General features: G+C 63.7%; 46 protein-coding genes. 19 read left to right on the top strand and 27 right to left on the bottom strand.

Going from position 1 to position 50,409, the window contains the following annotated elements:
- The 9 genes from bamA to rpsB all read right to left on the bottom strand — a co-directional run.
- A partial coding sequence (gene bamA, locus RT028_RS06765; RefSeq protein WP_312933792.1) for an outer membrane protein assembly factor BamA occupies window positions 1-800 on the bottom strand: 800 nt, incomplete at its 3' end.
- Between the two features lie 74 nt (window positions 801-874).
- Window positions 875-2,227: an RIP metalloprotease RseP gene (gene rseP / locus RT028_RS06760; protein ID WP_312933790.1), complete on the bottom strand. Its 1,353-nt coding sequence runs from the start codon at window positions 2,225-2,227 to the stop codon at window positions 875-877.
- 38 nt (window positions 2,228-2,265) lie between these two features.
- Entirely contained in the window at window positions 2,266-3,456 is a 1,191-nt protein-coding gene (ispC, locus tag RT028_RS06755) for a 1-deoxy-D-xylulose-5-phosphate reductoisomerase (RefSeq protein ID WP_312933788.1), read from the bottom strand.
- A complete protein-coding gene (locus tag RT028_RS06750) occupies window positions 3,453-4,268 on the bottom strand; it encodes a phosphatidate cytidylyltransferase (RefSeq protein WP_312933786.1) in 816 nt (271 codons plus the stop codon). The genes ispC and RT028_RS06750 overlap by 4 nt, the downstream gene beginning before the upstream one ends.
- Window positions 4,268-5,023 (bottom strand): polyprenyl diphosphate synthase, encoded by a 756-nt coding sequence (uppS, locus tag RT028_RS06745; protein WP_312933784.1) that lies wholly within the window; start codon window positions 5,021-5,023, stop codon window positions 4,268-4,270. Before uppS ends, RT028_RS06750 begins: the two co-directional genes overlap by 1 nt.
- Before the next feature lie 14 nt (window positions 5,024-5,037).
- Entirely contained in the window at window positions 5,038-5,595 is a 558-nt protein-coding gene (gene frr, locus RT028_RS06740) for a ribosome recycling factor (RefSeq protein WP_312933782.1), read from the bottom strand.
- On the bottom strand, window positions 5,592-6,335 hold the full coding sequence (gene pyrH, locus RT028_RS06735) for a UMP kinase (RefSeq protein WP_312933780.1): 744 nt from the start codon (window positions 6,333-6,335) through the stop codon (window positions 5,592-5,594). Before pyrH ends, frr begins: the two co-directional genes overlap by 4 nt.
- Window positions 6,336-6,515: 180 nt before the next feature.
- A complete protein-coding gene (gene tsf, locus RT028_RS06730) occupies window positions 6,516-7,379 on the bottom strand; it encodes a translation elongation factor Ts (protein ID WP_312933778.1) in 864 nt (287 codons plus the stop codon).
- A gap of 185 nt (window positions 7,380-7,564) precedes the next feature.
- Window positions 7,565-8,302, bottom strand: a complete 738-nt coding sequence (gene rpsB, locus RT028_RS06725; RefSeq protein ID WP_312933776.1) for a 30S ribosomal protein S2 — start codon at window positions 8,300-8,302, stop codon at window positions 7,565-7,567.
- A 338-nt stretch (window positions 8,303-8,640) separates the two neighbouring features.
- On the opposite strand from rpsB, the gene map reads away from it, so the two are divergent.
- The 3 genes from map (at window position 8,641) to dapC (ending at window position 13,421) form a co-directional block, all read left to right on the top strand.
- A complete protein-coding gene (gene map / locus RT028_RS06720) occupies window positions 8,641-9,423 on the top strand; it encodes a type I methionyl aminopeptidase (protein WP_312933774.1) in 783 nt (260 codons plus the stop codon).
- A 76-nt stretch (window positions 9,424-9,499) separates the two neighbouring features.
- Window positions 9,500-12,202 carry a [protein-PII] uridylyltransferase gene (locus RT028_RS06715; protein ID WP_312933772.1) on the top strand — a complete coding sequence of 901 codons (2,703 nt, stop codon included), beginning with the start codon at window positions 9,500-9,502 and terminating at the stop codon, window positions 12,200-12,202.
- A gap of 22 nt (window positions 12,203-12,224) precedes the next feature.
- The gene (gene dapC, locus RT028_RS06710; RefSeq protein WP_312933771.1) at window positions 12,225-13,421 is read left to right on the top strand and encodes a succinyldiaminopimelate transaminase; all 1,197 of its coding nucleotides are present in this window, start codon (window positions 12,225-12,227) and stop codon (window positions 13,419-13,421) included.
- A gap of 18 nt (window positions 13,422-13,439) precedes the next feature.
- On the opposite strand, the gene RT028_RS06705 is transcribed toward dapC, so the two are convergent.
- Window positions 13,440-15,092, bottom strand: a complete 1,653-nt coding sequence (locus tag RT028_RS06705; protein WP_312933769.1) for a Na+/H+ antiporter — start codon at window positions 15,090-15,092, stop codon at window positions 13,440-13,442.
- Between the two features lie 284 nt (window positions 15,093-15,376).
- Between RT028_RS06705 and RT028_RS06700 the strand changes: the two genes are divergently transcribed.
- The 4 genes from RT028_RS06700 to RT028_RS06685 all read left to right on the top strand — a co-directional run bounded on the left by RT028_RS06700 (window position 15,377) and on the right by RT028_RS06685 (window position 18,486).
- Window positions 15,377-15,724, top strand: coding sequence for an ArsC family reductase (locus RT028_RS06700; RefSeq protein ID WP_312933767.1), 348 nt, complete (start codon window positions 15,377-15,379; stop codon window positions 15,722-15,724).
- Window positions 15,725-15,762: 38 nt separating this feature from the next.
- Window positions 15,763-16,797: a 2,3,4,5-tetrahydropyridine-2,6-dicarboxylate N-succinyltransferase gene (dapD, locus tag RT028_RS06695; RefSeq protein ID WP_312933765.1), complete on the top strand. Its 1,035-nt coding sequence runs from the start codon at window positions 15,763-15,765 to the stop codon at window positions 16,795-16,797.
- Between the two features lie 76 nt (window positions 16,798-16,873).
- Window positions 16,874-18,079, top strand: coding sequence for a cysteine desulfurase (locus RT028_RS06690; protein ID WP_312933763.1), 1,206 nt, complete (start codon window positions 16,874-16,876; stop codon window positions 18,077-18,079).
- Window positions 18,076-18,486: a SufE family protein gene (locus RT028_RS06685; RefSeq protein ID WP_312933759.1), complete on the top strand. Its 411-nt coding sequence runs from the start codon at window positions 18,076-18,078 to the stop codon at window positions 18,484-18,486. The genes RT028_RS06690 and RT028_RS06685 overlap by 4 nt, the downstream gene beginning before the upstream one ends.
- Before the next feature lie 290 nt (window positions 18,487-18,776).
- On the opposite strand, the gene tcdA is transcribed toward RT028_RS06685, so the two are convergent.
- Complete coding sequence (gene tcdA, locus RT028_RS06680; RefSeq protein WP_312933757.1) at window positions 18,777-19,595, bottom strand: tRNA cyclic N6-threonylcarbamoyladenosine(37) synthase TcdA; 819 nt, start codon at window positions 19,593-19,595, stop codon at window positions 18,777-18,779.
- A 255-nt stretch (window positions 19,596-19,850) separates the two neighbouring features.
- Here tcdA and RT028_RS06675 point away from each other — a divergent pair, with 255 nt between their 5' ends.
- The 4 genes from RT028_RS06675 (at window position 19,851) to RT028_RS06660 (ending at window position 24,901) form a co-directional block, all read left to right on the top strand.
- Entirely contained in the window at window positions 19,851-22,442 is a 2,592-nt protein-coding gene (locus RT028_RS06675; RefSeq protein WP_312933755.1) for a glycosyltransferase, read from the top strand.
- Between the two features lie 97 nt (window positions 22,443-22,539).
- Complete coding sequence (dapE, locus tag RT028_RS06670; protein ID WP_312933753.1) at window positions 22,540-23,691, top strand: succinyl-diaminopimelate desuccinylase; 1,152 nt, start codon at window positions 22,540-22,542, stop codon at window positions 23,689-23,691.
- Window positions 23,691-24,503, top strand: coding sequence for a putative RNA methyltransferase (locus tag RT028_RS06665; protein ID WP_312933752.1), 813 nt, complete (start codon window positions 23,691-23,693; stop codon window positions 24,501-24,503). Before dapE ends, RT028_RS06665 begins: the two co-directional genes overlap by 1 nt.
- A 20-nt stretch (window positions 24,504-24,523) precedes the next feature.
- The gene (locus RT028_RS06660; protein WP_312933750.1) at window positions 24,524-24,901 is read left to right on the top strand and encodes a hypothetical protein; all 378 of its coding nucleotides are present in this window, start codon (window positions 24,524-24,526) and stop codon (window positions 24,899-24,901) included.
- Window positions 24,902-24,968: 67 nt separating this feature from the next.
- Here RT028_RS06660 and RT028_RS06655 read toward each other — a convergent pair whose 3' ends face one another.
- Window positions 24,969-25,178 (bottom strand): cold-shock protein, encoded by a 210-nt coding sequence (locus tag RT028_RS06655; protein WP_312933748.1) that lies wholly within the window; start codon window positions 25,176-25,178, stop codon window positions 24,969-24,971.
- 226 nt (window positions 25,179-25,404) lie between these two features.
- Between RT028_RS06655 and plsB the strand changes: the two genes are divergently transcribed.
- From plsB to RT028_RS06635, 4 genes are all read left to right on the top strand, one after another.
- Window positions 25,405-27,891, top strand: coding sequence for a glycerol-3-phosphate 1-O-acyltransferase PlsB (gene plsB, locus RT028_RS06650; protein ID WP_312933746.1), 2,487 nt, complete (start codon window positions 25,405-25,407; stop codon window positions 27,889-27,891).
- Between the two features lie 79 nt (window positions 27,892-27,970).
- Window positions 27,971-28,681 carry a hypothetical protein gene (locus RT028_RS06645; protein ID WP_312933744.1) on the top strand — a complete coding sequence of 237 codons (711 nt, stop codon included), beginning with the start codon at window positions 27,971-27,973 and terminating at the stop codon, window positions 28,679-28,681.
- 69 nt (window positions 28,682-28,750) lie between these two features.
- Window positions 28,751-29,149, top strand: coding sequence for a YbaY family lipoprotein (locus tag RT028_RS06640; protein WP_312933742.1), 399 nt, complete (start codon window positions 28,751-28,753; stop codon window positions 29,147-29,149).
- Between the two features lie 35 nt (window positions 29,150-29,184).
- Window positions 29,185-29,874, top strand: coding sequence for a DUF4197 domain-containing protein (locus RT028_RS06635; protein ID WP_312933740.1), 690 nt, complete (start codon window positions 29,185-29,187; stop codon window positions 29,872-29,874).
- Window positions 29,875-30,086: 212 nt separating this feature from the next.
- Here the strand turns inward: RT028_RS06635 and RT028_RS06630 are convergent, their stop codons facing one another.
- Together RT028_RS06630 and RT028_RS06625 are read right to left on the bottom strand one after the other, a co-directional pair.
- A complete protein-coding gene (locus RT028_RS06630) occupies window positions 30,087-33,146 on the bottom strand; it encodes an efflux RND transporter permease subunit (RefSeq protein ID WP_312933738.1) in 3,060 nt (1,019 codons plus the stop codon).
- 6 nt (window positions 33,147-33,152) lie between these two features.
- Window positions 33,153-34,250: an efflux RND transporter periplasmic adaptor subunit gene (locus RT028_RS06625; RefSeq protein ID WP_312933794.1), complete on the bottom strand. Its 1,098-nt coding sequence runs from the start codon at window positions 34,248-34,250 to the stop codon at window positions 33,153-33,155.
- A gap of 202 nt (window positions 34,251-34,452) precedes the next feature.
- Between RT028_RS06625 and RT028_RS06620 the strand changes: the two genes are divergently transcribed.
- Window positions 34,453-35,082: a TetR/AcrR family transcriptional regulator gene (locus RT028_RS06620; RefSeq protein WP_312933736.1), complete on the top strand. Its 630-nt coding sequence runs from the start codon at window positions 34,453-34,455 to the stop codon at window positions 35,080-35,082.
- A gap of 120 nt (window positions 35,083-35,202) precedes the next feature.
- Here RT028_RS06620 and pdxJ read toward each other — a convergent pair whose 3' ends face one another.
- From pdxJ to rpoE, 10 genes are all read right to left on the bottom strand, one after another.
- A complete protein-coding gene (gene pdxJ / locus RT028_RS06615) occupies window positions 35,203-35,925 on the bottom strand; it encodes a pyridoxine 5'-phosphate synthase (protein WP_409567191.1) in 723 nt (240 codons plus the stop codon).
- 61 nt (window positions 35,926-35,986) lie between these two features.
- On the bottom strand, window positions 35,987-36,670 hold the full coding sequence (gene recO / locus RT028_RS06610) for a DNA repair protein RecO (RefSeq protein WP_312933732.1): 684 nt from the start codon (window positions 36,668-36,670) through the stop codon (window positions 35,987-35,989).
- Window positions 36,671-36,724: 54 nt separating this feature from the next.
- Window positions 36,725-37,627 (bottom strand): GTPase Era, encoded by a 903-nt coding sequence (era, locus tag RT028_RS06605; protein WP_312933730.1) that lies wholly within the window; start codon window positions 37,625-37,627, stop codon window positions 36,725-36,727.
- Window positions 37,620-38,309: a ribonuclease III gene (gene rnc / locus RT028_RS06600; RefSeq protein WP_312933728.1), complete on the bottom strand. Its 690-nt coding sequence runs from the start codon at window positions 38,307-38,309 to the stop codon at window positions 37,620-37,622. The genes era and rnc overlap by 8 nt, the downstream gene beginning before the upstream one ends.
- A gap of 178 nt (window positions 38,310-38,487) precedes the next feature.
- Window positions 38,488-39,342: a signal peptidase I gene (gene lepB, locus RT028_RS06595; RefSeq protein ID WP_312933726.1), complete on the bottom strand. Its 855-nt coding sequence runs from the start codon at window positions 39,340-39,342 to the stop codon at window positions 38,488-38,490.
- 5 nt (window positions 39,343-39,347) lie between these two features.
- Window positions 39,348-41,147, bottom strand: a complete 1,800-nt coding sequence (gene lepA / locus RT028_RS06590) for a translation elongation factor 4 (protein WP_312933724.1) — start codon at window positions 41,145-41,147, stop codon at window positions 39,348-39,350.
- Between the two features lie 228 nt (window positions 41,148-41,375).
- Window positions 41,376-42,779: a DegQ family serine endoprotease gene (locus RT028_RS06585; RefSeq protein ID WP_409567190.1), complete on the bottom strand. Its 1,404-nt coding sequence runs from the start codon at window positions 42,777-42,779 to the stop codon at window positions 41,376-41,378.
- Between the two features lie 198 nt (window positions 42,780-42,977).
- Complete coding sequence (locus RT028_RS06580; protein ID WP_312933721.1) at window positions 42,978-43,943, bottom strand: MucB/RseB C-terminal domain-containing protein; 966 nt, start codon at window positions 43,941-43,943, stop codon at window positions 42,978-42,980.
- 8 nt (window positions 43,944-43,951) lie between these two features.
- Complete coding sequence (locus tag RT028_RS06575; RefSeq protein ID WP_312933719.1) at window positions 43,952-44,545, bottom strand: RseA family anti-sigma factor; 594 nt, start codon at window positions 44,543-44,545, stop codon at window positions 43,952-43,954.
- 31 nt (window positions 44,546-44,576) lie between these two features.
- Window positions 44,577-45,158, bottom strand: coding sequence for an RNA polymerase sigma factor RpoE (rpoE, locus tag RT028_RS06570; protein ID WP_312933718.1), 582 nt, complete (start codon window positions 45,156-45,158; stop codon window positions 44,577-44,579).
- A 430-nt stretch (window positions 45,159-45,588) separates the two neighbouring features.
- Between rpoE and nadB the strand changes: the two genes are divergently transcribed.
- Entirely contained in the window at window positions 45,589-47,205 is a 1,617-nt protein-coding gene (gene nadB / locus RT028_RS06565) for an L-aspartate oxidase (protein WP_312933716.1), read from the top strand.
- A 4-nt stretch (window positions 47,206-47,209) separates the two neighbouring features.
- On the opposite strand, the gene RT028_RS06560 is transcribed toward nadB, so the two are convergent.
- Entirely contained in the window at window positions 47,210-47,659 is a 450-nt protein-coding gene (locus RT028_RS06560) for a protein YgfX (RefSeq protein WP_312933715.1), read from the bottom strand.
- A complete protein-coding gene (locus RT028_RS06555) occupies window positions 47,643-47,897 on the bottom strand; it encodes a succinate dehydrogenase assembly factor 2 (protein ID WP_312933714.1) in 255 nt (84 codons plus the stop codon). Before RT028_RS06555 ends, RT028_RS06560 begins: the two co-directional genes overlap by 17 nt.
- A gap of 157 nt (window positions 47,898-48,054) precedes the next feature.
- On the opposite strand from RT028_RS06555, the gene RT028_RS06550 reads away from it, so the two are divergent.
- Window positions 48,055-48,996 (top strand): folate-binding protein YgfZ, encoded by a 942-nt coding sequence (locus RT028_RS06550; protein WP_312933713.1) that lies wholly within the window; start codon window positions 48,055-48,057, stop codon window positions 48,994-48,996.
- A gap of 56 nt (window positions 48,997-49,052) precedes the next feature.
- A complete protein-coding gene (locus tag RT028_RS06545; protein WP_312933711.1) occupies window positions 49,053-49,859 on the top strand; it encodes an HDOD domain-containing protein in 807 nt (268 codons plus the stop codon).
- 28 nt (window positions 49,860-49,887) lie between these two features.
- On the opposite strand, the gene RT028_RS06540 is transcribed toward RT028_RS06545, so the two are convergent.
- Window positions 49,888-50,409, bottom strand: a 522-nt coding sequence (locus RT028_RS06540; RefSeq protein WP_312933709.1) for a HAMP domain-containing sensor histidine kinase, incomplete at its 5' end; no start/stop codon positions are given.

The raw sequence follows: 50,409 nt of genomic DNA, 5'->3' as shown, positions 1-50,409 counted from the left end.
ACGGTGTACTTCTCGCCTTCGTTGATGTTGACGGTGATGTAGACGTGTTTCTTGTCTGGCGTGATGGACACCTGGGTGGAGGCGATGTCCATGTTGATGTAGCCGCGGTCGAGGTAGTACGAGCGCAGACGCTCGAGGTCACCGGACAGTTTTTCGCGGGCGTACTTGTCGTCGTTCTTGAAGAACGACAGCCAGTTGGTGGTTTTCAGCTCGAACAGGCCGTTCAGCTCGTCGTCGTCGAAGACGGTGTTGCCGACCACGTTGATGTGCTGAATCGCGGCAACGGTGCCTTCGTTGATCTTGATCTTCAGGCCAACGCGGTTGCGTGGCTCGGGCACCACCTCGGCATCGACCACGGCCGAATAGCGACCCTGGGCAACGTACTGGCGCTGCAGCTCGTTACGCACACCTTCCAGCGTGGCGCGCTGGAAGATCTCGCCTTCGGCCAGGCCCGATTGCTTGAGGCCCTTCATCAGGTCTTCGGTGCTGATGGCCTTGTTGCCTTCGATCTCGATGCTGGACACCGACGGGCGCTCGACCACGTTGATGATCAGGACATTGCCGTCGCGATTGAGCTCGATGTCCTGGAAGAAGCCAGTCTTGAACAACGAGCGCGTGGAATCGACCAGACGCCGGTCATCGGCCTGATCCCCGACATTGAGTGGCAACGCGCCAAACACGCTGCCGGCGGAAACCCGCTGCAGGCCGTTGACACGGATATCGGAGATGGTGAAGGACTCGGCGTGAACTTCAGTGATCATCAGTGCAGTGAGCACCGTGGTTAGCAGCAGACGTTTCATGAAGTCCTTTTATTCCAACTGGCAATAAACAACCCGCCACAACGAGGCAGCAGGTTTGCAATTGAGCTTGTGCGTTACAGTCGACCCAGATCGTTGATCAATGCGAGCAGCATGACGCCAATGACCAAACTGATACCGATCTGGACCCCCCAACCTTGCACCCGATCCGGCAGTGGGCGACCGCGCACCCATTCGATCAGGTAGAACAGCAAATGCCCCCCATCCAGTACCGGGATGGGCAGCAGGTTCAGAACCCCTAGGCTTATGCTCAGGTAGGCGAGGAAGTTAAGGAAGTCTCCCAAACCGGACTGGGCCGAAGCGCCCGCCACTTTAGCAATGGTTATCGGTCCGCTCAAGTTTTTTACCGAGAGCTCCCCGAACAACATTTTCTTCAACGATTCGAGGGTCAGCACGCTCATGTTCCAGGTGCGGGCAAGGCCTTCGGACAACCCCTCGAGTGGACCATAGCGCACCTCGCGCAGCATGCTGGCCGGCCATTCGCCGCCCTTCACGCCGGCGCCCAGATAGCCGCCAGCACCCGCGCCCTCGCCCTTGTGCGCCAGGGTCACCGGCAGTTCGATGAGCGCGCCGTCACGCTCGATGCGCAGTTGCACGCGGGTGTCGGCCCGGCTGCGTACGGCCTCCACGACCTGCTGCCAGTCGCTGAGGGAGACGCCGTCGAGCGCGACCAGCCGATCACCGGTCTGCAAGCCTGCGGCCGCCGCCGGCCCCTTGGGATCAAGCTCGGCCAGCACCGGCACGAGGGCCGGGCGCCACGGCCGCAGGCCAAGCGACTGGATAGGGTCTGGCTCATCGGCACCTTTGAGCCATTGCTCCAGCTTGATCTCGCGGGTTTTCTCGACGCTTGCGCCCTCCTCACGGACACCCACGCGCAGCGTGCCGCTTTCACCCAGACGCCTGACCAGCTGCAGATTGACCGCCGACCAACCGTTGGTCGGTTTGCCGTCGATCGAAACGATTTCTTCGCCGACGTTCAGCCCTGCATGAGCTGCGAGGCTGTCGGGCTCGACAGTCCCGATGACCGGCCTGATCTGCTGGCTGCCAAGCATGGCCACGCACCAGAAGAACAGGATCGCCAGCAGGAAGTTGGCAATCGGGCCCGCCGCCACGATGGCGATGCGCTTGAGCACCGGTTTACGGTTGAAGGATTGATCGGCCATGCTCGCAGGCACATCACCTTCGCGCTCATCGAGCATCTTCACGTAGCCGCCCAGCGGAATCGCCGCCACCACGAACTCCGTGCCTTGGCGATCATGCCAGCGCAGCAGCGGCGTGCCGAAGCCTACCGAAAACCGCAGGACCTTCACCCCGCAGCGGCGGGCCACCCAGAAGTGGCCGAACTCATGGAAGGTGACCAGCACACCCAACGCCACCAACGTGCCGACAATCATGTAAAGCGCAGACATAGCCGTCTCCGTGAGGGGCTCAGGGCAGAGCGATCGGATCAGTGCGCATGGCGAGCCAGCCACTGCCGGGCAAGCGCCCGAGCACGCTGATCGACCGCGAACACCGCGTCGAGCGATGGGAGCGCCACCACGGGTTCCTGATCCAGGACCTGCTCGATCATACGCGCGATATCGGGGAAGCGAATACGGCCCGCCAGGAACGCATCGACAGCCACTTCATTGGCGGCATTGAGTACCGCCGGGGCGCTGCGCCCCGCTTCGGCCGCCGCGCGTGCAATCCGCAGACACGGGAAGCGTTGCTCGTCAGGGGCCTGGAAGTCCAGGCGCGCAATGGCAAACAGGTCCAACGGCGCGACCCCGGAGTCGATCCGCTGCGGCCACGCCAGTGCATGGGCAATCGGCGTGCGCATGTCGGGGTTGCCCAGCTGGGCCAGCACCGAGCCGTCGATGTAATCCACCAGCGAATGAATCACGCTCTGTGGGTGTACCACGACCTCGACCCTGGCCGCCGGCGCGTCGAACAGCCAGCACGCCTCGATCAGCTCGAGGCCTTTGTTCATCATGCTCGCCGAGTCGACGGAAATCTTGCGCCCCATCGACCAGTTGGGATGAGCACACGCCTGCGCCGGGGTCACCTCGACCAGTTGCTCGATCGGCGTTTCGCGAAACGGCCCACCCGAGGCGGTCAACAGAATACGCCGCACACCGACTGCGCCAAGGCCACGGGCATAATCACCCGGCAGGCATTGGAAAATCGCATTGTGCTCGCTGTCGATCGGCAGCAGCACCGCACCACTGCGGCGTACCGCATCCATGAACAAGGCGCCGGACATCACCAGCGCTTCCTTGTTGGCCAGCAAGACCTTCTTGCCCGCCTCGACGGCCGCCAGGGTCGGCTTGAGACCCGCCGCGCCAACGATCGCCGCCATCACCGCGTCCACCTCGGGCGCACTGGCAATCTGCGCAAGGCCCGCTTCGCCTTCGAGCACTTCTGTCGCGCAACCCGCCGCCTGCAGGCCGGCGCGCAGCTGGGCCGCCGCTTGCGCGCCGGGCACGGCGGCATAGGCCGGACGATGACGCAGGCACAGCGCCAGCAGCTCTTCGAGGCGTGAATGACCGCTGAGCCCGAACACCTGGTACTGCTCGGGGTGACGCGCGATCACATCCAGGGTGCTGAGGCCGATCGAGCCGGTCGCGCCCAGGACGGTGATCTGCTGTGGGCGACTCACATCACACCCCATTCAGCCATCCAGAGCAGGACGGCAAACACCGGGATCGCCGCCGTGAGGCTGTCGATGCGATCGAGCACGCCACCATGCCCAGGCAGCAGATTGCTGCTGTCCTTGATCCCTTCGCGGCGCTTGAACATGCTTTCGGTGAGATCGCCGATGACCGAGGCCATCACCACGACCGCCGCACCCAGCAGGCCGAGCAGCAGGCTGGCAATGCTCCAGTCGCGGTACAGCGCCACTGCCAGGGTGATCAGCAGGCTGACTGCCAGGCCGCCATAGACGCCTTCCCAGCTCTTGCCAGGGCTGACCTGCGGGGCCAGCTTGCGCTTGCCGAATGCCCGGCCCGAGAAGTACGCACCGATGTCGGCCGCCCACACCAGGACCATCACCACCAGAATCAAACCATTGCCCATTGGCCAATGCTTGAGTAGCAGCAGTCCCTGCCAGGCAGGCAGGAGCACCAGCAGGCCGATCAGCAAGCGGCAGGCCGCACTGGCCCACAGTTCGCTGCTGCGCGGGTAGGTCAGCACCAGCCAGGTGGCCAGCGCCCACCAGATCACCGAAGCGCCCAACACCCAGGGCGCAAGGTCCTGCATGAGGTAGAGCATCATCAACGCCCCCGCCACGACCGCTGCATAGGCCAGGCGCAGTGGCTGAGCCACCAGACCGGCCAGACGCGCCCACTCCCAGGCGCCCACCGTCACCACCAGGCCGATGAACAATGCGAAGGCCGCACCCTCGAGCAGGAAAAAGCCGCACAGGGCGACGGGCAGCATTATCAATGCAGTCATGATGCGTTGTTTAAGCATTAAGCACGGGCTCCAGCCTCTACCTGCTCGCTGGTTTTCCCGAAGCGGCGCTGGCGCGAGGCGAAATCGGCCAGCGCAGTGCGCATGGCCTCGTGTTTGAAGTCCGGCCAGAAGAGGTCGGAGAAGTACAACTCGGCGTACGCCAGCTGCCACAGCAGGAAATTGCTGATGCGGTGCTCGCCGCCGGTGCGAATGCACAGATCGGGCAAGGGCTGGTCGCCGGTAGACAGACAGGTTTGCAGCAACCCGGGAGTGATGTCTTCGGGGCGCAGATGCCCTGCCTGGACGTCCCGAGCCAGGCGCTGGGCTGCCTGGGCAATGTCCCACTGGCCGCCATAGTTGGCAGCGACCTGCAGGATGAACTGGGTATTGCCTGCGGTCAGCGCTTCGGCCTCGCGCATGGCGGCCTGCAGCTCGGGATGAAAGCGCGAGCGATCACCGATGATGCGCAGGCTGATCTTGTTCTCGTTCAGGCGTCGGGCTTCGCGACGCAACGCCGAGAAGAACAGCTCCATCAAGGCGCCAACCTCATCGGCCGGGCGCTGCCAGTTCTCACTGGAAAAGGCGAACAGGGTCAGTACCTCGACCCCGGCCTTGGCGCAGACTTCGATCACCGCACGCACCGCATCGACGCCCGCCTTGTGCCCGGCAACGCCAGGCAGCAGGCGCTTCTTGGCCCAGCGATTATTGCCGTCCATGATGATCGCGACGTGACGCGGCACCGTTCCCGGTGCCGCCAGTTTGGTCTTTTCCATGAAGAGCCTCGGCCTTAAACAGCCATCAGGTCCTTTTCCTTGGCCTTCACAGCAACTTCGATCTCGGCAACGAACTTGTCGGTCAGCTTCTGGATGTCGTCAGCAGCACGACGCTCTTCGTCTTCGCTGATTTCCTTGTCCTTGACCAGGTCTTTGAGCTGGCTCATGGCATCACGACGGATGTTGCGCACCGCCACTCGGCCGTCTTCCGCAGCGTCCCGCGCCTGCTTGGTGAAGCCCTTGCGGGTTTCCTCGGTCAGGGCGGGCATGGTGATCAGCAGCAGCTCGCCGAGGTTGGTCGGATTCAGGTTCAGACCGGCACTCCCGATGGCCTTGTCTACCGCGCCGAGCATGTTGCGCTCGAAGGCCACGACCTGCAGGGTGCGCGAGTCCTTCACGGTGATGTTGGCGACTTGCTTGATCGGCGTATCGGCACCGTAGTACGGCACCATGACGCCTTCCAGCACGCTGGGGTGCGCCTGGCCGGTGCGGATGCGGCTGAACGCATGCTGGAGCGACTCCAGTGACTTGGTCATGCGCTCTTGGGTATCTTTCTTGATTTCGTTGATCATGCTTGGCCTTCCTCGATCAAGGTGCCTTCAGCGCCACCTACTACGATGTTGAGCAGGGAGCCAGGCTTGTTCATGTTGAATACGCGCAATGGCATCTTGTGGTCGCGGCACAGACAGATTGCGGTCAGGTCCATCACCCCGAGCTTGCGATCCAGCACTTCGTCGTAAGTGAGGTAATCGAACTTCTCGGCATGCGGATCCTTGAACGGGTCAGCGGTGTACACACCGTCGACCTTGGTCGCCTTCAGCACCACATCTGCATCGACTTCGATGCCACGCAGGCAGGCTGCGGAGTCGGTGGTGAAGAACGGGTTGCCGGTGCCGGCGGAGAAAATTACCACATCCCCGGATTGCAGGTGGCGAATTGCTTTTCGGCGATCGTAGTGGTCAGTGACGCCCGTCATGGAAATGGCCGACATGACCAGCGCGGTGATGTTCGAGCGCTCCAGGGCGTCGCGCATGGCCAGGGCATTCATGACCGTGGCGAGCATGCCCATGTGGTCACCGGTGACCCGATCCATGCCAGCGGCGCTCAGGGCCGCCCCGCGGAACAGGTTGCCACCGCCGATCACCAGGCCGACCTGAACACCGATACCGACCAGCTGGCCGACTTCCAGCGCCATGCGATCAAGCACCTTCGGGTCAATGCCGAAGTCTTCGGAGCCCATCAGGGCCTCGCCGCTAAGTTTGAGCAAAATGCGTTTATAGCGAGGTTGGCGACCACTCACCTGCTGAGCCATTGCGAGTCTCTCCTGCGGCGTACTGTAGAAAATTCGTGCGGGCTGTTTGCAGCCTGCTAACTGTAGCGTGGCACCGTTTTGGCGCCAGCGGCGGCAGCGTCGTGTAAACGCCTCGCCGCTTTGACAAAGAGGCTGCGCGCGTGAGCGGGCAGCCTCTTTGGGGCGACAGACGGGTCTGTCTTACTGCTTGGCAGCAGCCAGCTGTGCGGCAACTTCTTCAGCGAAGTTGTCGACTGGCTTCTCGATGCCTTCGCCGACCTTGAAGTAGGTGAAGGAAACGATTTCAGCACCGGCTTTCTTGGCCAGCTCGCCGACCTTGATTTCCGGGTTCATGACGAAAGCTTGCTCTTTCAGCGTGGCTTCGGCCTTGAACTTGGTGATACGGCCGTTGATCATGTTCTCGACGATGTTTTCCGGCTTGCCGGCGATCTTGTCAGCATTCAGCTGCAGGAACACCGCTTTCTCGCGCTCGATGGATTCGGCGGAGATTTCCGACGAATCAAGGAACTCGGGATTCGATGCCGCAACGTGCATGGCGATGTTTTTCGCCAGCTCCGCATCACCGCCTTTCAGAACGACGGCAACGCCGATCTTGTTGCCGTGCAGGTAGGCGCCAACAACGTCGCCTTCAACGCGCACCAGGCGACGGATATTGACGTTTTCGCCAACCTTGGCAACCAGCGCTTCACGAGCGGCTTCGCGCGAAGCGATCAGCGGCGCGGCGTCGGTCAGCTTCTGAGCGAAGGCTTCTTCGAGGCTTTCAGCGACGAAGTTCTTGAAGTCGTCTTGCAGCGCGAGGAAGTCGGTCTGCGAGTTGACTTCCAGCAGGACCGCGACCTTGCCGTCGGTCTTGACGGCGACAGCGCCTTCGGCAGCGACGTTGCCAGCTTTCTTGGCGGCCTTGATGGCGCCGGAAGCACGCATGTCATCAATCGCTTTTTCGATGTCGCCGTCAGCCTTTTCCAGGGCCTTCTTGCAATCCATCATGCCTTCGCCGGTACGCTCGCGCAGTTCTTTGACCAACGCTGCAGTAATTGCTGCCATTTCAAAATCCTCTTGGAAAGTTTTTCAACCATTCCACCCGTTCGTCACGGGCGTTCAATTCTGCTGATCCGCTGTCGGGCTCAGCATTCCCATGATGGGAGCCTGTTGCTGACAGCAGGATTTCAAGGTGGCAAAAAGGGGGCAGAGCCCCCTTTTTGCGTGCCAAGTCAGACGCCAGGCGTCACTTACTCAGCAGCAGGTGCAGCCGATTCTTCTACAAAGACTTCGGTGCCGCCAGCAACGTGGTTGCGGCCGCGGATGACAGCGTCAGCCATCGAAGTCATGTACAGCTCGATGGCGCGGATGGCGTCATCGTTACCTGGGATGATGTAGTCAACACCTTCCGGGCTGCTGTTGGTATCGACGATGCCGATAACCGGGATACCCAGTTTGTTGGCTTCGGTGATCGCGATGCGCTCGTGATCGACGTCGATGACGAACAGTGCGTCAGGCAGACCGCCCATGTCCTTGATACCACCCAGGCTGCGATCCAGCTTTTCAAGATCGCGCGAACGCATCAGCGCTTCTTTCTTGGTCAGCTTGGTGAAAGTGCCGTCTTCGGCCTGAGTTTCCAGGTCGCGCAGGCGCTTGATCGAGGCGCGGATGGTCTTGTAGTTGGTCAGCATGCCGCCCAACCAGCGGTGATCAACGTATGGCGAACCGCAACGAGCTGCTTGCTCGGCGACCAGCTTGCCGGCGGAACGCTTGGTGCCGACGAACATGATCTTGTTCTTGCCCTGGGACAGGCGCTCGACGAACGCCAGGGCGTCGTTGAACATCGGCAGGGTTTTTTCCAGGTTGATGATGTGGATCTTGTTGCGCGCACCGAAAATGTACTTGCCCATTTTCGGGTTCCAGTAACGGGTCTGGTGGCCGAAGTGCACACCGGCCTTCAGCATATCGCGCATGTTGACTTGGGACATGATAGTTCCTTGGTAAGTCGGGTTGGGCCTCCACGCATCCCAATGACCAACCCGCGAATCCAGTGGATTCGGGGCACCCAGGCCATCGTGTCGACACGTGTGTGGGTTAGTGCTTCCGGGGGTCCCCGAAAGCGGCGCATGTTATACCACAGCGCCGTCGGAAACGGAACTGCGACCTGACGCGCCCGTCAGGCTTTTTTGCACAGCCTCGGCATTGCGCCCAGAATGGTGCCTACCGAACCGTCGATTCACCGATTGCCCGGCTACTGCGCCGAGGCTCTGGTAGAATTTCGCGTTTTCCGTTTCCCGCGCCCAGCCTGCGCCGTAGAGAGCCTGTAATGACCGTAACCATCAAGACCGCAGAAGACATCGAGATGATGCGCATCGCCGGCCGCCTGGCCGCCGACGTCCTGGAAATGATCGAGCCGCACGTCAAGCCCGGTGTCACCACCGAAGAGCTCGACCGGCTCTGCCACGACTATATCGTCAACGTCCAGCAGGCCATCCCGGCACCGCTCGATTACAAGGGTTTTCCCAAGTCGATCTGCACCTCGATCAACCACGTGGTGTGCCACGGCATCCCCAACGACAAACCGCTGAAAAACGGTGACACGCTGAACATCGACGTCACCGTGATCAAGAACGGCTACCACGGCGACACCAGCCGCATGTTCCATGTCGGTACCGTGGCCCCCTGGGCCGAGCGCCTGTCGGCGATTACCCAGGAATGCCTGTACAAGGCCATCGAACTGGTCAAACCCGGCTGCCGCCTGGGCGACATCGGCGAAGTGATCCAGAAACATGCCGAGAAAAACGGCTTCTCGGTGGTCCGCGACTTCTGCGGCCATGGCATCGGCAAGGTGTTCCACGAAGAGCCGCAGATCGTGCACTACGGCAAGGCCGGCACCGGCATGGAGCTCAAGGAAGGCATGACCTTCACCATCGAGCCGATGATCAATCAGGGCAAGGCCGACACCAAGGTGCTGGGCGACGGCTGGACGGCGATCACCAAGGATCGCAAGCTCTCGGCGCAGTGGGAACACACCCTGGTGGTGACCGCGACCGGCTACGAGATCTTCACCTTGCGCAAGGACGACACCATCGCCCGCACCTCCGCCTGAGTACCGCCCGGGACACAGAACCAGGCGTACTGCCCGATGTGCAGCCAGGCCCTCAACAGCACAGGAAAGCGACTCGATGCCCCAGGTGGACCCAGAGCTGTTCGACCGCGGCCAGTTCCAGGCGGAACTGGCGCTCAAGGCGAGCCCCATCGCCGCCTTCAAGAAGGCCATCCGCCAGGCCAGCGAGGTGCTCGACAGGCGCTTTCGTGAAGGCCGCGACATCCGCCGGCTGATCGAGGATCGCGCCTGGCTGGTCGACAACATCCTGCAGCAGGCCTGGAACCAGTTCGACTGGGGCGACGATGCCACCATCGCCCTGGTCGCCGTTGGCGGTTATGGGCGTGGCGAACTGCACCCGCACTCGGACATCGACCTGCTGATCCTGCTCGGCGGCGCCGTGCACGAGCAGTACCGTGATTCGATCGAGCGCCTGCTCACCCTGCTCTGGGACATCGGCCTGGAAGTCGGGCAAAGCGTGCGCAGCGTCGAGGAGTGTGCCGAACAGGCCCGCGCCGACCTGACGATCATCACCAACCTCATGGAAAGCCGCACCATTGCCGGCCCCGAGGCACTGCGCCGGCGCATGCTCGAAGCCACCAGCACCGAGCACCTGTGGCCGAGCAAGGCGTTTTTCCTGGCCAAGCGCGGTGAGCTGCAGGCACGTCATCACAAGTACAACGACACCGAATACAACCTCGAGCCCAACGTGAAGGGCTCGCCGGGCGGGCTGCGCGACATCCAGACCGTGCTGTGGGTCGCCCGCCGCCAGTACGGCACGCTCAACCTGCATGCCCTGGCAGGCGAAGGTTTTTTGCTGGAAACCGAGAATGCCGTACTGGCCTCGTCCCAGGCCTTCTTGTGGAAGGTGCGCTACGCCCTGCACATGCTCGCCGGGCGTGCCGAAGACCGTTTGCTGTTCGACCATCAGCGCAGCGTCGCGGCCCTGCTTGGCTACACCGACGAGAACCCCAAGCGCGCCATCGAGCAGTTCATGCAGCAGTACTACCGGGTGGTGATGAGCATCAGCCAGCTCTGCGACCTGATCATCCAGCACTTCGAGGAAGTGATTCTCGCCGACGATGACAGCGGCACCACGCAACCGCTCAATTCGCGCTTCCGTCTGCACGATGGCTACATCGAGGCGGTGCATGCCGATATCTTCAAGCGCACGCCGTTCGCCATGCTGGAAATCTTCGTGCTCATGGCCCAGCACCCCGAGATCAAGGGTGTGCGCGCCGACACCGTGCGCCTGCTGCGCGAGCACCGCCACCTGATCGACGACAGTTTCCGCAGCGATCTACGCAATACCAGCCTGTTCATCGAGCTGTTCAAGTGCGAAGTCGGCATCCACCGCAACCTGCGGCGCATGAACCGCTATGGGATTCTCGGCCGCTACCTGCCCGAGTTCGGTTTCATCGTGGGGCAGATGCAGCACGACCTGTTCCACATCTATACCGTCGATGCGCACACGCTCAACCTCATCAAGCACCTGCGCAAGCTGCGCTACACACCCATTTCGGAGAAATTCCCGCTGGCCAGCAAGCTCATGGGCCGCTTGCCCAAGCCTGAGCTGATCTACCTGGCCGGGCTCTACCACGACATTGGCAAGGGCCGCCAAGGCGACCATTCCGACCTGGGCGCGATCGACGCGCAGGCCTTCGGCGAGCGCCACCATTTGCCGACCTGGGATACCCGGCTGATCGTCTGGCTGGTGCAGAACCACCTGATGATGTCCACCACCGCGCAGCGCAAGGACCTCTCCGACCCGCAGGTGATCCACGATTTCGCCCTGCTGGTGGGTGACGAAACCCGCCTGGAATACCTCTACGTGCTGACCGTGGCCGACATCAATGCGACCAACCCCAGCTTGTGGAACTCCTGGCGGGCAAGCTTGCTGCGTCAGCTCTACAGCGAAACCAAGCGGGCGTTGCGTCGCGGCCTGGAAAACCCGCTGGACCGCGAAGAGCTGATTCGCCAGACGCAGATTTCGGCTCTGGACACGCTGATCCGTAACGGCGCCGATTCCGACGACGTCGAGCAGTTGTGGTCGCAGCTGGGCGATGACTATTTCCTGCGCCACACCGCCTCCGACGTTGCCTGGCACACCGACGCCATTCTGCAGCAACCGGCCGACGGCGGCCCGCTGGTGCTGATCAAGGAAACCACGCAGCGCGAATTCGAGGGTGGCACGCAGATCTTCATCTATGCCCCCGACCAGCATGACTTTTTCGCCGTGACCGTGGCGGCCATGGCCCAGCTCAACCTGAACATCCATGACGCGCGGATCATCACCTCGAGCAGCCAGTTCACCCTCGACACCTACATCGTCCTGGACAACGACGGCGGCTCGATTGGCGACAATCCCCAGCGCGTGCGACAGATTCGTGATGGCCTGACCGACGCGCTGCGCCACCCCGAAGACTACCCGACCATCATTCAGCGGCGGGTGCCGCGCCAGCTCAAGCACTTCACCTTCGCTCCGCAGGTGACCATCCACAATGATGCCCAGCGCCCGGTGACGATTCTCGAGATCACGGCCCCTGACCGCCCAGGCCTGCTGGCCCGGTTGGGACGGATTTTCCTGAAATTCGACCTGTCGCTGCAGAACGCCAAGATTGCCACCCTGGGCGAGCGCGTCGAGGACGTGTTCTTCGTCACCGACGCCAACAACCAGCCGCTGTCCGACCCACAACTGTGCCTGCGCTTGCAGGAAGCCATCATCGAACAGTTGCAGGTCGGCCAGGCCGCCGATGCCAGCCCGACACGCCTGAACATCTAACGATTGCCGAGACCTTGCGCCGATGAATCCTGCCTTGACCCAGCTGCAGCCCTACCCCTTCGAGAAACTGCGCGCCCTGCTGGGCAGCGTCACGCCGACTGCTGACCGGCGCGCCATTGCCCTGTCGATTGGCGAGCCGAAGCACACCTCGCCGGCGTTCGTCGCCCAGGCGATGACCGACAACCTCGACAAGCTCGCGGTCTACCCCAGCACTGTCGGCCTGCCGGCCCTGCGCGAAGCCATCGGCCAGTGGTGCGAGCGTCGTTTCAGTGTTCCAGCGGGTTGGTTGAAAGCCGACCAGCACATCCTGCCGGTCAATGGCACCCGTGAGGCGCTGTTCGCCTTCACCCAGGCGGTGGTGGACCGGAGCGCCAATGGTCTGGTGGTCAGCCCGAACCCGTTCTACCAGATCTACGAAGGTGCAGCGTTGCTGGCCGGGGCCACCCCGCACTATCTGCCCTGCCTGGAAGACAACGGCTTCAACCCGGACTTCGATGCAGTGCCGGCCGAGACATGGCAGCGCTGCCAGATTCTTTTCCTCTGCTCCCCGGGCAACCCCACCGGCGCCCTGGTGCCGCTGGAGACGCTGAAAAAGCTGATCGCGCTGGCGGACCAGTACGATTTCGTGATTGCCTCGGACGAATGCTACAGCGAGCTGTACTTCGACGAAGACGCGCCGCCGCCGGGCCTGCTCACCGCCTGCGCCGAACTTGGCCGTGACGATTTCAAACGTTGCGTGGTGTTCCACAGCCTGTCCAAGCGTTCCAACCTGCCGGGGCTGCGCTCGGGGTTCGTGGCGGGCGATGCCGAGATCATCAAGCCGTTTCTGCTGTACCGCACCTATCACGGTTGCGCCATGCCCGTGCAGACCCAGTTGGCCAGCATCGCGGCGTGGCAGGACGAAGCGCACGTGCGCGCCAACCGTGACCAGTACCGCGCCAAGTACGACGCCGTGCTGGCGATTCTCCAGCCGGTGATGGACGTGCAGCGCCCCGATGGCAGCTTCTACCTGTGGGCCAAGGTGCCGGGCTGCGATGCCGACTTCACCCGCGACCTGTTCGCCACCGAGCACGTGACGGTGGTGCCGGGCTCGTACCTGTCGCGCGAAGTCGACGGCGTCAATCCGGGCGCCGGCCGGGTACGCATGGCGCTGGTTGCGCCGCTGGCCGAGTGCATAGAGGCGGCCGAGCGCATTCGCCGCTTCCTGCAAAGCCGCTGAACCGCCCGCTGGGCCCGGTCACTTGACCGGGCCGAGATTGGCCTCGCTCATGTCCAGCTCACCCAGCACCTGGCGCACCACTTCGTCGCCGATCTCCCGCCCGCGCAGCAGCCGGTACAGCTCCAGGCGCTGGGCACGCAGGGCATGCAAGCGCAAACGCCGTTCCAGGGCATCCATCTGCTGGGCGACCGCGCGGGCTTCGACGGTGTCTTCGTAACGGTCCAGTTCCGCGCGGTACTCGGCCATCAAGCGCGCCTTGAGTTCGGTCGCCAGGGTCGCCTGCGTGGCATCCTGCGGGGCAGCGGCGTCGACCACGTCTTCCCCTTCCAGCGCATGAATGGCCGCTTCTGCAGTGCGGCGCCAGGCGTCCTGAACTTCCTGATGCAGGCGCTCATCGGGGCTTTTGTCGACGCCGCGCAGGAGCAAGGGCAGGCTGATGCAGGCGCTCACCAGCGACAGCAGGATCACCCCGGCGGCGATGAAGATCAGCAGGTCGCGCTCAGGAAATGCCTGGCCGACGCCGATCAGCAACGGCACCGACATCACGCCCGCCAGAGTCACCGCGCCGCGCACGCCGCCCAGGGTCAGCAGCCAGCACGAGCGTGCACTGGGCACCATCACCAAGGCCGATTTGCCGCGCCAATGCCGCCAGGCGCCGATGGCCCGCCAGATGCTCTGCACCCAGATGAAGCGCAGCACCACCAGCACCACGAAGATCGCCAGCACGTCCAGGCAGCGGTAGGCCAAAGTCGGCCAGAGCGACGTCTCGTGGCTGGCGACCGCCTTGACGATGTCAGGCAACTGCAGGCCCAGCAGCAGGAAGATCAGGCCGTTGAAGGCAAACTCGAGCAGGGACCAGACGCTGCGGTTGAGCAGTCGGGTGCTGGTCTGGCGCGGCAGCAGGTCAAGCCAGCTCTGCATCATGCCGGCCGCTACCGCCGAGAGAATGCCGGAGGCGCCCAAGCGTTCTGCCAGTACGTAGGCCGCGAATGGCAGCAGCAACATGAACACCACGTGGGTGGCCGGGTCATCCCAGCCCTGGGCGATCATCCAGGCCCGCAACCGCCCCACCAACCAGCTCAACGCCACGCCCACGGCCAGGCCGCCGAGTGCGACCAGCACGAAGGTAACGCTGGCCTCGGCCAGCGAGAAGACCCCGGTGATGGCGGCGGCAAGGGCGAACTTGAACGTGACCAGGCCGGAGGCGTCGTTCATCAGCGCCTCGCCCTGCAGCATGTGCATCAGGGGCCGGGGCAGGCGGTCCTGGGTGATCGCCGACACCGCCACCGCATCGGTCGGGGACAGCACCGCCGCCAGGGCGAAGGCCACGGGCAGTGGAATGCTCGGCAACAGCCAATGGATGAAGTAGCCAGCGCCGACCACGGTGAACAGCACCAGGCCTACCGCCAGACCCACCACCGGCCCGCGCAGACGCCACAGCTCGCGCTTGGGCATGCGCCAGCCATCGGCGAACAGCAACGGCGGCAGGAACAGGAACAGGAACAGCTCGGGGTCAAGCGCCACGTGCAGCCCCAGCGTGGGCCAGGCCAGCAGCGCGCCAGCAGCGATCTGCAGCAAAGGCAGCGGAACCGGTAGCGGGATCATGCGTCCGAGCAGTTTCGACAGGCTCACCAGCGTCAGCAGGATGAGAACGGTGTAGGCGGACTGCATGGGACGGGGTTCCTTTGTCTGGGCGGGTGCACGGGGTGGCCGGGTGCTGGGCTCTGGATACGGGGCTTGGCCAGGCCAACAGTGTACGGGCAGCGCAGCGGGTTGCACGCTGCACCAAGGTCGTAGCGTGGGCCTGCGACATGGAGGGCAGCGGCGGGCGCAGAGTTCCGTTGGTTGCGTGTGCACGTGGCGCTAACCGACCCGTTGCCGCATAATCGCCGATCTATTTTTTCCCGGAGATCGAGGGAAAGCGCTGGTCCAGCCGGCACTGCCCTGAGCATTCAATGGCGTACACCCTTTACGGCATCAAAGCTTGCGACACCATGAAAAAGGCGCGCAGCTGGCTGGAACAACAGTCACTCGACTACCAGTTCCACGACTACAAGACCCAAGGCATCGACCGTGAACACCTGACCCGCTGGTGCGACGAGCACGGCTGGCAGGTGCTGCTCAACCGTGCCGGGACCACCTTCCGCAAGCTCGACGAGGCCAGCAAGGCCGACCTGGATCAGGCCAAGGCCGTCGAACTGATGCTTGCGCAACCGTCGATGATCAAGCGGCCGGTGCTTGACCTGGGTGATCGCACTCTGGTGGGTTTCAAGCCTGATACCTACGCCGCCGCGCTGGCCTGACCGCCGCCCTCCACCGCTTTTTCGCATGAGGTAACTGCATGTCCACTACCCTGTTCAGCCTGGCCTTTGGTGTCGGCACCCAGAACCGTCAGGAAAACTGGCTGGAAGTCTTCTACGCGCAACCGCTGGTCAATCCCAGCGCCGAGCTGGTCGCGGCCATCGCGCCGATCCTCGGGTACCAAGGTGGCAACCAGGCCATCACGTTCAGCACCGGCCAGGCCGCGCAACTGGCCGAAGCGGTCAAGCCGCTGGATGCCGTGCAAGGCCCCCTGCTCACCCGTCTGGCCGAAAGCCACAAGCCGCTGGTCGCCACGCTGCTGGCCGAAGACGGCGCGCTGAGCTCCACCCCTGAGGCGTACCTGAAGCTGCACCTGCTCTCGCACCGCCTGGTCAAGCCGCACGGCGTTTCGTTGGCCGGCATCTTCCCGCTGCTGCCGAACGTGGCCTGGACCAGCCAGGGCGTGATCGACCTCAGCGAGCTGGCCGAGCGCCAGCTCGAAGCGCGCCTGAAGGGCGAGCTGCTGGAGGTGTTCTCGGTCGATAAATTCCCGAAGATGACCGACTACGTGGTACCGAGCGGTGTGCGCATCGCCGACACCGCCCGTGTGCGCCTGGGCGCCTACATCGGCGAAGGCACCACGATCATGCACGAAGGCTTCGTCAACTTTAATGCCGGCACCGAAGGCCCTGGCATGATCGAAGGCCGCGTTTCAGCTGGCGTGTTCGTCGGCAAGGGTTCGGACCTGGGCGGCGGTTGCTCGACCATGGGCACCCTCTCGGGTGGCGGCAACATCATCATCACCGTGGGCGAAGGCTGCCTGATCGGCGCCAACGCCGGCATCGGCATCCCGCTGGGTGATCGCAGCATCGTCGAGGCCGGCCTGTACATCACTGCCGGCACCAAGGTGCAGTTGCTCGACGAGCAGAATCAGCTGGTCAAGGAGGTCAAGGCCCGTGACCTGGCCGGCCAGGCCGATCTGCTGTTCCGTCGCAATTCGGTCAGCGGCGCGGTGGAATGCAAGAGCCACAAGTCGGCGATCGAGCTGAACGAGGCGCTGCACGCGCACAACTGAGAACCGCTCGGTTCGAGGTGATAAGATCGGGTCTGGCACACTGCCAGACCCGTTTCTTTTTCCAGGCCACGCGATCATGTTGCAACCCTCCCCCTGGCGCGCCGATTTTCCGGCCATCGCCACCCTTCAAGGCCAGCACCAGACCTACCTGGACAGCGCCGCCACCAGCCAGAAACCCCAGGCCCTGCTCGACGCCCTGCAGCAGTACTACACCCAGGGTGCGGCCAACGTGCACCGTGCCCAGCACCTGCCGGGGGCCATGGCCACCGAAGCGTTCGAGCGCACACGCGACAAGCTCGCGGCCTGGCTCAACGCCGCCAGCGCCCAGCAGATCGTCTTCACCCACGGCGCCACCTCGGCCTTGAACCTGCTGGCCTATGGGCTGGAGCATGGTTTCCAGCCGGGTGACGAGATTGCCGTCAGCGCCCTGGAACACCACGCCAATCTGTTGCCCTGGCAGCAGCTGGCCAAGCGCCGGGGCCTGAAACTGGTGATCCTGCCGATGACCGAGCAGGGCCAGATCGATGTCGATGCCGCCTTGCAGTTGATCGGCCCGCGTACGCAGCTGGTCGCCGTCAGCCAGCTGTCCAATGTGCTCGGCACCTGGCAACCCTTGGCCCCCCTGCTGGCCCATGCCCGCGCACAGGGCGCGCTGACCGTGGTCGATGGCGCCCAGGGCGTGGTGCACGGCCGGCCGGACCTGCAGCAGCTGGGCTGCGATTTCTATGTGCTGTCGAGCCATAAGCTTTACGGGCCGGACGGCGTCGGCGTGCTCTATGGCCGAGCCAAGGCTCTGGCGCACGTGCGTCACTGGCAGTTCGGCGGCGAAATGGTGCATCTGGCCGAATACCAGCAGGCCAGCTTCCGCCACGCCCCGCTAGGCTTGGAGGCCGGCACGCCGCCGATCGCAGGCGTGATCGGGCTGGGCGCGACGTTGGATTACCTGGCGGGGCTGAACAGTGATGCGGTGGCTCTGCATGAGGCGCGCCTGCATGAACAGTTGCTCGCGGGGTTGCATGAGCGCCAGGGCGTACGCGTGCTGGGTGCCCCGCAGGCGGCGCTGGCAAGTTTCGTGGTCGAGGGCGTGCACAATGCCGACATCGCCCATGTCCTGACCGAGCAGGGCATCGCCGTGCGGGCCGGGCACCACTGCGCCATGCCACTGATGAACGGCCTGGGGCTGGACGGTGCCATCCGCGTATCGCTCGCGCTGTACAACGACAGCGACGACCTGCAACGCTTCTTCGACGCGCTGGACCAGGGCCTGGAGCTGCTGCGATGAGCGTGCCGGCCGAGGCGCACGCCGCGTTGGACAGTTTCGCTGCGGCACAAGGCTGGGAACAGCGGGCGCGCCTGTTGATGCACTGGGGCGATCGTCTGGAGCCCCTGGCGCAGACCGAGAAAACCGAGGCCAACCGCGTGCATGGCTGTGAAAGCCAGGTCTGGTTGGTGGTGCAGCGCGACGGTGCGCAGTGGCGGTTCAAGGCCAGCAGCGACGCGCGATTGTTGCGCGGGCTGCTGGCCTTGCTGCTGCTGCGGGTGCAAGGCCTGGACGGCAGCGCATTGGCTGCGCTCGATCTGCGAGGCTGGTTCACGCAGCTGGGCCTGGAGCGCCAGCTGTCGCCGTCGCGCAGCAACGGGTTGCATGCGGTGCTGCTGCGAATGGCGCAGTTGCTGAGCGAGGGTTGATAGCGCAGCGTAGTGATTGTCCTGCCATCGTGTTGGCCGACGATCGTTTTTTTCCAGGACGGAGGCGGTCTTGCAGGCGAACGACCCGGCGCTACGAGCCTGCCGCGATGGGCGGCGCAGCCGACCCAAGGCTGTCATCCCGGTTTTCCTGGCAGTGCGCGGTGGCTGGACTAGGCCGGCTGCGCCGGCCATCGCGACTGAAGTCGCTCCCACAGGGTGTATGCCAAACGTCTTCAAGCAAACGCTGACACCGGCCATTGTCACCGATCGATGCGCCGAACCGGGCGCCTCTACACGTCTGCAACCTGCACCACCCGCTCCGCCGGCCGACGCGCGCCTGCCACCAGTTTTTCGATGGCCTTGCTCGCCGCCACCATGCCGAAGGTGGCAGTGACCATCATCACCGCGCCAAAGCCACCAGAACAGTCCAGCCGCACCCCCTCGCCGACGAAACTCTTTTGCAGGCACACGCTGCCGTCACCCTTGGGGTAACGCAGCTGCTCGCTGGAAAATACGCACGGCACGCCGTAGTTGCGGCTGACGTTGCGCGAGAAGTTGTAGTCCCGGCGCAGGGTCGAGCGTACCCGCGAAGCGAGCGGGTCATTGAAGGTCTTGTTGAGGTCGGCGATCTGGATCTGCGTCGGGTCGATCTGCCCGCCTGCGCCACCGGTGGTGACCACGGCAATCTTGCGCCGACGGCACCAGGCGATCAGCGCCGCCTTGGCCATCACGCTGTCGATACAGTCGATCACGCAATCGAACTGTTCGGTGATGTGCTCGGCCATGCTGTCGCGGGTGACGAAGTCCGCCACCGCATGCACCTGGCAGGCCGGATTGATCGCGCGCAAGCGTTCGGCGGTGACCTCGACCTTCGAACGGCCGATCTGCCCTTGCAGCGCATGGGCCTGGCGATTGGTGTTGCTCACGCAGACATCGTCGAGGTCGAACAGACTGATCTCGCCTACCCCACTGCGCGCCAGGGCTTCGGCCACCCATGACCCTACCCCGCCGATACCGACCACGCCGACATGGGCCTGGCGCAGGCGCTGCAGGCCTTCGTCGCCGTACAGGCGGGCAACGCCGGCGAAGCGTGGATCTTCTGTGCTCATGGCTCACCTCCGAAAAAACGGCGCGCAGTATAGGCCAGGCGGGGCCTGGCCGGCACCCGCCGCATGCACCGTCGGGCCCATCGAGTTAGGAAAGACTGACAGAACCCTGCTTTAATGCCTTCTGAAGATTCAGAAATGGACGACAACAAAGCGGGATTACGGCTACGTTTTCCACACGAGCCCTGCGCTTGTCAGCCCTCCCCTTGCACCTATAGCCGGTTACGCGGCCCCGCTTCATGGAACCGACGCCTCCTTATGTCTTCACGCAAACTCGGCCTCAACCTGGTGGTGGTCCTGGCCATCGCCGCGCTGTTCACTGGCTTCTGGGCCCTGATCAACCGCCCGGTGTCGGCCCCTGCCTGGCCTGAACAGATCTCTGGTTTCTCCTACTCGCCGTTTCGTCTCGGGGAAAGCCCGCAGCGCGGTCAGTACCCTACTGATGAAGAGATGCGTCAGGACCTGGAGCAGATGAGCAAGCTCACCGACAGCATCCGTATCTACACCGTCGAGGGTACTCAGGCCGACATCCCGCGTCTGGCTGAAGACCTCGGCCTGCGGGTCACCGTCGGCATCTGGATCAGCCCGGACCTGGAGCGCAACGAGCGCGAAATCGCCACCGCCATCGAGCTGGCCAACACCTCGCGCAGCGTGGTGCGGGTAGTAGTCGGCAACGAGGCGCTGTTCCGTGAGGAAGTCACGCCCGAGGCGTTGATCCAGTACCTCGACCGCGTGCGGGCAGCGGTCAAGGTGCCGGTCACGACCAGTGAGCAGTGGCACATCTGGAAAGCCCATCCGGAGCTGGCCAAGCACGTCGACCTGATCGCCGCGCACATCCTGCCGTACTGGGAGTTCATCCCGATGCAGGACTCGACCACCTTTGTCCTCGATCGGGCGCGCGACCTGAAGCTGCAGTTCCCGCGCAAACCCCTGCTGCTCTCGGAAGTGGGCTGGCCGAGCAATGGCCGCATGCGCGGCGGCGCCGATGCCACACAGGCCGACCAGGCGATCTACCTGCGCACGCTGGTCAACACCCTCAATCGCCAAGGCTACAACTACTTCGTGATCGAGGCCTACGACCAACCGTGGAAGGCCAGCGACGAAGGGTCGGTGGGCGCCTACTGGGGCGTGTTCAACGCCGCGCGCCAGCAGAAATTCAACTTCGAAGGGCCGGTGGTGGCGATTCCGCAGTGGCGGGCGCTGGCGGTGGCCTCGGTGGTGCTGGCGATGATCGCCCTGGCGGTGCTGCTGATCGACGGCTCATCGCTGCGCCAGCGCGGGCGCACCTTCCTGACCTTCATCACCTTCCTCTGCGGCTCGGTGCTGGTGTGGATCGCGTACGACTACAGCCAGCAGTACAGCACCTGGTTCAGCCTGTCGGTGGGCGTGCTGCTGGCGCTCGGCGCGCTGGGCGTGTTCATCGTGCTGCTCACCGAAGCCCACGAGCTGGCCGAAGCGGTGTGGACGCACAAGCGGCGGCGGGAATTCCTGCCGGTCGAGGGCGATTCGCACTACCGCCCGAAAGTCTCGGTGCACGTGCCCTGCTACAACGAGCCGCCCGAGATGGTCAAGCAGACCCTCGACGCCCTCGCCGCGCTGGACTACCCGGACTTCGAAGTGCTGGTGATCGACAACAACACCAAGGACCCAGCGGTGTGGGAACCGCTCAAGGCCCACTGCGAGACGCTGGGTGAACGCTTCCGCTTCTTCCACGTCGCCCCCCTGGCGGGCTTCAAGGGCGGCGCGCTGAACTACCTGCTGCCGCTGACCGCGCCGGACGCCGAAGTGATTGCGGTGATCGACTCGGACTACTGCGTCGATCGCAACTGGCTCAAGCACATGGTGCCGCATTTTGCCGACCCGAAGATTGCCGTGGTGCAGTCGCCGCAGGACTACCGCGACCAGCATGAAAGCGCCTTCAAGAAGCTCTGCTACAGCGAGTACAAGGGCTTTTTCCACATCGGCATGGTGACCCGCAACGACCGTGACGCGATCATCCAGCACGGCACCATGACCATGACCCGCCGTGCCGTGCTCGATGAGCTGGGCTGGGCCGACTGGTGCATCTGCGAAGACGCCGAGCTTGGCCTGCGGGTGTTCGAGAAAGGGCTGTCAGCCGCCTATGCGCACAACAGCTATGGCAAGGGCCTGATGCCCGACACCTTCATCGACTTCAAGAAGCAGCGCTTCCGCTGGGCCTACGGCGCCATCCAGATCATCAAGCACCACGCCAGCGCCTTGCTGTGCGGCAAGGGCAGCGAGCTGACCCGTGGTCAGCGCTACCACTTCCTCGCAGGCTGGCTGCCCTGGGTAGCCGATGGCATGAACATCTTCTTCACCGTGGGTGCCTTGCTGTGGTCGGCGGCGATGATCATCGTCCCGCACCGGGTCGATCCGCCGCTGATGATCTTCGCCATCCCGCCGCTGGCGCTGTTCTTCTTCAAGGTGGGCAAGATCGTGTTCCTCTACCGGCGCACCGTGGGCGTCGACCTGCGTGACGCGCTCGCCGCTGCGCTGGCGGGCCTGGCGTTGTCACACACCATCGCCAAGGCAGTGCTGTACGGCTTCTTCACCAGCAGCATGCCGTTCATTCGCACGCCCAAGCACGCTGACAGCCACGGCTTCTTCAAGGCCCTGTCGGAGGCGCGCGAAGAGGTGTTCATCATGCTCTTGCTGTGGGGCGCGGCCGGCGGCATCTACCTGGTTCAGGGCCTGCCCAGCTCGGACATGCGCTTCTGGGTGGCGATGCTACTCGTGCAGTCACTGCCCTACCTGGCGGCGCTGATCATGGCGCTGCTGTCGTCGCTGCCCAAGCCGGCACAGGCGCCTGTCGAGGCGCCCGCCAATTGAAACCGTGAGCCGGCCCCGCAAAGGGCCGGCAGGGCGTTAGATATTGCTATAAGATAACGCCCCCTCGATTTCGCCCTTGCCTTGCCCGGAGTTCTTCATGACGGCCTCAGCCGAGCGCTCACCCACCCTTCAACTGGCGTGCGACCTGATCCGCCGCCCTTCGGTCACCCCGGTCGACGCCGATTGCCAGGCGCAGATGATGAACCGCCTGGGCGCGGTGGGCTTTGCCCTCGAACCAATGCGCATCGAAGACGTCGACAACTTCTGGGCCACCCATGGCGCCCAGGACGGCCCGGTGCTGTGCTTCGCCGGCCACACCGACGTGGTCCCGACCGGCCCGGTGCAGCAGTGGCAGCATGAGCCGTTCGACGCGCTGATCGATGCCGACGGCATGCTCTGTGGCCGCGGCGCCGCCGACATGAAAGGCAGCCTGGCCTCGATGGTGGTAGCCAGCGAGCGCTTCGTGCACGACTACCCCAACCATCGCGGCAAGGTGGCGTTTCTCATCACCAGTGACGAAGAAGGCCCGGCGCACCACGGCACCAAGGCAGTGGTCGAACGCCTGAAAGCGCGTAACGAGCGGCTGGACTGGTGCATCGTCGGCGAGCCGTCGAGCACCCACCTGCTGGGCGACGTGGTCAAGAATGGCCGACGCGGCTCACTCGGCGCCCAGCTCACGGTGCGCGGCAAACAAGGCCATGTGGCCTATCCGCACCTGGCGCGCAACCCGATTCATCTGGCTGCCCCGGCCCTGGCTGAGCTGGCTGCCGAGCATTGGGACGAAGGCAACGCGTTCTTCCCGCCGACCAGCTTCCAGATCTCCAACCTCAATGCCGGCACCGGCGCCACCAACGTCATCCCAGGCGACCTGACGGCGCTGTTCAACTTCCGCTTCTCGACCGAATCGACGGTCGAAGGCCTGCAAAAGCGCGTGGCAGAAATCCTCGATCGCCATCAGCTGGACTGGTCGATCGACTGGGCGCTGTCGGGCATGCCGTTCCTCACCGAACCGGGCGAATTGCTCGATGCCGTGGCCGCCAGTATCCAGCAGGTCACCGGTCGCGAGACCCGGCCGTCCACCAGCGGTGGCACCTCCGACGGGCGTTTCATCGCCACCATGGGCACCCAGGTGGTCGAGCTCGGCCCGGTCAACGCCACCATCCACCAGGTCGATGAACGCATTCTGGCCAGCGACCTCGACCTGCTGACCGAGATCTACTACCAGACCCTGGTGCGGTTGCTCGCCTGATGCTCACCTGCCCGCTCTGCCAAGGCTCGCTGAGCCAGCTCGACAACGGTGTGGTGTGCCCTGCCGGGCACCGTTTCGACCGCGCCCGCCAGGGTTACCTGAACCTGCTGCCGGTGCAGCACAAGAACAGCCGCGACCCTGGCGACAACCAGGCCATGGTCGAGGCACGCCGCGACTTTCTCGATGCCGGGCATTACGCCCCGGTAGCCGAACGCCTGGCGCAACTGGCGGCCGAACGCGCGCCTGCCACCTGGCTCGACATCGGCTGCGGCGAAGGGTATTACACGGCCCGCATCGGCCAGGCGCTGCCGGAGGCAGACGGCTATGCGCTGGACATTTCCCGCGAGGCGGTCAAGCGCGCCTGTCGGCGTGACCCGCGCCTGACCTGGATGGTCGCCAGCATGGCGCGGGTGCCACTGAGCGACGCCAGCTGCCAGTTCATCGCCAGCGTGTTCAGCCCGCTGGACTGGAACGAAGCCAAGCGCCTGCTCAGCCCGGGCGGCGGCCTGATGCGCGTCGGCCCGACCGAAGGCCACCTGATGGAACTGCGCCAGGCGCTGTACGACGAAGTACGGCCCTATGCCGACGACAAACACCTGGCGCTGGTGCCTGAGGGCATGCGTCACGCCCACAGTGAAATCCTGCAGTGGCGCCTGAGCCTGGCCGAGCCCAAGGCCCGCGCCGACCTGCTGGCCATGACCCCGCACGGCTGGCGCGCCAGCGCCGAACGCCGTGCGGGTGTGATCGAACAGACCGCGCCATTCGAGGTCACGGTTTCCATGCGCTATGACTATTTCGTGCGCCAAGCCTGAGCACACCCGGAGCCCATCCCATGCGCCAACCTGATATCGAGATCTACCTCAAGGACGCCGACGTCGGCCATCAAAAGATCACTGACTGGCTGCAACAGGCCGTCGGTGCCTGCAGCCCGTGGCAGCAACGCGGCCAGACCTGGAAATGCCAGGCGGGTAACATCCCGGTCACTTGGATACCCAAGGCTGTAGGAAAATGGAACAGCCTGTTGTTAGAAAGCGACCAGACCCCGTGGGAAGATGACATCGCCTGCGCGCGGGCTGCCTTTGCTGCGCTGGGCGTCGAAGTCCGTTGCGCACCGGGCAGCTGGGCCGAGGAAGATGGCGAGGAGGATGCCGACCGCTGGATCCGTGTAAGCACCGACGGCGAAGAGGAAATCACCTGGCGTACGGCCTGAAGGCCAGCGCCGCGGGATCGGGCTGAGGACACCGTCGACCTTCAGCCCGGCGCGTCAAGGAAGGCCCTTACAGGCCGACCACGTCTTCAGCCTGAAGGCCTTTCTGGCCCTCCACCAACGCATATTCCACCCGTTGCCCTTCGTTCAGCGAGCGGTGTCCTTCACCGCGGATCGCGCGGTAATGGACGAATACGTCGGCACTGCCTTCGCGCTGAATGAAGCCGAAGCCTTTGGCATCGTTGAACCATTTGACACTCCCAGTCTCACGAGACGACATCTGAACTACTCCGCTTTTTAGGGTGAAGAGCGTATTGGCCTACAGCGACAATCGCCCGTAGTGCCACACGGGACGAAATAGCCTGCAAGTGGCAGGCCGGATGGCTGATAGTCGAAAAAGAAATGTTGATACGCAACGATCGCTCCGCATTGGCTTGGCTGAACTCGTGCTTCGCCAGCACACTCACTGCCTTCACCCGAACTCCTTATTCCAGGGCCCGCCGCCAATGACACGTTCTCCTCTGCGTCGCCTGATCTTCAGCGCCCTGCGCCGCGTCCTGTACCTGTGGGTGCGCTCCGAAACCATCAATCAGTCTTCGACCCCGCTGAACCTGGACCGCAGCCGGCCGGTGTTCTATGTCTTGCCCTCGCCGGCGCTGACCGACCTGGCGGTGCTCGATCACGAGTGCACCAAGGCGGGGCTGCCGCGCCCGGTGCTGCCGGTGGCCGTCGGCTCGCTGAAGGAGCCGGCCGCGTTCTTCTACCTCACGCCCGACCCGGACTGGCTCGGCCGCCACGACAAGCGCGGCGCGCCGCCGACCCTGGAGCGCCTGGTCTCGGTACTCAGCGAGCACGCTGAGGAAGACGCGCAGATCATTCCCGTGAGCGTGTTCTGGGGGCAGTCGCCAGAAAGTGAATCGAGCCCGTGGAAACTGCTGTTCGCCGACAGCTGGGCGGTCACCGGGCGGCTACGCCGGCTGCTGACCGTGCTGATCCTCGGCCGCAAGACCCGCGTGCAGTTCTCCGCGCCCATCCAGTTGCGCGAGCTGGTGCAGCACAACAAGGGCCACGAGCGCACCGTGCGCATGGCCCAGCGCCTGATGCGCGTGCATTTCCGCAACCTGAAAAGTGCGGTCATCGGCCCGGACCTGTCGCACCGGCGCAACCTGGTCAAGGGCCTGGTGCACGATCCGATGGTACGCCAGGCGATCCGCGATGAAGCCGAGCGCCAGCACATCACCTATGAAAAGGCCGAAGCCCTGGCGCTGCGCTATGGCAACGAGATCGCCTCGGACTACACCTATACCGTCATCCGCTTTCTGGAAGTGGTGCTGAGCTGGTTCTGGCACAAGATCTACGACGGCATCAAGGTCAACCACCTGGAACAGGTGCAGGCCATCGCGCCGGACCACGAAGTGGTGTACGTGCCCTGCCACCGCAGCCACATCGACTACCTGCTGCTGTCCTACCTGCTGTTCCGCAACGGCCTGACACCGCCCCATGTCGCCGCAGGCATCAACCTCAACATGCCGGTGGTCGGCGGCCTGCTGCGCCGTGGCGGGGCGTTCTTCATGCGTCGCACGTTCAAGGGCAACCCGCTGTACACCGCCGTGTTCAACGAGTACATGCATACCCTGTTCAGCAAGGGCTTCCCGGTGGAGTACTTCGTCGAAGGCGGGCGCTCGCGCACCGGGCGCATGCTGCAGCCGCGCACCGGCATGCTGGCGATCACCTTGCGCAGTTTCCTGCGCTCTTCGCGCACGCCGATTGCCTTCGTGCCGGTGTACATCGGCTATGAACGGGTGCTGGAAGGTCGCACCTACCTGGGCGAGCTGCGCGGGGCGAGCAAGAAGAAGGAATCGATCTTCGACATCTTCAAGGTGTTCGGCGCGCTGCGTCAGCGCTTTGGCCAGGTCTACGTCAACTTCGGCGAGCCGATTCGCCTGGGCGCCTTCCTCGACCAGCAGCAACCGGGCTGGCGTGATCAGGCGTATGCCCCGGCGTTTCGCCCGGACTGGCTCAGTGCGGCCACCACCCAACTGGGCGCAACCGTGGCGCGCCACCTCAACGAAGCGGCAGCGGTCAACCCGGTCAACCTGGTCGCGCTGGCGTTGCTGTCCACCAGCCGCCTGGCCCTGGATGAGCGCGCCCTGGTGCGCGTGCTTGACCTGTACCTGGCGCTGCTGCGTCAGGTCCCGTACTCCGAGCACACCACCCTGCCCGAGGGCGACGGCCAGGCGCTGATCGAACACGTGCGCGAGATGAAGCTGCTGGCCGAACAGAAAGACGCGCTGGGCCGCATCCTCTATCTGGACGAAGGCAATGCGGTGCTGATGACCTATTACCGCAACAATGTGCTGCACATCTTCGCCCTGCCCGCGCTGCTGGCGAGCTTTTTCATCAGCAGCTCGCGCATGAGCCGCGTGCTGCTCAAGCAGTACGTGCTGGCGCTGTACCCCTATCTGCAGGCGGAGCTGTTCCTGCGCTGGACGCCGGAGCAGCTCGATGAGGTGATCGATCAGTGGCTGGCGGCACTGGTTGAGCAAGGCCTGTTGCGCCAGGAAAACGATGTGTACCTGCGCCCTGCGCCAAGCTCACGGCAGTTCGTGCTGCTGACCTTGCTGGCGCGGTCCATCACCCAGACCTTGCAGCGGTTCTACATGGCCACCTCACTGCTGCTCAGCAGCGGCCGCAATACCCTCACCGCCGAAGCACTGGAAAACCTGTGCGTGACCATGGCCCAGCGCCTGTCGATTCTGCATGGCCTGAATGCCCCGGAGTTCTTCGACAAGACCCTGTTCCGCCACTTCATCCAGACCCTGATCGAGCAAGGCGTGTTGCGCGTGGACGGCAATGACACGCTGGGCTTCCACGACAAACTCGGCGAACTGGCCGAAGGGGTGGCCAAACGGGTGCTGTCGGCCGAGCTCAGGTTGTCGATCCGACAGGTCGCGCTGCACCGTGACGAACCGGCGGATGTCGTGCAGGGGTAATGGTTCAGCCTGCTACCAGGCGCAGCAAGGCTGCAGCATCGGCGTGCTTCATCACACACGCATTTCGAGGAAAGATGACATGTCCGACACTATTGAAATTACCGGTATTCTGAACCCACCCGCTATCACTGACCTGAAAGATGACTGGCCGCAGATGACCGTCACGGTGAGCGACGCGGCTGGGCAAGTGCTCGGCTTTTGCAGCACGCAGGTCAGAGGGTCTTCTTGGCCGTTCCGCCTTTACCTGAATCAACAAGGCGTAAACCCCAACGCCTTGGTAACCCTGGAAGCGCGCTATATCTCTGGTACTGGAGCCCGTACGGAACTGGCCCGCACAACCTGTATCATGCCCCTGTCCCATCTCGCGCTGGGCAAGCTGGAATTGGAGCTGGGGGCACCGACTGGCATCAGCCCAGACTCGCCCGCCACGCCGACCCGGGAAAACCTGTGCACTTTGAACGGGCACGTCGTCCTCCCGGCAGAGCTGTGCCAGTCACCGGTCTTCCTCTATGCCACTGTAATCCTCGCCGAGCAGGATGGCAGCAACAACTACCACTACGCCGGCAACCTGGCCGAACACTCCCTGCTGATCAAGGATGCAAAAAAACGCGCGCCCTTCTCGCTGTGCATCGATCCGAACGTAGTGCCGGGTCGCAAGGAACTCAAGCTGGATATCCGGCTGTATGACCTTGAGCAGCGCACGATCTTTGCAGGGTACGTCATCAACGACTTGGACCTGACCACCCCGCCTGACCTGTCCGCACTGATTCTGCACGCGCTGCGCCACTGATTCACCGAGGAAAATCCGCTACAGTCCTGGGGTTGGCCAACAGCCAGCGCCCAGGACACCGGAGATTCCATGAAGAAATTGCTGATGCTGTGTTGCGCCTCCCTGCTCGCAGCCTGCTCTACCCCCACCCCGCCCGTTCAGGCCAGCCTGGCCGGCGAAGTCTTCTACCTGCAACGCATCCCGCTGCCGCCTGCGGCCACCTTGAGCGTCGAACTGCAGGACGTTTCGCTGATGGACGCACCCGCCGTCACCCTGGCCAGGCAGGCCGGCCCAGTCAACGGCAATGTGCCGCTGCCCTTCCAGCTCAGCTACGACCCCAGGCAGATCAAACCGGGCCACCGCTACGCGGTCAGCGCTCGCATCGAACTGGACGGTCAATTGCTGTTCATAAACACCACTCAGCAGGCCGTGAACCTCGATGGCCACGATGCGCAGCCGCTACGCATCAAGCTCGACCCGGCCCGCTGACGCTGCTTTCCATTCCGCTCTACAAGGACGCTTTCATGATCCGTTCCTCCCTGCGCTTGACCACCCTGTGCGCCGGCCTGCTGCTTTCGGCCAGCGCGCTGGCCCTGTCTCTCAGCGACCTGAGCCAGCGCGATGCCTCCGGTGGTCTCAAAGATGCCCTGACCCAAGGTGCGCAAATTGCCGTGAAGCAGCTCGGCACGCCCGGCGGCTTCAACGACAACCCCGATGTGCGCATCGAGCTGCCAGGCAAGCTGGGCAAGGCCGCCAAGGCCATGAAGATGTTCGGCAAGGGCGAGCAGGTAGACGCCCTTGAGGCCAGTATGAACAAGGCTGCCGAAGCCGCCGTACCACAGGCCCAGGCAATTCTGGTCGACGCGGTGAAGAAGATGACCGTGGCAGACGCCAAGGGCATTCTCAGCGGGGGTCAGGAATCGGCCACGCAGTACCTCGACAAGACCAGCCGCGAGCAGATTCGCGCCAAGTTCATGCCGATCGTCAAGCAAGCCACCGATCAGGTTGGCCTGGCCAAGCAGTACAACAGCTTCGCAGGGCAAGCCGTAGCACTCGGCGTGGTCGACGCCAAGAGCGCCAGCATCGAGAACTACGTAACCGAAAAAGCCCTGGATGGCCTGTTCGAGATGATCGGCAAGCAAGAGCAGAGCATTCGTCAGAACCCGGCCCAGGCCGCCACCAGCCTGGCCAAGAAAGTCTTCGGCGCGCTCTGACGCCGAGTGCGGGGGCCGCACTTGGCGCCCCCGCCAGTGGTACTGCGCTGCGATCCGCTTGAAGTAATGGACGCCGGTCTCGGTCCGTACGGTCCTTGGCCAGGTCTCGCATCAGCCTCAGGACATCCACAGACAACCTGGCCAGGGAAGTCTTCGGCGGGCTCTGACGCCGGCGGCGGGGGCCTCATCTGGCGCCCCCGCCGCCTGTGCCTCTAGCTTTTCCTGACCCGGAACCATGCCGCATACAACGCCGGCAGGAACAGCAGGGTCAGCGCCGTTGCCACGATCAGCCCGCCCATGATGGCCACCGCCATCGGTCCGTAGAACACGCTGCGTGACAGCGGAATCATCGCCAGCACTGCCGCCAGCGCCGTCAGCACGATGGGCCGGAAGCGCCGCACCGTGGCTTCGATGATCGCCTGCCAGCGGTCCAGCCCGGCGGCGATGTCCTGCTCGATCTGGTCCACCAGAATCACCGAGTTGCGCATGATCATCCCCGCCAAGGCGATGGTGCCGAGCATCGCCACGAAGCCGAACGGCTGGCGGAAGATCAGCAGGAACAGGGTGACGCCGATCAGCCCCAACGGAGCGGTGAGGAACACCATCACGGTGCGCGAGAAACTGCGCAGTTGCAGCATCAGCAGGGTCAGCACCACCACGATGAACAGTGGCATACCGGCATTCACCGATGCCTGGCCACGCTCGGAATCCTCCACCGTGCCACCGACCTCCAGCAGGTAGCCGTCGGGCAACTGCGCGCGAATCGATTCCAGCCCCGGCAGGATCTGCTGCACCAGCGTTGCCGGCTGCTCCTTGTCGTAGATGTCAGCGCGCACGGTGACCGTCGGCAAGCGCTCACGGTGCCAGATGATGCCTTCCTCGAAACCGTATTCCAGGGTCGCCACCTGGGCCAGAGCAACGCTGCTGCCGTGCTCCGTGGGGATCGCCAGGCTGCCCAGCTGGCTGAGGTCTGCGCGCTCCTGGGACGTGCCGCGCAACTGGATTTCGATCAGTTCGTTGTCTTCGCGGTACTGGCTGACGGTGCCGCCGGTCAGGGTGTTCTGCAGAAAGCGCGAAAGCTGCGCGGTGCTCACGCCCAACGCACGGGCGCGGTCCTGATCGATCTGCAGGAACACTGCCTTGCTCGGCTCTTCCCAGTCCAGGTGCACATTGACCAGGTGCGGATTCTCGCGGACCTTGGCCGCCACCTGTCGAGCCAGTGCACGGACCTGCTCGATGTGCTCGCCGGTGACCCGGAACTGCACCGGATAACCCACGGGCGGGCCGTTCTCCAGGCGCGTGACCCGTGAGCGCAGGTCCGGGAACTGCTCGGTCAGGGTCTCGATCAACCAGCTGCGCAACGCCTCACGGTCCTCCAGCGAGTTGGCCAGTACCACGAACTGCGCAAAGCTGTTGGCGGGCAACTGCTGGTCGAGCGGCAGGTAGAAGCGCGGCGAACCGGTGCCCACATAGGCCACGTAGTTGTCGATGCCCGGCTGGTGCTTGAGCAACGCCTCCAGGCGCTCGACCTGCTCGGTGGTATTGCGCAACGAAGCGCCTTCGGCCAGCTTGATATCGACCATCAGCTCCGGCCGTGCCGAGGCCGGGAAGAACTGTTGCGGCACGAAGCGGAACAGCACGATGCTGCCGATGAAGGCGGCGGCGGTCAGCACGATCACCGTCTTGCGCCGGTGCACACACCAGGCCACCACGCGGCGCACCCGCTGATAGAACGGTGTGGCGTAGGGATCGCCATGGCCCTCGTGCAGGCGCGCGGCGTGGCGCTTGGCAAGGTCCGGCAGCAACCGATCGCCCAGGTACGGCACGAACAGTACCGCCGCGACCCAGGAGGCCAACAGCGCCAGCGTCACCACCTGGAAGATCGAGCGGGTGTATTCGCCGGTGCTGGAGGCCGCCGTGGCGATCGGCAGAAAGCCCGCAGCCGTGATCAACGTGCCGGTCAGCATCGGGAAGGCGGTGCTGGTCCAGGCGAAGCTGGCAGCTTTGACCCGGTCCAGGCCCTGCTCCATCTTGATCGCCATCATTTCCACGGCAATGATCGCGTCGTCCACCAGCAGCCCCAGCGCCAGCACCAGCGCGCCGAGGGAAATCTTGTGCAGGCCGATGCCGAGAAAATGCATGCTGGCAAAGGTCATCGCCAGCACCAGCGGAATGGCCAAGGCCACCACCAGCCCCGTGCGCAGGCCAAGGGAGAAAAAGCTCACCAACAGCACGATGACCAGCGCCTCGACCAGCACCGTGATGAACTCCCCCACGCCAGCCTTGACCGCCGCCGGTTGGTCGGACACCTTGCGCAGCGCCATGCCGGCCGGCAACCCATGGCTCAGGCGCGCGAACTCACCTTCCAGCGCCTTGCCCAGCACCAGGATATCGCCGCCATCCTTCATCGATACCGCCAGGCCGATGGCGTCTTCGCCCATGAAGCGCATGCGCGGCTCGGGTGGGTCGTTGAAGCCGCGGCGGACTTCGGCGATGTCTTCGATGCGCAGGGTGCGGTCACCGACACGGATCGGGAACTGGCGAATCTGCTCGACACTGTCGAAGCGCCCGCTGACGCGCAGCTGCACGCGCTCGCTGGCGGTTTCGAAGAAGCCGGCGGCGCTCAGCGCGTTCTGTTCCTGCAAGGCTTGCTGCACCGCAGCCAGCGGCACGCCGAGGGTGGCCAGTTTGACATTGGACAGCTCGATCCAGACCTTTTCATCCTGCACGCCGAGCAGCTCGACCTTGCCAACGTCCTTGACCCGTTGCAATTGCACCTGGATGCGGTCGGCGTAATCCTTGAGCACGGCGTAGTCGAAGCCCTCACCGGTGAGCGCGTAGATATTGCCGAAGGTGGTGCCGAACTCGTCGTTGAAGAACGGGCCCTGCGCCTCGGGTGGCAGGGTGTGGCGGATATCGACGAGCTTCTTGCGGATCTGGTACCACAGCTCGGGGATGTCATCGGAGTGCAGCGAGTCACGGGCGATGAAGGTGACCATGGACTCGCCCGGGCGCGAGTAGGACACCAGCTTCTCGTATTCGCCGGTCTCCATGAGTTTCTTCTCGATGCGCTCGGTGACCTGGCGCGAGACCTCTTCAGCCGTAGCCCCCGGCCACAAGGTACGGATGACCATGGCCTTGAAGGTGAACGGTGGGTCTTCGCTTTGCCCCAGCTTGGTGTAGGACAACGCCCCGACCAGCGCCAGCAACAGCATCAGGAACAGCACGATCTGGCGATTGCGCAGCGCCCAGGCAGACAGATTGAACGACATGCGGACCTACTCCTTGGTCGCCAGTTTCACAGTTCGATTGCTGCGGTCGACCGGGCGTACTGGCTGGCCTTCACGCAACACATGGCCACCTGCCGCAACGATCCAGTCTGTGGCGCCGACCCCCTCGAGCACGGGCACACGGTCACTGCCATACGGGCCTACCCGGACATCGACACGCTGCAGACGGCTGTCGCTGTTCACCCGCCACACGTAGCGCTGCCCGGCCTCGGCGCTCAGCGCCGACAACGGCAGCGACAACGTGGTCTGCGTGGCAGGCGCCAGGAAGACCTGCGCACTCTGGCCAAGCTGCGCCGGCGTGTCACGGCCGGTAAAGGCAATACGCGCCGCAAAGGTTCTGGAATGGGGATCGGCAGAGGGTGACAGCTCGCGGATGCGCCCCGCATAGCGCTGACCCGGGTGGGACCACAGCTCGACGGTGACCGGCTGGCCGACAGCCACCTGAGCAAACTGCTGCTCCGGCAGACCGATCTGTACCTCACGCTCGCCGTCTACCGCCAGGCTGAACACGGTCTGGCCAGCGGAGACCACCTGCCCCACTTCCACCAGACGCTTGGCCACCACGCCATCCTGCGGGGCACGCAACACGGCGTATTCGGCCTGGTTACCGGCCACCTCGAGCTCGGCCCTGGCCTGGTTCAGCCGGGCCTGACCTGCGTGGTAGAGGTTCTGCGCATTGTCGTACAGCGAATGGCTGACCATCTGCCGGTCGAGCAGCTTCTGCGCACGGTCACGTTCGGCGCTGACCAACGCCAGGTTGGCCTGGGCAGCGGCCAATTGGGCGCGGCTGGCCTGCACTTGCAGGCGTACGTCCTGCGGATCGAGTTCAGCCAGTGGCTGGTTGGCCTTGACCCGCTGGCCCTCTTCGACCAGGCGCCGGGTGACCTTGCCAGGGATGCGGAATGCCAGCTGCGGCTCCAGGCGTGCACGCACTTCGCCGGGATAACTGGCAGCGCTGGCGCCGCTGGCCTGAGGCTGGACCACCAGCGCTGGGCGCGGTGCCGACGCGATGGCTGCGTCCTCACCGCAGCCCACCAGAAGCAAGGAAGCGGCCAAGGGCAACACGAGCCGCAATGCGTGACGCATCGTCATGGAAAGGGACCTTCTGCGCAGGGAATCGAATATTTATACTGGCCGGTATAGTAAATCAGGGAACCCTGGGCGGGAAGTCTGCGTCACACAGAAATCATCTGGTCGAGTGGACGATGCCTGCAGTCTTGCGGCGCTCAACCCGATAAGATGCACGGCCCCTCAAGCGAATGGCCTACCTCTTCTGACACGGAAACCCATGCATAACGACTCCCCCATCGGCCCCGGACGGCCCAAGGACCTGATCAAGCGCGAGGCGATTCTGCAAGCCGCCAAGCAGCTGTTTCTAAGCCTGGGCTACGCCAACACCAGCATGGATGCGGTCGCCACGGCGGCGGGTGTTTCAAAACTCACGGTCTACAGCCACTTCACCGACAAGCAGACGCTGTTCGGCGCGGCGGTCATGGCCACATGCAATGCGCAACTGCCCGACCTGCTGTTCGAATTGTCGGAAGAGGCCGAGCTCGAAGATGTTCTGCTGGACATCGCGCGCAGCTTTCAGGCGCTGATCACCGACCCGGAATCGGTGCAGCTCACCCGCCTGATCATGGCCGTCGGCACACAGGACCCGGGATTTGCCGAGTACTTCTACGAGGCAGGGCCGCAGCGCGTGCTGGCGGGCATGACGCTTCTGCTCGACAAGCTCGATGCGCGCGGCTGGCTGAACGTGGAGGATGCACCGCGCGCCGCCGAGCACTTCTTCTGCCTGGTCAAGGGGGCGCCGGACTACCGATTGCTGCTGGGCTGCGCACCGCCATTGACCGGGGATGAAGCCGAAGCCCACGTACGCAGCGCAGTGGGCGTGTTCATCCGCGCATTCAGCGCCTGACGGGCGCTGCCGCAGCGCGGCCATGGCCAGGTGGGCGGCGTTTGCCAGGCGTACGCTGGCGCGTGCCCGACCCGCCGCCTGGTTCAGCCGGCGGGCAGTGACCTGACCAAGGCGTGCCGCTCAGCGGGAGGCCGACAGGATCAACGCCTTCATTTCCACAACAGCCTGCTTGAAACCAACGAACAGGGCGTGGGCCACCAGTGCATGGCCGATGTTCAACTCGTTGATACCCTGGATGGCCGCAATGGCTTCGACATTGTGGTAATGCAGGCCGTGCCCGGCATTGACGATCAACCCCAGTTCTACCCCCTTGGCGACGCCGTCAGCAATGCGCTGAAGCTCTTCAGCGATCTCGGCAGGCGTTTGCGCATCGGCGTAGCGACCGGTGTGCAGCTCGATGGCCGGGGCGCCGACGCGGTGAGCGGCTTCGATCTGGCGCGGGTCAGCGTCGATGAACAGCGACACCTCGGCCCCCGTGCGGGCCAGACGCTCGACCGCAGCCTTGATCCGCGCCTCTTGCCCCGCCACGTCGAGGCCCCCTTCGGTGGTGAGCTCCTGACGGGTCTCCGGCACCAGGCAGATGTGCGCCGGACGAATCCGTTCGGCGAAGGCCATCATTTCTTCGGTGACGCCCATTTCGAAGTTCATGCGGGTCTGCAACACCTCCTTGAGCAGCACGACGTCGCGCTCTTGAATGTGCCGACGGTCTTCACGCAGGTGCACGGTGATGCCATCGGCGCCTGCCTCTTCGGCATCCAGCGCTGCCTTGACCGGGTCAGGGTACCGGGTGCCGCGCGCCTGGCGCAGGGTAGCCACGTGATCGATGTTGACGCCCAGAAGCATGCGGTTGCTGTGAGTCACGGAAGGCTCTCCTGAAGATTGAGCCGCACAGCATACGATGGGATCAGCGCTTGCGAAACAATTCCCGGCTCACCAGCGGCTTGCTGCCCAGGTGCACGGCCAAGGCCTGGCGCATCAGGCGCTTGGCGGCGAGCGGCGCGCCCGGAGCCTCCCAGTCAGCCTCGGCCAGCGCGTGCAGTTGCACGCCACTGAACAGGCCTGGCTGAGGCAGTTCGACACGCTCGAGACCGGCGTCCACACGCAGGCGGTACTGGCCCTCGGCGACGATGGGTTGCTCGTTGAGGTCGTGGGTCAGGGAAAAGGCGTAGCCCAGCTCGTCGAGCAGGCGCCATTCGAACGCACGCAACAGCGGCTCCAGCGCGCGACCCTCGGCCAGCGCCTGCAGGGTCAGGCGGTAGTGCTCGAACAACGCGGGGTGCGGCGCCTCGACGGGCAGTAGGCGCATGAGCAGCTCATTGAGGTACAGGCCGCTGAACAATGCATCACCATGCAACCAGGCGGCCACGCCGACGGTTTCCAGGCGATTGACGTTTTTCAGCTCGCCGCGTCCACGCAATTCGACTTCGAGCAGCACGAACGAGCGCATCGCACTGCCGCCCTTGCCACGGGCGCGCCGCAGCACCGCGCGCACCAGGCCCTGCGGCGTGAACAGGTCCACCAGGGCGCTGGTTTCCTTGTAGGCGCGGCTGTGCAGCACGTAGGCCGGTTGGCCGACAGGATGGTCCATGGCAGGGGCCTGCAAAGCGAACGGCCCGGAAGGTCCGGGCCGTTTCAGGGAAGATTACAGGTCGCCGTAGCCCAGCGAGCGCAGGGCGCGCTCATCATCGGACCAACCGCCTTTGACCTTGACCCAGAGGTTGAGCATTACCTTGGCATCGAACAGCTGTTCCATGTCCTTGCGCGCGTCCGAGCCGATGCGTTTGATGCGCTCGCCCTTGTCGCCGATGATGATCTTCTTCTGGCCGTCACGCTCCACCAGGATCAGCGCATGAATGTGCAGCACATGGCCCTGCTGCTTGAACTCCTCGATCTCGACGGTGATCTGGTAAGGCAGTTCGGCACCGAGCTGGCGCATGATCTTCTCGCGCACCAGTTCGGCAGCAAGGAAGCGGCTGCTGCGGTCGGTGATCTGGTCTTCCGGGAAGAAGTGCTCACCTTCGGGCAGGTGCTTGGCGATCAAGGCTTCCAACGACTCCAGGTTATGCCCCTGCTGGGCCGAGATCGGCACGATCTCGGCATTCGGCAGTTGCGTCTGCAACCATTGCAGGTGCGGAATCAGGTCGCCTTTCTCGTCCATGCGGTCGGTCTTGTTGACCGCCAGAATCAAGGGGCCCGTGACGTATTGCACGCGCTCGAGCACCAGTTGGTCCTCGTCGGTCCAGCGGGTACGGTCAACCACGAAGATCACCACATCGACGTCTTTCAACGCTGCGGATGCGGTGCGGTTCATGTAGCGGTTGAGGGCCTTGTCATTGGCCTTGTGCATGCCGGGGGTGTCGACGTAGATCGCTTGCACATCACCCTCGGTCTTGATGCCGAGCATGTTGTGCCGAGTGGTTTGCGGCTTGCGCGAGGTGATCGCAAGCTTCTGGCCGAGGATGTGGTTGAGCAAGGTCGACTTGCCCACGTTCGGCCGGCCGACGATGGCCACATAGCCGCAACGGGTCGGGGTGTTCTCAGTCATTGCCATTCTCCACGCCCAAGGCGATCAGCGCCGAGGCTGCCGCGACCTGCTCGGCGATACGCCGGCTCACGCCCTGGCCACGGCTCTTGTTGTTCAGCAGCGCCACTTCGCATTCGACGAAGAAGGTGCGGCAGTGAGGTTCGCCCTGGATGTCGACCACTTCATAACGCGGCAGATCGCAGGCGCGCGACTGCAGGAATTCCTGCAGGCGTGTCTTGGGGTCTTTGTTGGTATCGACCAGGGTCAAGCTCTCGAACTCACCGGCCAACCAGGCCAGGATGCGCTCGCGCACGGTCTGCATGTCGGAGTCGAGGTAGATCGCGCCGATCAATGCCTCGAGGGCATCGGCGAGGATCGATTCACGGCGAAAACCACCGCTCTTCAGCTCGCCCGAACCCAGGCGCAAGTAGTCGCCCAGGTCAAACCCACGGGCCAGGCGCGCGAGCGTCTCACCCTTGACCAGGCGGGCGCGCAGGCGCGACAACTGACCTTCGCGCGCTTGCGGGAAGCGCTCGAACAGGGCTTCGGCGGCGACGAAATTGAGGATCGAGTCACCGAGAAATTCCAGGCGCTCATTGTTGCGCCCGGCGTAACTGCGGTGAGACAGGGCCAGGAGCATCTGTTCCTGGTCACGGAAGGTGTAGCCGAGCTTGCGCTCCAGGCGGTCAAGGGGCGCGCTCATGGCACCCCCGGAAGGTTGTTCAACGCGTTGTTCAAATCAAGGTCCTGAAGACTGTCGTGCTGTGGCCACCGCCAGACTGCGATGGCATTTCTCTGATCCTAGAGAACACAGCCTATGTCAGAAATGCAATCGGCGCTGTCGGATCGACAGCGCCGCAGTGGATCGGTGACGCCGTGAATCAGTGGATCAGGCCAACCCGGGACAGATTGGGGAAGTGGCTGAGCTTGGGCTCTGGCCAGCTCATCCAGACCGCGAACGCCTTGCCGACGATGTTGCGGTCCGGAACCATGCCGTGCAGCGCCTGGGGAATGTTCGGATCATCCCAGAAGCGGCTGTCGTTCGAGTTGTCGCGGTTGTCGCCCATCATGAAGTAGTGCCCGGCAGGCACCGTCCATTGCTGGTCGGGCGGCATCCGGTAGCGGCTCATCTGCTTGCGGATCAAGTGCTCGGCTTCGCCGAGTTGTTCCTTGTACAGCTCGCCACTGCCCAGGCTGCCTGGCTCGGTGCCGACCAGTTGTTCGGCAATGGCCTGGCCGTTGACGAACAGGCGCTTGTCGTTGGTGTAGCGGATCTGATCACCCGGCAAGCCCACGACACGCTTGATGTAGTTGACGTTCGGATCGCTCGGATAACGGAACACCATCACATCGCCGCGCTTCGGATCGCCGACTTCGATGACTTTCTTGTCGATCACCGGCAAGCGAATACCGTAGGAAAACTTGTTCACCAGGATAAAGTCGCCCACTTCCAGCGTTGGCTTCATCGAACCCGACGGGATCTGGAACGGCTCGACCAGGAACGAGCGCAGCACCAGAACGATGAACAGCACCGGGAAGAATGACTTGCCGTACTCGACCAGGAGCGGTTCCTTGTCGAGGCGCTCGACCACCGCAGGCTCAGGCTGGGTGACGCTGCCCCGATAGGTGGCAATGGCTGCACGCCGGCGTGGCGCCAGGAACAGCAGATCGACAAGCCCGAGCAAACCACACACGGCTACGGCAAGAACGAGCAACAGCGGGAAATTTAGCGACATAGGACCTAGCTATCCAACCTGAGCACGGCGAGGAAGGCTTCTTGTGGAATTTCCACGTTGCCGACCTGTTTCATGCGTTTCTTACCGGCCTTCTGCTTTTCAAGCAGCTTTTTCTTACGGCTGACGTCGCCGCCGTAACACTTGGCCAGTACGTTCTTTCTGAGCGCCTTGACGGTCGTCCGCGCGATGATCTGGCCGCCGATGGCTGCCTGGATCGCCACATCGAACATCTGCCGCGGGATCAGTTCCTTCATCTTTTCAGTCAACGCACGGCCCTTGTAGGCCGCGTTGTCGCGGTGAACGATCAATGCCAGGGCATCGACCTTGTCGCCGTTGATCAGCACGTCCAGGCGCACCAGGTTGGCCGACTGGTAACGATCGAAATGGTAGTCCAGCGAGGCATAGCCGCGGCTGGTCGATTTCAGACGGTCGAAGAAGTCGAGCACCACTTCGTTCATCGGCAGTTCGTAGCGCACCTGCACCTGGCTGCCGAGGAACTGCATGTCACGTTGCACGCCGCGCTTCTCGATGCACAGGGTAATGACGTTGCCCAGGTGCTCCTGAGGCACAAGGATGGTGGCCGTGACGATCGGTTCGCGGAAGTCGACGATCGACGAGACATCCGGAAGCTTGGACGGGTTGTCGACGATGATGGTTTCACCGGTCTTCAATTCCAGCTCGTAGATCACGCTCGGTGCGGTGGTGATCAGGTCCAGGTCGTACTCGCGCTCGAGGCGCTCCTGGATGATCTCCATGTGCAGCATGCCCAGGAAGCCGCAACGGAAGCCGAAGCCCAGAGCGTCGGAGCTTTCCGGCATGTACTGCAGGGAAGAGTCGTTCAGCGTCAGCTTCTGCAGCGCGTCGCGGAAGTCTTCGAAATCGTCGGAGCTGACCGGGAACAGGCCCGCGTAGACCTGTGGCTGGATCTTCTTGAAGCCCGAGAGCACTTCGACATCAGGGGTGGTGGACAAGGTCAGGGTGTCGCCGACCGGCGCGCCGTGAATGTCCTTGATGCTGCCGATGATGAAGCCCACTTCACCGGCCTTGAGGTCAGCGGTCTGGGTGTGTTTCGGGGTGAACACACCGACGCTGTCGACCAGGTGCACCTTGCCGGTGGACTTGACCAGGATCTTGTCGCCCTTCTTGACCCGGCCCTGACGGACCCGGACCAGCGAGACCACGCCCAGGTAATTGTCGAACCACGAATCGATGATCAGCGCCTGCAACGGTGCGTCGATGTCACCGACCGGTGGCGGAATGACCTGGACCAGCCGCTCGAGGACCTCGTCAACCCCCATGCCGCTCTTGGCACTGCAGGCCACGGCGTCGGTGGCATCGATGCCGATGATCTTCTCGATCTCGTCCTTGACGCGATCGGGGTCGGCCTGGGGCAGGTCCATCTTGTTCAGCACGGGCATGACTTCCAGGCCCTGCTCGATGGCGGTATAGCAGTTGGCCACGGACTGGGCTTCGACGCCCTGCCCGGCATCGACCACCAGCAAGGCGCCTTCGCAGGCCGCCAACGAACGGCTGACTTCATAGGTGAAGTCAACGTGGCCGGGAGTGTCGATGAAATTCAGCTGGTAGGTCTTGCCGTCTTGCGCCTTGTAATGAAGCGTGACGCTGTGGGCTTTGATGGTGATCCCGCGCTCGCGCTCGAGGTCCATGGAATCAAGCACCTGGGCTTCCATTTCGCGCGCGGTGAGACCACCGCAGAGCTGGATGAAACGGTCGGCCAGCGTCGACTTGCCATGGTCGATGTGGGCGATGATGGAGAAATTGCGGATATGACTCAAATCACTCACAGGTCAACACTCGAAAAGGCTGCGAGCCGGACGCCCGCGAAAAATAGCCGGGAATTGTACCCCAAGCCGCAAGGTTATGGGAGATTCCCGATCAGTTAACCCGTAACCCGATCTGTACAGTCGAGCTGCAGCACGGTGACTTCAGCGTCCAGGACAGCGCAGCATTGCGGCCCATCGTGCCCCTGTGAAAAGGGCAGCTTGCGCTGCCCTGTTCTGCTCACGACCGGATCACTGGTCCAGCTTGAAGGTAATGAAGCTGGCACGGCCCTGACGCAACACGCGCATGGACACCGAACGATTCTTCGGCAGGTCCTTGGCGATGTCGGTGAACTGCTTGCTCGACAGAATCGCCTGGTTGTTCAGGTGGCTGATGACATCACCTGGACGCAGGCCGATCAGCGAGGCCGGGCCTTCCTGCACTTCCTTGATCATCACGCCGCCCTTGAGCTCCAGCGTCTTCTTCTGTTCGGCAGTCAGTTCAGCCACCGAGACGCCCAGACGGTTGCTGCTGCGCTCGGCGCCTTCTTTCTTGCCGCCAGTGCCGAGGTCGGCGTCTTCCTCGGGCAGTGCACCGACCGCGATGTCGAGCGTCTGGCGTTTACCGTTGCGAATGATCTCCAGCTTGGCCTTGTCGCCGTCTTTCATGCCGCCGATCAAATGCGGCAGGTCAGCGGACATGATGATGGGCTGGCCGTTCATGCTCAGGATCACGTCACCGACCTGCAAGCCGCCTTTGGCCGCCGGACCGTCATCGAGCACCTGGGCGACCAGGGCGCCTGCCGGCTTGTCGAGGCCGAACGATTCAGCCAGGTCCTTGTTGACCTCCTGGATCACCACCCCCAACCAACCGCGACTGACCTTGCCGTCTTTCTTCAGCTGATTGGAAACATCCAGCGCCACATCGATCGGAATGGCGAAAGACAGGCCCATGAAGCCGCCGGAGCGGGTGAAGATCTGGGAGTTGATGCCCACCACTTCGCCTTTCATGTTGAACAGCGGCCCACCGGAGTTACCCGGGTTGATGGCCACGTCGGTCTGGATGAACGGCACGTAACTGTCGTTGGGCAGCGTGCGGCCCTTGGCGCTGACGATCCCTTTGGTAACCGAATGGTCGAAGCCGAACGGCGAACCGATGGCCAACACCCACTCACCGACCTTGAGCTTCTCGGAGTCACCCAGCTTGACGATAGGCAAGTCCTTGCCTTCGACTTTCAGCAGTGCGACATCGGTACGCGGGTCGGTGCCCACCAACTTGGCTTGCAGTTCGCTGCGATCAGACAGGCGCACGATGATCTCATCGGCATCGGCCACCACGTGGTTGTTGGTCAGGACGTAGCCATCAGGCGAAATGATGAAACCCGAACCCAGCGACTGCGCTTCACGTTGCCGATCGCCACGGGGCGAGCGTGGCTGCTGCGGCAGGCTGCGCTCGAAAAATTCACGGAACATCGGTGGCAAGCCTTCGAGGTCCGGCATTTGCCCAGCGGCCACGCGGCGGTCCGGCAGCTTTTGCTTGGTACTGATGTTCACGACTGCGGGCGAAGCCTGCTCGACCAGCGTGGTGAAGTCCGGCAGTGCTTCTTCGGCCTGGGCCACGAGCACCTGCCCGAGCATCAGCACGGCGGCAAACATCGACAAATAGGGTTTCAAGCGTGGTATCGACATACGACTCCCGTTACAACGAGCACAATGAGCAGTCAGGCGCCCGCTGACGCAGGGCAACCCAGACCTCAAGAAGACAGACCTATAGAAAATTTACCCGGGGAATGCAAATGACAATGCGTTAATTTCATTTCAATAATGTGCCGCCGGGCAGGTGTAAACGGGCACTCACTGGCTGGCACGCGCCTCTTGAAGGCGCATCGACAGGGCTACGCGCTCGGCCGTGCCGAGCGGAATCTCGCCCACCACGGTCACCATGATCGGCCCCTTGGCGGTGACCAGGTGGCGCGACACAGCAGCAGTCGGCCCAAGCTGGGTACGAATGTCATTGCCATCGGCCGACCGAGCGGGCTCGAGAAATACCGAGAATCGCGCCAGGCCATCGTCATACATCAAGGTGCTCAATGACTGGCCACCCTGGCCATCGACACGGGTCGCACTGCTAACCAGCTCGAATCCGGCCGGCAACCAGTCGGACCGCCACCCCACCACTGCTGGAGGCGGGGAGACAGGCGCGGACTTGAGCGGCTTGCAGGCGATGCCGCCTTTCACGGCATCGACGCCCAGCGCTTGTTGCGTCTCCAGCCGAATGACCTGGAAACGCTCCAGCAGCTGGCCTTTGTCATTGATCATCAACGAGCGCAGGGGCAAACCTGTCTGCTTGTCCAGGTCAAGATCAAAACCATAGCGGTGCTGATCACGCGGGGAGAGACTGATGGCCACCGCCTCCCGACCGGCCACGCGCGATTCGCCGGCAACGCTCAGGTCGTACCAGCTCATCAGCTTGAGGGGGTCCAGCACACGGGGGGCGGTACTGCCCGAGCCGTCCACCTCGGAACTGAGGTCGCCGGTCGCACACTGCACCTTGCCGTTCACACGCACGATTTCCTGCGCATCCCCGTCGAGCCGAGACAAACGCTCGGTGGTCGAGCCGTCGGAGACACGGTGCCAGATATCGTGTGAAGAAAAGCTACCATTGCGTTCGTAGATGAACGAGCCATGGTAGCTCTGTTGCCGTTCGGCTTGCGCCAGCCTGGTCAGCCACTCGCCCGCCTGGGGCGAGGAATTGGCTGCCAGGACCGGCACCGCGACGCAGCTGCCGACCAGAAGCGGCAGGAAAGCTAGCGCGCGCATGCTTCTCCCTACTTGGCGTCATCCATGCTGGCAGCGCGGGCATAAGGCAGTGCGGTTTCGCCGCCTTTGAGCGCCGATTCCTGGGCGTGCTGGCGCAGGTAGCCTGGCATGCGCTTGTCCCAACCGGCCTGGTTCTGCAGAACGCCGTTGGCCATTGGACCGGTCGGCTGCTCGCCGCTCTCGCTGTACCCGGCCAGCACTGCTGGGCCTTGTACTTGCGGAGCGCTCAGGCTTTGCTGGGCGGGCTGCTGGGAAGCCAGCTCGGCGCCAGTGATTTCGTCCTGGTTGTACAGACGCACGCCTGCCAGCACAGCAACGGTGACCGAGGCGGCGACCGCCAGCCGGCCGACACTGCGCCAGGCGTTCTGCTTGACCGGCGTCGGCGACGCTTCTTCAGCCAGGGCTGCAGAAACCGCCGAGGCGATGTCCAGCTTGGGCATCAACAACTCTTTATGCATAGCTGCACGAGCGACCTGGTAACGGGCCCAGGTAGCGCGGGTCTCGGACTCGTCCGCGGCGCTGAGCACCCGACGCAGTTCCAGTTCATCCGCTTCGTTGTCCAGTACTGCGGACAGCGATTCCTGCAAAGCTTCACGACTCATGGCGGTTCCTCTCTTGGCTGTCGCCGCTGTCTCAGGAGTCCTGCAACAGCGGTTGCAGGGCTTTATCGATGGCCTCCCGAGCGCGGAATATTCGCGAACGCACGGTGCCCACAGGACATTGCATGACGCTCGCAATGTCTTCGTAACTCAGACCATCGAATTCGCGTAAAGTCAGTGCCGTACGCAAATCTTCGGGCAATTGCTGGATGGTCCGATGGACGGTACCTTCGATCTCATCCCGCAACAGTGAGCGCTCTGGAGACTCAAGATCCTTGAGGCCATGATCGCCGTCATAGAATTCCGCATCCTCGGAACTCACATCGCTATCCGGTGGCCGCCTTCCGCGGGACACCAGGTAGTTCTTCGCCGTGTTGATGGCGATGCGGTACAGCCAGGTGTAGAAGGCGCTGTCACCGCGGAAATTTCCAAGCGCCCGGTAAGCCTTGATGAAGGCTTCCTGCGCCACATCCTGGGCTTCGTGGGTGTCGTGGACGAACCTCACGATCAACCCGAGAATCTTGTGCTGATACTTCAGCACCAACAGATCGAACGCTCGCCTGTCACCGCGCTGTACGCGCTCGACAAGCTGCTGATCCTCTTCCTGGGTTAGCATGAACACTCCTCAGTAGTCTGGAAGGAGCATTGCAAAACCCATCGTTCAGGCTTGCAAACATAGACTCGGGCTTTAGGCAAAAGTTCTCCCCTCCAAGCAAGTTTCCTGCGGCCTTTTATCGGCTCGCATGAGCGAGATGGCCGCTTTATCGACCATTTCGACTTAAGAATCTCGAATACGCAGGATTTCGCCCAGTTAGAGCAGCTGCCCTGCGTCGCCGCAGCAATTGTGACGTGCGGGCAGCCTTCATAGGATTTCCGGCGACCACCGAAAGTTCCCGCCTGAATCCCGCGACGCGTGCAAACGCCGTTGGAAATCAGTCACCTGGGACTGCTATAAAGACGCTCCGGCTTCGGTCACGATAGTTTCACAATGCCACCTACGCGCGACTATTGTGCCGTTCACCTCATCCAGATACTAGTGTCCCGACATGAGCCAACAATTCCAACATGATGTCCTGGTGATCGGCAGCGGCGCGGCCGGTCTCAGCCTGGCACTGAATCTGCCCCGTGAACTGCGTATTGCCGTGTTGAGCAAAGGCGAACTGGCCAATGGTTCGACGTTCTGGGCGCAGGGCGGGGTTGCTGCTGTGCTGGACGATACCGACACGGTTCAGTCCCACGTCGAGGACACGCTCAATGCCGGCGGCGGCCTGTGTCATGAGGACGCCGTGCGCTTCACCGTCGAGCACAGCCGTGAGGCCATCGAGTGGCTGATCGAGCAAGGCGTCCCCTTTACCCGCGACGAGCACGCCAGCTCCGACGAACGGGGCTACGAATTCCACCTGACCCGCGAAGGCGGCCATAGCCACCGGCGCATCATCCATGCGGCCGATGCCACCGGCGCTGCGATTTTCACCTCGCTGCTGCAACAGGCGCGCCAGCGGCCGAACATCGAGCTGCTCGAAGAGCGCGTGGCCATCGACCTGATCACCGAGCGACGCCTGGGCCTCAATGGCCAGCGTTGCCTGGGCGCATACGTGCTCGACCGCAGCACGGGCGAGGTCGACACCTTCGGCGCGCGCTTCACCGTGCTGGCCACGGGCGGTGCGGCCAAGGTCTACCTGTACACCAGCAACCCCGACGGCGCCTGCGGCGATGGTATCGCCATGGCCTGGCGCGCCGGGTGCCGGGTGGCCAACCTGGAATTCAACCAGTTTCACCCCACCTGCCTGTACCACCCGCAGGCCAAGAGTTTTCTGATCACCGAAGCCCTGCGCGGTGAAGGCGCACTGCTGCGTCTGCCCAATGGCGAACGGTTCATGCCACGCTTCGATGCGCGTGAAGAGCTGGCGCCACGGGACATCGTCGCGCGCGCCATCGACCATGAGATGAAGCGCCTGGGTGTCGACTGCGTGTACCTCGACATCACCCACATGCCCGAAGCTTTCATCAAGAGCCACTTCCCGACGGTCTATGAACGCTGCCTGGGCTTTGGCATCGACATCACCCGCCAGCCCATTCCGGTGGTGCCGGCCGCGCACTACACCTGTGGCGGCGTGATGGTCGACGAGCATGGCCATACCGATGTACCCGGCTTGTACGCCATCGGCGAAACCAGCTTCACCGGCCTGCATGGTGCCAACCGCATGGCCAGCAATTCCTTGCTCGAATGCTTCGTCTATGGCCGCGCGGCAGCAGCGGACATCATTGCCCAGCTCGAACACATCCCGAGGCCACGCGCCCTGCCCTGCTGGGATGCCAGCCAGGTCACCGACTCGGACGAAGACGTGATCATCGCCCACAACTGGGACGAGCTGCGGCGCTTCATGTGGGATTACGTGGGCATCGTGCGCACCAGCAAGCGCCTGCAGCGAGCCGCGCACCGCGTGCGCATGCTGCTCGATGAAATCGACGAGTTCTACAGCAACTACAAGGTCAGCCGTGACCTCATCGAACTGCGCAACCTGGCCCAGGTGGCCGAATTGATGATCCGCTCAGCCATGCAGCGCAAGGAATCGCGCGGGCTGCACTACACGCTGGACTACCCCGAGATGCTCGCCGAAGCGCGCGACACCGTGCTCGACCCGACCCTGAGCCGACACTGACGCCTCACGCCGCCTGCCAGCGTCGGCGGCTGAATCTGAGCCGAACGCGCAGGCGCCGGTGCTGATCTGCTGGCAGCGCATCGGCGGCAATGCATTGGCTTTGACTCAGCCAATGCCCGCGACGGATGACGCGCAGCACTACACACTGCGGCAGCACCAGGCTGTCACGCCGCAGCCGCGCCGGCTGCCAACCCTGACTGACACTGAACACCGCCCACCCTTGCGCAGTGCGCCGCAGGCCGGTGATGGCAGAAGGGTGAGTGAGCAGGATACGGCGAGGGATCGTCCACCCGGCGTGCGCGGCACAGGCCAGGCTGATCAGGCTGGCCAGCCACGCCGGTGCGGCGCTGAGCCACGCGGCGCACAGCGCCAAGGCGAGGCACAGCAGGTAGGCCGTCAGCAGCAGGCGCGAGCCGTGCCAGCGGCACGCGAAGGTTTCACTTGGGTTGGACACGGTCCAGGATCATGCGGACCATGCGCTGCAGCTCCGGGTCTTCGGACTCGCAGCGCTCCATGAACCAGCCGAACATGTCCTGGTCTTCGCATTCGAGCAGGCGCGTGTACAACTGCCGATCGGTTTCGCTGAGGGTGGCGTAGACCTCCTGGCTGAAGGGCACCAGCAGCACGTCCAGCTCCAGCATGCCGCGTCGGCTGTGCCAGAACAGGCGGTTGAGTTCAGTTTGTTCGACCATGGGGCCCTCCTCGAATGGCCGCGCAGTATACAGCCTGCCACCCAGCGCGGCACAGGGCATTGGTCGCACCCTGTTACTGCACGTAAGCGCCCGCCTACCTATTTCGTCAGCACCGTTCTATGATGGCCGCCAGTCTTTATAGCGACCGCGATGACCCATGGCCGATTCTGCTTTCTACTGCCCACTGAGCCACGAGGGCGTCCTTGCCGTCCGCGGCTCCGATGCGGGCAAATTCCTTCAGGGGCAACTGACCTGCAACCTCAACTACCTTGACGATGCACAGGCCAGTCTTGGCGCTCGCTGCATGGTCAAGGGCCGCATGCAATCAAGCTTCCGCATCCTGCCCGAAGGTACGGGTTTCCTGCTGGCCATGGCCAGCGAGCTGCTCGACCTGCAACTGGCCGACCTGAAGAAATACGCCGTGTTTTCCAAGGCGGTGCTCACCGATGAAAGTGCCGCCTGGGCCCGCTTCGGCCTGCACCAGGCCGATGCCGCACTGCAGGCACTGGGCCTGGACGTAGCAGAAAACGCCGGCGCGACCGCCCGTCAGCCTGGGTTGATGGCCGTGCGCGTCTCGCCTGGCCGTGTCGAGCTGTGGGCCGGTGCTGAACACGCCGCTGCGGTAGGTGAACAACTGGCCGCGCATGCGCCGCAAGGCACGCTCAACGACTGGCTGCTGGGCCAGGTGCGTGCCGGCCTGGGCCAGGTGTTTGGTGCCACCCGCGAGCTGTTCATCCCGCAGATGATCAACCTGCAGGCCGTGGGCGGTGTGAGCTTCAAGAAAGGCTGCTACACCGGCCAGGAAATCGTCGCGCGCATGCAGTACCTGGGCAAGCTCAAACGCCGCCTGTATCGTCTGGCACTGGACCAGGGCGACCTTCCAGCGCCCGGTACCGAGGTGTTCTCGCCAACCCACGGCTCGTCGGTTGGCGAGGTGGTGCTGGCCGCGAGCACCGGTCAGGGCTGCGAACTCCTGGCGGTGCTCAGTGCCGACTCGGTAGCCGACGACAACCTGCACCTGGGTGCGGCCGACGGCCCTCGCCTGAATCTCTTGCAGTTGCCATACGAACTTGACCGCGACAGGGAAATCCAACGCTGATCAGCCCGGCCCAGCTTGCCCAGGGCCGCCTCCCTTCACCGCGGTAGAGATCCTTCATGAACAAGTTGGCCGAGAGAGTGCAAGCACAGCTGCTTGCCGCCATCGAGAACGATGAACTGCTGCTGCCGACCCTGCCCGAGGTTGCCTTGAGCATCCGCGAGGCCGCCGAAGACAGCGAGATCAGCGTGGCGGCGCTGAGCCGGGTGATCGGCCAGGACGCCGCGCTCTCGGCGCGCTTGATCAAGGTGGTGAACAGCCCATTGCTGCGCGCGCTGGTCGAGGTCACCGACCTGCATACCGCCATTACCCGACTGGGCGTGAACTACAGCTGCAACCTGGCCATTGGCCTGGTGATCGAGCAGATCTTCCATGCCCGCTCGCCATCGGTCGAAGACAAGCTGCGCGACATTTGGGCCCGTAGCCTGGAGGTGGCCGGAATCAGCTATGAACTGTGCCGCCGCTACACCTCGCTGAAACCGGACCAGGCCGCGCTGGGCGGGCTGGTGCACCAGATCGGCGCCCTGCCGGTGCTGATCTACGCCGAAGAGCACAATGAGCTGCTGGCCGATCCAGTGTGCCTGCACTACGTCATCGAACACATCCAGCCCGTGCTCGGTGACAAGATCCTCAGCGCCTGGGACTTCCCCGAACAACTGGTCAGGTTGCCCAGCCAGATCGACAACCTCGAGCGCACCACCCTGCGCCCGGACTACATCGATGTGGTGCAGATCGCCCGGCAGCTGCGCCAGGAGGACCCTGCCCTGCCCGCCACTGCACTGCCGGCCTGGCGTCACCTGAAGCTCCCCGCAGGCACGGAAATCAACGTCGCCGACCTGATCAAGGCACGCGCGATGCTGGGCTGAGCCGCAGCGTGCGTCGCGGGCCGAGCGCTCAGTCCGCGCTGAAACTCACCCGCACCTTCAACCCACCGCTACGGCCTTCATGCAGGCTGATCTGCGCCAGGTGCGCGCGGCAGATTTCACCGACGATGGCCAGCCCCAGCCCGGTCCCTTGCGCACTGCGCCGGTAGAAGCGCTCGAACACCCGCTCACGCTCTGCCTCGGGAATGCCGGGGCCGTCATCCTCGACCTCTAGCACGCCCGGTGCCAGCACGCGCAAGATCACCGTACCGCCGTCTGAAGTGTAAGCCAGCGCGTTGTCCACCAGATTGCTCAGCAGTTCGTTGAGCAGGGTCGGCTCGCCTTTGAGCCACACCGGCGCCTCGGCCTCCAGCGCCAGCGCCACACCACGAGCATGGGCCAATGGCGCCAGGGCCATACCCAGCTCGCGGGCCAGTTGCGTGAGGTCCAGAGGCTGCGCGCCGCCCTCGGCGATGGTCCGCGCGCCGTGCTCGACCCGCGCCAGCGACAGCAATTGATTGGCCAGATGGGTCAGCCGGTCGGTGCCGTGGGC

Source organism: Pseudomonas sp. (genome assembly GCF_032058845.1).
Classification (GTDB): Bacteria; Pseudomonadota; Gammaproteobacteria; order Pseudomonadales; family Pseudomonadaceae; genus Aquipseudomonas.
The sequence above is the reverse complement of the archived record's forward strand: the minus strand, read 5'-3'. Positions and strand labels throughout refer to the sequence as shown.

Bases quoted from the DNA above. Each gene is read 5' to 3' on its own strand.
- dapC (WP_312933771.1), top strand. From the start codon at position 12,225: ATGAATCCTGCCTTGACCCAGCTGCAGCCCTACCCCTTCGAGAAACTG.
- RT028_RS06545 (WP_312933711.1), top strand. From the start codon at position 49,053: ATGAACAAGTTGGCCGAGAGAGTGCAAGCACAGCTGCTTGCCGCCATC.
- rpoE (WP_312933718.1), bottom strand. From the start codon at position 45,158: ATGCTAACCCAGGAAGAGGATCAGCAGCTTGTCGAGCGCGTACAGCGC.
- RT028_RS06690 (WP_312933763.1), top strand. From the start codon at position 16,874: ATGTTGCAACCCTCCCCCTGGCGCGCCGATTTTCCGGCCATCGCCACC.
- RT028_RS06625 (WP_312933794.1), bottom strand. From the start codon at position 34,250: ATGCGTCACGCATTGCGGCTCGTGTTGCCCTTGGCCGCTTCCTTGCTT.
- frr (WP_312933782.1), bottom strand. From the start codon at position 5,595: ATGATCAACGAAATCAAGAAAGATACCCAAGAGCGCATGACCAAGTCA.
- rnc (WP_312933728.1), bottom strand. From the start codon at position 38,309: ATGAGCGCGCCCCTTGACCGCCTGGAGCGCAAGCTCGGCTACACCTTC.
- pdxJ (WP_409567191.1), bottom strand. From the start codon at position 35,925: ATGCTTCTGGGCGTCAACATCGATCACGTGGCTACCCTGCGCCAGGCG.
- RT028_RS06635 (WP_312933740.1), top strand. From the start codon at position 29,185: ATGATCCGTTCCTCCCTGCGCTTGACCACCCTGTGCGCCGGCCTGCTG.
- nadB (WP_312933716.1), top strand. From the start codon at position 45,589: ATGAGCCAACAATTCCAACATGATGTCCTGGTGATCGGCAGCGGCGCG.
- RT028_RS06630 (WP_312933738.1), bottom strand. From the start codon at position 33,146: ATGTCGTTCAATCTGTCTGCCTGGGCGCTGCGCAATCGCCAGATCGTG.
- RT028_RS06715 (WP_312933772.1), top strand. From the start codon at position 9,500: ATGCCCCAGGTGGACCCAGAGCTGTTCGACCGCGGCCAGTTCCAGGCG.
- RT028_RS06685 (WP_312933759.1), top strand. From the start codon at position 18,076: ATGAGCGTGCCGGCCGAGGCGCACGCCGCGTTGGACAGTTTCGCTGCG.
- RT028_RS06675 (WP_312933755.1), top strand. From the start codon at position 19,851: ATGTCTTCACGCAAACTCGGCCTCAACCTGGTGGTGGTCCTGGCCATC.
- plsB (WP_312933746.1), top strand. From the start codon at position 25,405: ATGACACGTTCTCCTCTGCGTCGCCTGATCTTCAGCGCCCTGCGCCGC.
- RT028_RS06660 (WP_312933750.1), top strand. From the start codon at position 24,524: ATGCGCCAACCTGATATCGAGATCTACCTCAAGGACGCCGACGTCGGC.
- lepB (WP_312933726.1), bottom strand. From the start codon at position 39,342: ATGTCGCTAAATTTCCCGCTGTTGCTCGTTCTTGCCGTAGCCGTGTGT.
- tsf (WP_312933778.1), bottom strand. From the start codon at position 7,379: ATGGCAGCAATTACTGCAGCGTTGGTCAAAGAACTGCGCGAGCGTACC.
- RT028_RS06580 (WP_312933721.1), bottom strand. From the start codon at position 43,943: ATGCGCGCGCTAGCTTTCCTGCCGCTTCTGGTCGGCAGCTGCGTCGCG.
- dapE (WP_312933753.1), top strand. From the start codon at position 22,540: ATGACGGCCTCAGCCGAGCGCTCACCCACCCTTCAACTGGCGTGCGAC.
- map (WP_312933774.1), top strand. From the start codon at position 8,641: ATGACCGTAACCATCAAGACCGCAGAAGACATCGAGATGATGCGCATC.
- RT028_RS06750 (WP_312933786.1), bottom strand. From the start codon at position 4,268: ATGCTTAAACAACGCATCATGACTGCATTGATAATGCTGCCCGTCGCC.
- RT028_RS06665 (WP_312933752.1), top strand. From the start codon at position 23,691: ATGCTCACCTGCCCGCTCTGCCAAGGCTCGCTGAGCCAGCTCGACAAC.
- pyrH (WP_312933780.1), bottom strand. From the start codon at position 6,335: ATGGCTCAGCAGGTGAGTGGTCGCCAACCTCGCTATAAACGCATTTTG.
- rseP (WP_312933790.1), bottom strand. From the start codon at position 2,227: ATGTCTGCGCTTTACATGATTGTCGGCACGTTGGTGGCGTTGGGTGTG.
- RT028_RS06700 (WP_312933767.1), top strand. From the start codon at position 15,377: ATGGCGTACACCCTTTACGGCATCAAAGCTTGCGACACCATGAAAAAG.
- tcdA (WP_312933757.1), bottom strand. From the start codon at position 19,595: ATGAGCACAGAAGATCCACGCTTCGCCGGCGTTGCCCGCCTGTACGGC.
- RT028_RS06550 (WP_312933713.1), top strand. From the start codon at position 48,055: ATGGCCGATTCTGCTTTCTACTGCCCACTGAGCCACGAGGGCGTCCTT.
- rpsB (WP_312933776.1), bottom strand. From the start codon at position 8,302: ATGTCCCAAGTCAACATGCGCGATATGCTGAAGGCCGGTGTGCACTTC.
- RT028_RS06640 (WP_312933742.1), top strand. From the start codon at position 28,751: ATGAAGAAATTGCTGATGCTGTGTTGCGCCTCCCTGCTCGCAGCCTGC.
- RT028_RS06575 (WP_312933719.1), bottom strand. From the start codon at position 44,545: ATGAGTCGTGAAGCTTTGCAGGAATCGCTGTCCGCAGTACTGGACAAC.
- RT028_RS06555 (WP_312933714.1), bottom strand. From the start codon at position 47,897: ATGGTCGAACAAACTGAACTCAACCGCCTGTTCTGGCACAGCCGACGC.
- RT028_RS06705 (WP_312933769.1), bottom strand. From the start codon at position 15,092: ATGCAGTCCGCCTACACCGTTCTCATCCTGCTGACGCTGGTGAGCCTG.
- era (WP_312933730.1), bottom strand. From the start codon at position 37,627: ATGACTGAGAACACCCCGACCCGTTGCGGCTATGTGGCCATCGTCGGC.
- uppS (WP_312933784.1), bottom strand. From the start codon at position 5,023: ATGGAAAAGACCAAACTGGCGGCACCGGGAACGGTGCCGCGTCACGTC.
- RT028_RS06645 (WP_312933744.1), top strand. From the start codon at position 27,971: ATGTCCGACACTATTGAAATTACCGGTATTCTGAACCCACCCGCTATC.
- RT028_RS06585 (WP_409567190.1), bottom strand. From the start codon at position 42,779: ATGTTTGCCGCCGTGCTGATGCTCGGGCAGGTGCTCGTGGCCCAGGCC.
- dapD (WP_312933765.1), top strand. From the start codon at position 15,763: ATGTCCACTACCCTGTTCAGCCTGGCCTTTGGTGTCGGCACCCAGAAC.
- RT028_RS06655 (WP_312933748.1), bottom strand. From the start codon at position 25,178: ATGTCGTCTCGTGAGACTGGGAGTGTCAAATGGTTCAACGATGCCAAA.
- recO (WP_312933732.1), bottom strand. From the start codon at position 36,670: ATGGACCATCCTGTCGGCCAACCGGCCTACGTGCTGCACAGCCGCGCC.
- RT028_RS06620 (WP_312933736.1), top strand. From the start codon at position 34,453: ATGCATAACGACTCCCCCATCGGCCCCGGACGGCCCAAGGACCTGATC.